Annotated in this window: 36 protein-coding genes and 1 pseudogene (1 of these 37 only partly in view); 19 read left to right on the top strand and 18 right to left on the bottom strand. The window is 42.7% G+C overall.

What is annotated here, in order from left to right; translation table 11 throughout:
* Positions 1-150 carry the end of a hypothetical protein gene (locus HMPREF9447_RS29210; RefSeq protein ID WP_009132448.1) on the top strand. 708 nt of this gene lie to the left of the window's left edge, so only the last 150 of its 858 coding nucleotides appear in the window; its start codon lies off the left edge, out of view; the stop codon is at positions 148-150.
* A gap of 323 nt (positions 151-473) precedes the next feature.
* Positions 474-3,908: a proline dehydrogenase family protein gene (locus HMPREF9447_RS24980; protein WP_009132447.1), complete on the top strand. Its 3,435-nt coding sequence runs from the start codon at positions 474-476 to the stop codon at positions 3,906-3,908.
* Between the two features lie 76 nt (positions 3,909-3,984).
* Here HMPREF9447_RS24980 and HMPREF9447_RS24975 read toward each other — a convergent pair whose 3' ends face one another.
* On the bottom strand, positions 3,985-7,467 hold the full coding sequence (locus HMPREF9447_RS24975) for a hypothetical protein (protein WP_009132446.1): 3,483 nt from the start codon (positions 7,465-7,467) through the stop codon (positions 3,985-3,987).
* A 294-nt stretch (positions 7,468-7,761) separates the two neighbouring features.
* Here HMPREF9447_RS24975 and HMPREF9447_RS24970 point away from each other — a divergent pair, with 294 nt between their 5' ends.
* Positions 7,762-9,354 (top strand): tetratricopeptide repeat protein, encoded by a 1,593-nt coding sequence (locus tag HMPREF9447_RS24970; RefSeq protein ID WP_244267667.1) that lies wholly within the window; start codon positions 7,762-7,764, stop codon positions 9,352-9,354.
* 508 nt (positions 9,355-9,862) lie between these two features.
* On the opposite strand, the gene upp is transcribed toward HMPREF9447_RS24970, so the two are convergent.
* Entirely contained in the window at positions 9,863-10,516 is a 654-nt protein-coding gene (upp, locus tag HMPREF9447_RS24965) for a uracil phosphoribosyltransferase (RefSeq protein WP_009132444.1), read from the bottom strand.
* Positions 10,517-10,801: 285 nt separating this feature from the next.
* Between upp and pckA the strand changes: the two genes are divergently transcribed.
* Together pckA and HMPREF9447_RS24950 are read left to right on the top strand one after the other, a co-directional pair.
* Positions 10,802-12,409, top strand: coding sequence for a phosphoenolpyruvate carboxykinase (ATP) (pckA, locus tag HMPREF9447_RS24955; protein ID WP_009132443.1), 1,608 nt, complete (start codon positions 10,802-10,804; stop codon positions 12,407-12,409).
* A 142-nt stretch (positions 12,410-12,551) separates the two neighbouring features.
* The gene (locus tag HMPREF9447_RS24950) at positions 12,552-13,199 is read left to right on the top strand and encodes a nitroreductase family protein (protein WP_009132442.1); all 648 of its coding nucleotides are present in this window, start codon (positions 12,552-12,554) and stop codon (positions 13,197-13,199) included.
* A gap of 78 nt (positions 13,200-13,277) precedes the next feature.
* Here HMPREF9447_RS24950 and typA read toward each other — a convergent pair whose 3' ends face one another.
* Positions 13,278-15,077 (bottom strand): translational GTPase TypA, encoded by a 1,800-nt coding sequence (typA, locus tag HMPREF9447_RS24945; RefSeq protein ID WP_044138686.1) that lies wholly within the window; start codon positions 15,075-15,077, stop codon positions 13,278-13,280.
* Between the two features lie 157 nt (positions 15,078-15,234).
* Here typA and rpsO point away from each other — a divergent pair, with 157 nt between their 5' ends.
* Both rpsO and HMPREF9447_RS24935 read left to right on the top strand, forming a co-directional pair.
* Positions 15,235-15,504: a 30S ribosomal protein S15 gene (gene rpsO, locus HMPREF9447_RS24940; RefSeq protein ID WP_009132440.1), complete on the top strand. Its 270-nt coding sequence runs from the start codon at positions 15,235-15,237 to the stop codon at positions 15,502-15,504.
* Positions 15,505-15,721: 217 nt separating this feature from the next.
* On the top strand, positions 15,722-16,996 hold the full coding sequence (locus HMPREF9447_RS24935; protein WP_009132439.1) for an ATP-binding protein: 1,275 nt from the start codon (positions 15,722-15,724) through the stop codon (positions 16,994-16,996).
* Positions 16,997-17,432: 436 nt separating this feature from the next.
* Here HMPREF9447_RS24935 and HMPREF9447_RS24930 read toward each other — a convergent pair whose 3' ends face one another.
* Positions 17,433-18,101, bottom strand: coding sequence for a response regulator transcription factor (locus HMPREF9447_RS24930; protein WP_009132438.1), 669 nt, complete (start codon positions 18,099-18,101; stop codon positions 17,433-17,435).
* Positions 18,102-18,108: 7 nt separating this feature from the next.
* Positions 18,109-19,428 (bottom strand): sensor histidine kinase, encoded by a 1,320-nt coding sequence (locus tag HMPREF9447_RS24925; protein ID WP_244267666.1) that lies wholly within the window; start codon positions 19,426-19,428, stop codon positions 18,109-18,111.
* Between the two features lie 189 nt (positions 19,429-19,617).
* Between HMPREF9447_RS24925 and HMPREF9447_RS28860 the strand changes: the two genes are divergently transcribed.
* From HMPREF9447_RS28860 to HMPREF9447_RS24900, 7 genes are all read left to right on the top strand, one after another.
* Positions 19,618-19,761 (top strand): hypothetical protein, encoded by a 144-nt coding sequence (locus tag HMPREF9447_RS28860; protein ID WP_167549137.1) that lies wholly within the window; start codon positions 19,618-19,620, stop codon positions 19,759-19,761.
* Positions 19,762-19,913: 152 nt separating this feature from the next.
* Entirely contained in the window at positions 19,914-20,087 is a 174-nt protein-coding gene (locus HMPREF9447_RS28960) for a hypothetical protein (RefSeq protein ID WP_009132435.1), read from the top strand.
* Positions 20,088-20,167: 80 nt separating this feature from the next.
* Positions 20,168-22,516, top strand: coding sequence for an outer membrane beta-barrel protein (locus HMPREF9447_RS24920; protein ID WP_009132434.1), 2,349 nt, complete (start codon positions 20,168-20,170; stop codon positions 22,514-22,516).
* Positions 22,517-22,531: 15 nt separating this feature from the next.
* Positions 22,532-24,739, top strand: coding sequence for a peptidase domain-containing ABC transporter (locus HMPREF9447_RS24915; protein ID WP_009132433.1), 2,208 nt, complete (start codon positions 22,532-22,534; stop codon positions 24,737-24,739).
* Positions 24,740-24,758: 19 nt separating this feature from the next.
* Positions 24,759-25,241 (top strand): hypothetical protein, encoded by a 483-nt coding sequence (locus tag HMPREF9447_RS24910; protein WP_009132432.1) that lies wholly within the window; start codon positions 24,759-24,761, stop codon positions 25,239-25,241.
* 306 nt (positions 25,242-25,547) lie between these two features.
* Positions 25,548-26,123, top strand: coding sequence for a helix-turn-helix domain-containing protein (locus HMPREF9447_RS24905; RefSeq protein ID WP_009132431.1), 576 nt, complete (start codon positions 25,548-25,550; stop codon positions 26,121-26,123).
* Between the two features lie 105 nt (positions 26,124-26,228).
* Positions 26,229-27,875 (top strand): AMP-binding protein, encoded by a 1,647-nt coding sequence (locus HMPREF9447_RS24900; RefSeq protein ID WP_009132430.1) that lies wholly within the window; start codon positions 26,229-26,231, stop codon positions 27,873-27,875.
* Between the two features lie 65 nt (positions 27,876-27,940).
* Here HMPREF9447_RS24900 and HMPREF9447_RS24895 read toward each other — a convergent pair whose 3' ends face one another.
* The 11 genes and pseudogenes from HMPREF9447_RS24895 to HMPREF9447_RS24845 form a co-directional block, all read right to left on the bottom strand.
* A complete protein-coding gene (locus HMPREF9447_RS24895; RefSeq protein WP_009132429.1) occupies positions 27,941-29,614 on the bottom strand; it encodes a sulfatase in 1,674 nt (557 codons plus the stop codon).
* 15 nt (positions 29,615-29,629) lie between these two features.
* Positions 29,630-31,054: pseudogene (locus HMPREF9447_RS24890) on the bottom strand (sialate O-acetylesterase); the annotation flags it as partial.
* A gap of 8 nt (positions 31,055-31,062) precedes the next feature.
* Positions 31,063-32,601, bottom strand: coding sequence for a sodium:solute symporter family transporter (locus HMPREF9447_RS24885; protein WP_009132427.1), 1,539 nt, complete (start codon positions 32,599-32,601; stop codon positions 31,063-31,065).
* Positions 32,602-32,620: 19 nt separating this feature from the next.
* Positions 32,621-33,862: a ComEC/Rec2 family competence protein gene (locus HMPREF9447_RS24880; RefSeq protein ID WP_009132426.1), complete on the bottom strand. Its 1,242-nt coding sequence runs from the start codon at positions 33,860-33,862 to the stop codon at positions 32,621-32,623.
* A 17-nt stretch (positions 33,863-33,879) separates the two neighbouring features.
* Positions 33,880-35,250 (bottom strand): FAD-dependent oxidoreductase, encoded by a 1,371-nt coding sequence (locus tag HMPREF9447_RS24875; RefSeq protein WP_009132425.1) that lies wholly within the window; start codon positions 35,248-35,250, stop codon positions 33,880-33,882.
* Between the two features lie 25 nt (positions 35,251-35,275).
* Complete coding sequence (locus tag HMPREF9447_RS24870) at positions 35,276-36,400, bottom strand: glycerophosphodiester phosphodiesterase (RefSeq protein WP_009132424.1); 1,125 nt, start codon at positions 36,398-36,400, stop codon at positions 35,276-35,278.
* Positions 36,401-36,577: 177 nt separating this feature from the next.
* Complete coding sequence (locus HMPREF9447_RS24865; protein WP_009132423.1) at positions 36,578-38,284, bottom strand: RagB/SusD family nutrient uptake outer membrane protein; 1,707 nt, start codon at positions 38,282-38,284, stop codon at positions 36,578-36,580.
* 12 nt (positions 38,285-38,296) lie between these two features.
* Positions 38,297-41,401: a SusC/RagA family TonB-linked outer membrane protein gene (locus HMPREF9447_RS24860; RefSeq protein WP_167549136.1), complete on the bottom strand. Its 3,105-nt coding sequence runs from the start codon at positions 41,399-41,401 to the stop codon at positions 38,297-38,299.
* Between the two features lie 155 nt (positions 41,402-41,556).
* Entirely contained in the window at positions 41,557-42,969 is a 1,413-nt protein-coding gene (locus HMPREF9447_RS24855; protein ID WP_009132421.1) for an alkaline phosphatase, read from the bottom strand.
* Positions 42,970-42,990: 21 nt separating this feature from the next.
* Positions 42,991-43,860, bottom strand: coding sequence for a carbohydrate kinase family protein (locus HMPREF9447_RS24850; protein WP_009132420.1), 870 nt, complete (start codon positions 43,858-43,860; stop codon positions 42,991-42,993).
* A gap of 6 nt (positions 43,861-43,866) precedes the next feature.
* The gene (locus HMPREF9447_RS24845) at positions 43,867-44,910 is read right to left on the bottom strand and encodes an NAD(P)-dependent alcohol dehydrogenase (protein ID WP_009132419.1); all 1,044 of its coding nucleotides are present in this window, start codon (positions 44,908-44,910) and stop codon (positions 43,867-43,869) included.
* Between the two features lie 256 nt (positions 44,911-45,166).
* Here HMPREF9447_RS24845 and HMPREF9447_RS24840 point away from each other — a divergent pair, with 256 nt between their 5' ends.
* Positions 45,167-46,177, top strand: coding sequence for a LacI family DNA-binding transcriptional regulator (locus HMPREF9447_RS24840; RefSeq protein ID WP_009132418.1), 1,011 nt, complete (start codon positions 45,167-45,169; stop codon positions 46,175-46,177).
* Positions 46,178-46,309: 132 nt separating this feature from the next.
* Here the strand turns inward: HMPREF9447_RS24840 and HMPREF9447_RS24835 are convergent, their stop codons facing one another.
* Positions 46,310-47,485: a PAS domain-containing sensor histidine kinase gene (locus tag HMPREF9447_RS24835; protein WP_044138718.1), complete on the bottom strand. Its 1,176-nt coding sequence runs from the start codon at positions 47,483-47,485 to the stop codon at positions 46,310-46,312.
* 172 nt (positions 47,486-47,657) lie between these two features.
* On the opposite strand from HMPREF9447_RS24835, the gene ahcY reads away from it, so the two are divergent.
* Positions 47,658-49,076, top strand: a complete 1,419-nt coding sequence (ahcY, locus tag HMPREF9447_RS24830; RefSeq protein WP_009132416.1) for an adenosylhomocysteinase — start codon at positions 47,658-47,660, stop codon at positions 49,074-49,076.
* A gap of 110 nt (positions 49,077-49,186) precedes the next feature.
* A complete protein-coding gene (locus HMPREF9447_RS24825) occupies positions 49,187-51,694 on the top strand; it encodes a glycosyltransferase family protein (RefSeq protein ID WP_009132415.1) in 2,508 nt (835 codons plus the stop codon).
* 123 nt (positions 51,695-51,817) lie between these two features.
* Here the strand turns inward: HMPREF9447_RS24825 and HMPREF9447_RS24820 are convergent, their stop codons facing one another.
* Positions 51,818-52,705 (bottom strand): AraC family transcriptional regulator, encoded by an 888-nt coding sequence (locus tag HMPREF9447_RS24820; protein ID WP_009132414.1) that lies wholly within the window; start codon positions 52,703-52,705, stop codon positions 51,818-51,820.
* 158 nt (positions 52,706-52,863) lie between these two features.
* On the opposite strand from HMPREF9447_RS24820, the gene HMPREF9447_RS24815 reads away from it, so the two are divergent.
* Together HMPREF9447_RS24815 and HMPREF9447_RS24810 are read left to right on the top strand one after the other, a co-directional pair.
* The gene (locus tag HMPREF9447_RS24815) at positions 52,864-54,252 is read left to right on the top strand and encodes a sugar porter family MFS transporter (RefSeq protein ID WP_009132413.1); all 1,389 of its coding nucleotides are present in this window, start codon (positions 52,864-52,866) and stop codon (positions 54,250-54,252) included.
* 81 nt (positions 54,253-54,333) lie between these two features.
* Positions 54,334-57,615 carry a DUF5107 domain-containing protein gene (locus tag HMPREF9447_RS24810; protein ID WP_044138680.1) on the top strand — a complete coding sequence of 1,094 codons (3,282 nt, stop codon included), beginning with the start codon at positions 54,334-54,336 and terminating at the stop codon, positions 57,613-57,615.
* Positions 57,616-57,671: the final 56 nt, after the last annotated feature.

Below are 57,671 nucleotides of genomic sequence, written 5' to 3'. Positions count from 1 at the left end.
GATTGGGAAGCACTTACACCCAAAGATACTTCTACAAGAAATGACATCATCATAAGTCCTACGTTAAAAATGACCGTGGATGATACCAACTATTCCATCACCGGAACATTCAATTCCATTCCAGCAATTCCGGAAGGAACGTTGGATTAGTGATTAGTGGTTAGTGATTAGTGATTAGTGGGCTGCGCTATCATGCCGCATGGCGTTAATCACTAATCACTAACCACTAATCACTAATTTCCCCTCTTTTCCCTTTGATTATAAAAGAATTAGTGTATATTTGCAGTAGGCGTACATTAACCTTTTAACATAACCATACTATGGGCAGAAGACTACTCTTTGACCGGTTTTCGCAGCAAGCTCTTCAGACCTTGCACCGGTATCGTGCCGTAATGTTCAGTCCTACCCTTTATTCATGTTTTTAGTTCACGAGTGATAGTTAGTTTCAATCATTTACTAAACATGAATATATTATGGATAACAGACCTTCCATAGCCGAAGTACAAGAATGGGTACTGAAGCTATACAACACGTGTGAGCAAACCATTACAGACGAAGAGCGTAAAGAACAACACAAATACGCCGTCATGGTGCAACGCCCGCAGGATAAGAAGTTCCTGGTGAAAATGCTCGATGAATCCTCGCAGATACGCGACCGCAGAAAGCTTGCCGCCCGCATCAAAACCCTGATAGACCGATATGGTGTGCCCGAATTCCTGAACCAACGGGATGCTTTCCTCTTCAAAATGTACCAAGCCTTCGGACATCACTTCGACTTTATCGCCATACCTATTATAAAGAAACGCCTGCGCATGGATACGTCCAAAGTCATCCTCGACGAAGCGCGCCCCAAGCTAACCAAACATCTCGCCACCCGCTCGCAACAGAAAATCGGACAGAACGTAAACCTGTTGGGCGAAGTCGTGCTGGGGAACGGAGAAGCCGACCACCGCTACCATCATTATCTGGAAGCGCTGGAAGCCCCGGACATCAACTATATTTCTGTCAAAATATCCGGCATCTATGCTCAGACGCATGCGCTGAACTACGAAGAAAGTTTCCCCGAACTGGTGAAACGCATGTCCGCCCTGTACCAGAAAGCGATAGATTTCCCCTATACGGACGAAAAGGGCGTGAAGCATGCGAAGTTCGTCAACCTCGATATGGAAGAATATAAGGATACGCACTTCACCCTGCGACTGTTCAAGACGGTACTGAGCAAGCCCGAATTCAAAAATTATTCGGCAGGAATCGTAGTGCAGGCCTATCTTCCCGATGCTTATAATTTCCAGACGGAACTACTGGAATTTGCCAAAACACGCATGGCGAATGGTGGTGCACCGCTCAAGATGCGCCTCGTAAAAGGGTGCAATCTGGAAATGGAAACCGTGATTTCTTCCCTGCGCGGCTGGCCCAATCCGATACTTTCGAGTAAAACGGAAGTAGATGCCAACTATCTGCACATATTGGAACGCGCTCTGTTGCCCGAAAACGCCAAGGCACTTCATATCGGTGTGGCTTCGCACAACCTGTTCACTATTGCATATGCATATCTGCTGAGCCAGAAGTCCGGCAGCGCGGAGTACATGACATTCGAGATGCTGGAAGGCATGGCGGACCACGTATGGCGCGCACAATCCCAGTTGGGAAACCACGTCATACTCTACGCCCCGGTGGTAAAGGACGAGCATTTCCTGAATGCCGTTTCCTATCTGGTGCGCCGTATGGATGAGAACACAGCTCCCGACAACTTCCTCACGCATTCGTTCAACCTGAAACCGGGAACCGATACCTGGGACTTCCTGCAAAAGCAGTTCGAAGAAGCCTATCACCGAAAAGACAGTGTTTCGCACACGCCTACCCGCACGCAAAACAGGCTACTCCCTTACTCCCCTGTTCCGCCGACCGATGTAATAAAGAACGAACCAGATACGGATTTCGACCTTCCACAAAATCAGGAATGGGCGCGGAATATCTTTACCAAATGGAAGAAGTCTCCGGGTGATACTCCGGAAATCATTCCTTTGCAGATAGGTGCTGAAACGGTGGTTTGCGAGAAACGCCACAAGTATATGGACCGTTGTCAGGACGACGAGGTATGCATCTGCGAAATGTCGCAGGCTGATACGGAACAAGTACGCCGGATTATCGACATTGCCGATAAAGACCCGGCAGGCTGGCGGAAGACTACACTGGAAGAACGCCACAAGATCATGTTCGAAGCCGCCAACCGTCTGGGTGATATGCGCGGCGACCTGATAGGTTGCATGTGTGCCGTGACGGGCAAAACCGTTGTGGAGGGTGATGTGGAAGTATCCGAAGGTATAGACTACGCCCGTTTCTACACCACCATCCTAAAGAAGTTTATCGCACTGCCCGATGTGGATATTGTCCCGAAAGGAACCATCCTCGTCATTTCCCCCTGGAACTTCCCGTGCGCTATCCCTATCGGCGGCATCGTAGCCGGACTGGCAGGTGGGAACACAGTTATTCTGAAACCCGCAACCGTGGCGGCACCCGTAGCGTGGCTGTTTGCCAAAGCTTTCTGGGATGCAGGCGTGCCGAAAGAAGCACTCCAAGTCATCATTACCGACCGCCCCGCCCTGAAAGAGCTGACCACCGCTCCCGCCATCCGGCATATTATCCTGACAGGCGGCACAGATACCGCCCAGAACATTGCACACAGCAATCCGGCTACTCCGCTTTCGGCCGAGACAGGTGGCAAGAACACCATCATTCTCACCGCTTCGGGCGACCGCGACCATGCCATTATGAATATTGTGGCTTCCGCTTTCGGCAATGCCGGGCAGAAATGTTCAGCCTGTTCCCTACTGCTCGTGGAGCGTTCGGTTTATGAAGACAAGAACTTCCAGGACAAACTGAAAGATGCCGCCACCAGCATGAAGGTGGGCAGCGTATGGGAAGCCGGAAATGTAGTGGGACCGATGATTACGAACCAGAACGATAAGTTGCTTCAAGCCCTGACGTTGGAGCCGGGAGAGTCGTGGTTGGTTCCACCCCGGTTCATAGATAAGAATGAATACATCCTCGCGCCCACCGTGAAGTGGGGAGTGAAGCCGAACAATTACTCGTTCCGCACCGAGTTGTTCGGTCCGTTGCTGAGCGTAGCCTGCATTGAGAATCTGCAGGAGGGAATAAAGCTGGTGAACAGCCTGGACTATGGTTTGACTTCCGGCTTGCAAAGTCTTGACGAGAACGAGCAGAAGTTATGGAAAGACTCCATCATGGCGGGTAATCTGTACATCAACCGCGGCATTACGGGAGCCATCGTCAATCGCCAGCCTTTTGGTGGAATGAAGTTATCTGCTTTCGGTGGCGGCGTGAAAGCCGGAGGACCCAACTACTGCACCTGCTTCGTGAAGATCACCGACAAAGCGAAGAGCACCACGAATTATAAGCAAAGCTATGCTCATGCCTATGAAGAAGAATTTGCCCATGCCCGCGACATCAACCATCTGTATGGCGAACAGAATGTGTTCCGCTATCTGCCGTTGAAGAATATGGTGCTCCGTCTTTTCCCGGGAGACAGTAACGAGGAAGCGGAAATGATTGCACTTGCAGCCATACTCTGTCATACTCCGTTGGCAATCAGTTTCGGTCCGGATGATGATCGCACAGCAGCATTATCTTCCGTCGGCTGTACATTGAAAAAGGAGACGCTGGAAGATTTTCTGAAAACAATGAAAGATTATGAACGCATCCGTACTTGCGGCGCCAATATTCCGATGGAGATGTACGTGGAAGCTGCCCGCACGGATAAGTATATCGCTACGGCAAGACCGGTAAAGGACGGACGGGTGGAACTCATTCATTATATTAAGGAACAGAGCATTTCATTCGAATATCATCGTTATGGCAGCATATTGGATGTGCCGCCTGTAGAATGATTCTTTTATAACAGAAAAAAGGGTCGCTACATTAAACTGTAGCGACCCTTTTGGCATTGTCAATCTATTAACATTTCTACTTGAGGACTTTAATCATTTGTTCTCCATCTGTAAGTACACTTCGTACAACGTATACTCCTACCGGTAAGTCTGACATATCCACAAACTGAACATTCGTCACTTGTTTCGCCAAAGTACCACTAACGGAGTAAACATAAACAGTTCCTTCCTGCGGCAACACTACCTTCTGAAGGCGGCTGTCATAGTATACCTTCGCATTGTCTTCTACCTTATCAAGACCAGTCGGCACACCTACAACCACGGCATTAGATGCTGCTGTTTCCACACCGCCAACTACTGCTGTCACTGTATACGAGCCATCTGCTGCATTTTCAACAACATAGTTAGTAGCCTGGATGCCTTCTTTCAGAAGTGTACCGTCCACATAGAGGTTATAAGTGGTGGCAGCTTCCTCAGCACGGGTGACAGCTTGTTTATCGGCATCTTGCAGAACGGCGGAAATTCGCCAGTTATAATCCAAGTCTTTATTCATAGACTTCAGTGTTTTCCAGGAAGTTCCATCCGTAGTAAGAAGATTTCCCTTTCCATCTACAGCCGGACCTTCGTCTGTAACGTTCGGTTTCACACCATTATCATGGCTGACATAATATCCGACACACACTTCGCGACCAGCCGGAATCTGTACCGGTTTATCTAAACGAACTACATTTTCTCCGATTTTCAGAGTCTTTATATCAACAGCTTGTTCATAAACCAAGTTACGATCATAGAAGACTACTACAGACGAGGTTTGCAAGTTTACATCATTCAAGCTATATTTGATATGAGTAATATATTTACCAACCTGATCTGCCAGTTCATCAGCATCATAAGAAATCGCAAAGTATCCATAAACGCCACTGGAACGGGTCAGACCAATAGCTTTACTACCAGAAGTCTTATCCTGATAACTCATTTCATTAGCTGCCTCAGGAGACTGCCAAGTCAAAGTCAGATTTTTATTCTCTAAAGTACCGCTCAAACCATAAGGAGCCGGTGCCAGATTAGCTTGTTTATATTCAACCTGATAAGTATCGGAAAGAGCAGACTCCCATCCGTTGGAATAAACCGCAGATACAGCATACTCATAGTTTCCATAATCCAGAGTTGCAGTATACTCAGCTTTTTCAGTTTCAGTCAGTACTGCACCATTGCAATAGAGGCGATAGCTCTTCACTACAGGTTTGTCATCAGCTGCTGCACGGGTAGCAACAGTTCCGTTAACACCGAAAGAAGTAACTGCCTGCAAAGAAGAGAGTGACGAAGCTGCCACACTTTGGAATGCTATGGTCTGCAAACCTGCATTTGCTGTTTTTCTTAGCGTACTACTGGCCTTTTGTGAGCCTTTCAGACGCACCTGTGCACCTACAACGAAATTATAATTGAATGTAGGATCCACCCTGCTACAGTTCAGCCAGGTAATTCCGTCCAAACTCAGCATATCGCCTCCATCGGCACGTGGACCGGCATCAACTGTAATAGGCTCTTTCCCATCAGCAAATAATACATAATAACCCACGATAACCGAAGCACCCACAGGTACAGCCACCGGTTCATCAAATCCGATATTCAGAGTCTCACCAACTTTAATTGAGGTAACATCCTTTGAAGCCAATATCTTCTTATTAGAAGATAATACAACTTTTAATTCTTTGACTTCTTCCGCTAAGAACAAATTTACACCTGTGATCTCATAATCAGCATAAAGTGCCAAGTCTTCTTTTTTGAATTCAGCTCCCACATAGAGGTCAACATCCTTTCCATCATTTGTCATACCCCATTTTGCAACAGGCTCTCCACAATGTTTAAGTTCCAGAGGTAAATCTGCATATATATCCCATTTCAACGACAACTCACCATCTGCAAATGTAGTTTCAGTAAATGTAGGACGAACATACTCGGCCGGCAATTCTACGGTTGCTGAAGCGGAAGACGAAGCATTAGAAGAAAGACCGTCTGTATAGTTAGTAATAATCGTATATTTATATGTGCCCGGTGACAACTCTTCCGTATAAGTCAGTCCCGTAACACCCGTTTTTACTTCTACTCCATCACGACAAACTGTATAATCTTTCACAACCGGAGTTGTAACTTCACCCTGAGCCTCTACATCTGCACTTAACATCCAGTTGGCATTGGAAGCCGCTTCAATATTAGTCCAACTTGGGCTTGAGGTATTAAAGTCTGGTTTAGCCGCAGTTGTCGAGATAAAACATGCACCTGAAATAGCAGGACCTTTATCTAACTTGCCAGGATAAAGACCTACCGCATGCACCACATAATATCCATAAGTCAATTCCACACTCGGGTCTATTTCATAAGGAGTAGTTAAGGAGAACTTCAGCCATTTGTCAGCCTCCAGCTTTCCTACCTCTTCTGCCGGAACTTGCTGTGAGTAGACAATCTTTCCATTTTCAAAAATAGCTAACCACATCTCTGTCACAACAGAATTCAGCATAACATTGATAGCAGTAATTTTGTGATTGGCATACGAAGCCAGTTCATCACCGGAGAATGCATTAACAGCCCATATCTTCCGTACAGTTCCGGTGGTTCCTCCCATTGCCTTATCAGGTTCCCCATTGCACCAAGTCAACGTTTTATCTGCAAGAATCGGAGACTTCCAAGTCAGTGTCGTATTCAAACCGTTTACAGCTGCTCTCACGTCAACTGCAATCGGGCGTACGTCTTCTACCGAAATATTCGTTAACGAAAGCGGGAACGATTTTTCTTCTTTATCACCATAAACTGCTGCCACAGAGTAGCTATATGTTCCTTTCGGCTCATCCTTAAAAGTCGCACTTTTTTCCGTCAGCAAAGCTGTATTCACCTTCGTATCACCACGATATACATTATACCCATCAGGTTCTTCCGCAGCAGGTGCATCAATGTGGGCAGTTACCAGGAAGTTACCTTTTACTATATTTTTCCAGTTCTTCCCATCATACGAATATAAGTCACCTTTGCCAGTCACACCCGCTACCCGGTCCATGATACCCACAAAAGTAACATTAGTACCATGAATAAATTTCACTGCTACAGTCAACTCCACGTCATCATGTATGGTATAAGGTTCGTCTAATTTGATAGTCTGCATTTCTTTCAATTTCAGATTCTCAAGATTCACTTTCTGTTCGCGCACCACCTTATCATTCTCATACAGTAATACACTGACTTCAAGTACTGCACTATAGTTGCAAAACGATATGGCATCAATCACCGAACCATTATACTCCTTAAGATCATTCTTATCAAAGCGGTTGGCAACATAGAGAACAGGTATCTCCCCATTCTGACTAACTCCATCAATACCATTATAAGGCGTATCATTATGCCATTGCATGGTCTTTGGTTCAGCCGGACTCTTCCAGTTCAATGATACACTTGCAACCTGACTCTCTCCTCTCAAAGTATGAGGAGCCCCTGTCTGCGCTATGGCAAAGTTGTAACCCAACAATGCTGCCAGCAGAAAAAACATTTTAAAAGTAATATTTCTCATAAGCAATCATTTTATTCTCAAAGCAAATATTTTGCTTTGAGATCGTTAAACAATAATAGGCAAAATTAGTAGAACAGCCCATTTCATCGAAAAAAACAGAATAGACAAATGGTGTACAAAACCCTTTTTTGTTATCTTTGTAGCATGAAAAATGCATTTTTTATATATTTATGTATATTCTTGTTACATCAATCGGTTTATGGAGGCAATCCTTATAGATGGGAACCGATTGAGACTTCTTTTGATTCTTTAGGAAAACAACTTGAACAAATCAATTACAAAAGCAATGAGAGAATGCAGTTTTATCCGCTCGTTACACGTATGTACCAGATTGCAAACCTGAAGAAGAACACAAACCTGCAGGTACGCGCCATGTATTGGGATGCCTGGCTGCAATTTGAAACAAATACAGAAGAAACTGAAAAATTGATAGAAAAAGCATTGGAAAAAGTAGACTCTATCAAGTATAGTTATGATTATGCCCGGATTAATTTCGTCAAAGGCATGCTCCTGGCAAAACACAATAATTATCCACAAGCCTTTCGTACGTTCAAAAAGCAAGAGAACTACTTCAAAGCTATAAATGATTTATATAGTTTAGGTTATACATACGTCAACATAGGGTCAATAATGAGAAGAATCGGAGAATACCAGGAAGGAAACAAATACTATCTTCAAGCTACCGAAATCTTCAAAAAGGGCGGATTCATCGAGGATGAAATAAAAAACCGCCATAATATAGGGGTCAGCCAATACCATCTCGGGAATCCGCAAAAAGCAGTAGAAATGCTTACCACTTTACTGGATGACAAAATCACACAGGAAGACCTGCCTTTCCGAACCGATGTACTGACATCACTCTATTTTGTGTCACAGACATTGCCGGATAAAGAGAAGTACGCGCGTGAAGCATATAAGACAGCCCAACAAATTACCAATAAGACTTCGCAAACTTACACTCTCATTAATATGGGAGCATTATACATCTATAAAAACGAAAAAGATTCCGCTCTCTTCTATTTTCAGAAAGCACGCCATTCTGCCGAAGCCAATAAAGACGCTTATTCAGCCATTCATACCCTATATGGCCTTGCGGAAATATATGATCGAAAAGACCTGCCAGACAGTGCTTACCAATATCTGAAACGCTATCTGCAATATAAAGAGGAAACCACAGGATTTGCTAAATCAAATGAGATCAACCGGTATGAAATGAAGATGGCCATCGAGCAATATGAGAACGAACTGCTCGAAGCTTCCGAGCGTATTCAAATGCATAAGAAAATCACCATAATCAGTATTTTAATAGGCTTGGTAGTTTGCTGTGTCATCGGCTACATATTCTGGCTCTCCCGAAAAAAAGAGAAGATTGCCAAATTACTAAAAGAGTCTGAAAACCGCGAACTAAATGAACGGTTGCAACGACAGCAACTCCAAAATGAAAAATATCAAATGGAAATCAACCTTAAAAACAGGGAATTGACTTCCAATTCAATGATTGCAATTGAAAAAAATCAGATGTTAAGAGGACTATTAAAACAAATAGAAGAGCTGGAAGAAAAGAAAAAACTGCCGATAAATGAAAGCAGGACATTGAAACAACATATAAAATCGCATCTGGATACGGAGGATGAATGGATGTCCTTCAAACATCATTTTGAAGAAGTACACCCCAATTTCTTCAAAAAGCTATGCGCCGCCCATCCCAACTTGTCAGAAAATGAACTTCGCCTGTGTGCATATGTACGTATTGGCATGGAAGCCAAACAAATAGCCCAGATGCTTTCCGTCTTACCCGAAACCATCAATACAAGCCGTTACAGGATACGTAAGAAGATGCAATTGGCTCAGGATGTTGTATTAGAAAATTATCTACGGGAAATATAACATTTAAAATCAGTGTGGTGTTTCGCAGCTTTACATATCGCCTTTATCTTCCTCTTTCTCAATAGGTAATGGCAAACGAAACCGTGAACTCGCTATATGTTCCTTTCTCAATCCCCACTAAAATGGAACTGACAAGGTTCTTCATATCATATAAATCATGGTATAAGAGAAAGCCGGGCATGCCCCCCTGAATAGCATTAACAGAGCACACAAAAGTATAATGATTATCTATCAGTTCCCGGTAGTCAGAGAGGTAGTGTAAATCTTATTTCAATATGCACCTTTGATGACGAAGAGCTTCTTCTTGCAAGTAAAGAAGCCTTTCAGGCTATCATCATAAAACGAAATTACGGGAAAAATAACTAAGAATGCCCGAGTATCAACAAAAAGAAGTTATATCAAAAGTCGCTTTGTGTATTTCAGGCGAATAATCACCTACCAGCCAGCACAATACTCTTAACACAACTTCCTTTTATTCCTCTATTTTAAATATGCATCCTTTATTATATTATTCTTTTTCGCCATATGCCAAATCTCCTGCATCTCCCAGTCCCGGAACAATATATGAGTGTTCGTTAATCTCAGGGTCGATGGCTGCACACCAGATAGTAGTCTTTTCCGCCGGAAGCATTTCAGCAATGTGCTCTACTGCCTGACGGCTGGCAATGATGGAAGCAACATGAATCTCTGCCGGATGTCCTTTCGTCAGCATAGCCTGATAGCTCAGTTCCATACTGCTGCCAGTTGCAAGCATAGGGTCTGTGATTATCAGTGTTTTCCCGTCAATGCGGGGTGAAGCGATGTACTCGATATGAATATCAAACTTCAGCGTATCTTTATACTTTCGGTAGGCGGAAACGAAAGCATTCTCCGCACCATCAAAGTAACTCAGGAAGCCTTGATGAAAAGGCAATCCGGCACGCAGAATGGTGCTCAACACCAGCTGGTTATCCGGGGTCTGCACAGGTGCTATCCCCAGCGGAGTCTGAATATTCTTCTGAGAATAGGCAAATTTCTTACTCATTTCATACGCCATAATCTCCCCGATGCGTTCTATGTTTCGGCGGAAGCGCAGGCGGTCGTTCTGTACTTGCACATCCCGTATCTCGGCAACATACTGGTTCAGGATGGAGTTTGTCTCGGCAAAATTGATTATCTTCATGATAGTTTATTGGATTATTATGCGCAAAGTAAACGATTTCTTGCGCAATTTGCAACATTCAGTTTGCAGATATTGTTATGGAGTTATAAAAGACTTCTTATTAAAGAAAAATTTCTCTAATCGGACGTTTGTTTCGAAAGAAAATACTACTTTTGTACGCGAAAAACAAGGGGCTGTTTGGAAGGTAACCCGATTCATATCGATTTCCCCTTGAAAAAGATAAGGTAAAAAGAAATTAGCAAGAGATTAATAAACCAAATACCAAATTTTAAATCATTAAAAGAAATGGCAAATTTAGATTTAAGCAAGTACGGTATCATGGGTGTGACTGAAATCATTCACAACCCTTCATATGATGTACTTTTCGCAGAAGAAACCAAACCGGGTTTGGAAGGTTTTGAAAAAGGTCAGGTAACTGAACTGGGTGCTGTAAACGTTATGACTGGTGTTTACACCGGCCGTTCTCCTAAAGATAAATTCTTCGTTAAAGACGCTACCAGCGAAAACACTGTGTGGTGGACTTCTGACGAATACAAAAACGACAACAAACCTGTTGACGCTAAATGCTGGAACGCAGTTAAAGAATTGGCTACTAAAGAACTCTCTAACAAGAGACTGTATGTAGTTGACGCTTTCTGTGGTGCTAACGAAAACTCTCGTCTGAAATTGCGCTTCATCATGGAAGTAGCATGGCAGGCACACTTCGTAACAAACATGTTCATCCGTCCGACTGCTGAAGAACTGGCTAACTTCGGTGAACCTGATTTCGTTATCATGAACGCTTCTAAGGCTAAGGTTGAAAACTACAAAGAATTGGGTCTGAACTCAGAAACTGCTGTTGTATTCAACTTGACTGAAAAGATCCAGGTTATCCTGAATACTTGGTACGGTGGTGAAATGAAGAAAGGTATGTTCTCTTACATGAACTATCTGCTTCCGTTGAACGGCATGGCTTCTATGCACTGTTCTGCTAACACTGACCTGAACAACGAAAACACTGCTATCTTCTTCGGTCTGTCTGGTACAGGTAAGACTACTTTGTCTACTGACCCGAAACGTCTGTTGATTGGTGACGACGAACACGGATGGGATGACGAAGGTGTATTCAACTTCGAAGGTGGTTGCTACGCTAAGGTTATCAACTTGGATAAAGACAGCGAACCCGATATCTACAACGCAATCAAACGTGACGCTCTGTTGGAGAACGTAACTGTTGCTGCTGATGGTAAGATTGACTTCGCTGATAAGAGCGTAACTGAAAACACTCGTGTTTCTTATCCTATCTATCACATCGAAAACATCGTTAAACCGGTATCTAAAGGCCCGGCTGCAAAACAAGTTATCTTCTTGTCTGCTGACGCATTCGGTGTATTGCCTCCGGTATCTATCCTGAACGCTGAACAAACTAAATATTACTTCCTGTCTGGTTTCACTGCTAAGTTGGCTGGTACAGAACGTGGTATCACTGAACCGACTCCTACATTCTCTGCTTGCTTCGGCGCAGCTTTCTTGAGCTTGCACCCCACTAAATATGCAGAAGAGTTGGTTAAGAAGATGGAAAAATCAGGTGCTAAGGCATACTTGGTTAACACTGGTTGGAACGGTAGCGGCAAGCGTATCTCTATCAAAGATACTCGTGGTATCATCGACGCTATCCTCGACGGTTCTATCGACAAGGCTCCTACTAAGGTTATTCCTTTCTTCGACTTCGTTGTTCCGACTGAATTACCTAACGTAGATCCGAAAATCCTTGATCCTCGCGACACTTACGAATGTGCTTGCAAGTGGGAAGAAAAAGCAAAAGACCTGGCTGCTCGTTTCATCAAGAACTTTGCTAAGTTCGAAGGTAACGAAGCTGGTAAAGCACTGGTTGCTGCTGGTCCGAAGCTCTAATCTGCATAAAAACAGTTTAGATATATATGCGAAAGCGGCTCTTGATAATCAAGAGCCGCTTTTCTTTTTTTAAGAAACCTATGTAATTGATAATCCGAAAGTTTTAGTAGCTTTGTCCAAACCAATAATCAAGCGAAGCAATATGAAAAGTATCAAATGGATGTTAGTAAGCGTCAGCCTATTGTTGTTCTGCGGTTGCGGTGCGCAAGTACAGAAAGAGAATGAAGCCACGAGTACAAATGAAAGTAAAGAGAATGCGGTAATTGAAAACATGATGTCACGCCGCAGTATCCGTAAGTACAAACCACAACCTGTGAACCGGGACACCATGCAGGTTATTCTGAACTGCGGTATCAATGCTCCCAACGGACAAAACAAGCAGTCGTGGGAAATACGGGTAGTGGATAATTCGGAATTCATCAACGGAATTACCGAGGTTTATAAAAAACTGAATCCTAAGGCTGCGGAAGATCCTAACTTCAAGAATATGTTCCGCAATGCTTCTACGGTGGTATTCATAGCCAATGATCAATCTTATGACATGTCGCAGATAGATTGCGGCTTGCTGGGTGAGAACATGATTCTTTCGGCCTGGTCCATGGGAATAGGTTCTTGCTGTCTGGGCGGACCGACACGTTTCATGACGTCGACACCAGAGGCGGCTGAATATTTGAAGAAGTTGGATATTCCGGAAGGATATGAATTGTTGTATTGCATCGCATTCGGTTATCCGGATGAAACACCGGCAGCTAAACCAAGAAGTACAGAGAAGATTAAATTCATAGATTAAAAGAGAATATAAAAATAAAAAAGGAGTGTTCTACTGGTTACAGTGGAACACTCCTTTTCTTTATATCGGGGCTATTTTTTAGCTCTTATTCGCACGTTTACGCTCTATCTCATCCAGGATAACCTTACGCATACGCATCGCCTTCGGCGTCACTTCTACATATTCATCCTCCTTGATGTATTCCAGCGCCTCTTCCAAAGAGAACTGTACGGGTGGAATCAGACGAACCTTATCATCCGAACCGGAAGCACGCATATTCGTCAGTTTCTTAGATTTCGTTACGTTAATCACCAAGTCATTGTCGTGAGAATGTTCCCCCACTACCTGTCCGGCATAAACATCTTCTTGCGGGAAGATGAAGAACTTACCACGGTCCTGCAATTTATCAATGGCATAAGCAAAAGCCGTTCCTGCTTCCATAGCAATCATGGAGCCGTTGGTACGACGCTCAATGTCACCTTTATGCGGCTGATATTCTTTGAAGCGATGCGCCATGATGGCTTCACCGGCAGAAGCGGTCAGTACATTTGTACGCAGACCGATGATACCACGTGAAGGCATATTGAATTCCAGATTTACACGCTCGCCTGCACTTTCCATCTTCACCATTTCACCTTTACGGCGGGTCACCATATCAATAATCTTACTGGCGTATTCTTCGGGAACATTCACGGTCAGTTCCTCAATCGGCTCACACTTCACACCATCAATCTCTTTGAAGATAACCTGTGGCTGGCCAACTTGAAGCTCATAACCTTCGCGACGCATGGTCTCAATCAATACAGAAAGATGGAGTACGCCACGACCGGAAACAATCCATTTTCCGTCCTCTTCGCTCTTACGCACGCGCAAGGCAAGGTTCTTATCCAGCTCCTTCATCAGGCGGTCATGGATATGGCGTGAAGTAACAAACTTACCGTCGCGACCAAAGAAAGGAGAATCGTTGATAGCAAACAACATACTCATGGTCGGTTCATCTATAGCAATAGGCTCCAATGCTTCCGGCTTTTCATAATCGCAGACCGTATCTCCGATTTCAAATCCTTCGATACCTACCAGCGCACAAATATCACCTGAAGAAACTTCAGCCGTCTTTGCGCGTCCCAGACCTTCAAACGTATGCAGTTCTTTAATTTTAGACTTAACAATGCTGCCGTCACGTTTTGCCAAAGATACATTCATACCTTCTTTCAAGGTGCCGCGATGCACACGACCTACAGCAATACGTCCGGTATAAGAGGAATAATCCAAAGAAGTAATCAACATCTGCGGAGTACCCTCCAACTGCGTGGGAGCCGGAATATTATCGACGATGCAATCCAGCAACGCGAAAATATTATCAGTAGGCGTCTTCCAATCCGTACTCATCCATCCATTCTTTGCAGAACCATAGATAACGGGGAAGTCTAACTGGTTTTCTGTAGCTTCCAGACTGAACATCAGGTCGAACACCATTTCATATACTTCTTCCGGACGGCAGTTTGGCTTATCCACCTTGTTTACTACAACGATAGGTTTCAGGCCAATCTGCAAAGCCTTTTGCAACACGAAACGCGTTTGCGGCATAGGACCTTCGAAAGCATCTACCAAAAGAATACATCCGTCCGCCATGTTCAACACACGTTCCACTTCACCTCCGAAGTCGCTGTGTCCCGGAGTATCAATGATATTGATTTTAGTTCCTTTGTAATTGATAGAAACGTTTTTGGAGAGAATCGTTATTCCTCGTTCACGTTCCAAGTCGTTGTTATCCAGCATTAATTCACCTGTGCTCTGGTTGCTGCGGAACAAATTTCCCGCCAAGAGCATCTTATCGACAAGTGTCGTTTTCCCATGGTCAACATGGGCAATGATTGCAATGTTTCTAATATTTTGCATACAATACCTATATATTTGGCTGCAAAGGTACGAATTTTGCATTAGATATAACTGTAGCAAGAGAAAAATTTCATTGAATATCATTGCAGTATAAAAGTTTATCCCTATCTTTGCACCCTCTTAAGAGAACATTTATATATCAATTTAATTAAAAGTTATGTATTTAGACGCTGCTAAAAAGCAAGAGATCTTTGGCAAGTACGGAAAGTCTAACACTGATACTGGCTCAGCTGAGGCCCAGATAGCTTTGTTTTCATACCGTATTTCCCACCTGACTGAGCACCTTAAGCTCAACAGAAAAGATTATAGTACTGAAAGAGCCTTGACAATGTTGGTAGGAAAACGCCGTGCGTTGCTGAACTACCTGAAGGATCGCGACATCACAAGATATCGTGCCATCGTTAAAGAGCTCGGTCTGCGTAAGTAATCTTGTTACTTACAGTAAAAACATTAAAAAGGGAAGCCGTTAAAAAGCTTCCCTTTTTGTATTTCAGAAATACGACATACTTAATCAATATATAGAAAACACAAACTATAGAAGTCACTTCTTCTACGAATTATGCCTTCTATAAAAGACATAATTCAGCCAAAACATGCATTTTATAGAATTATTTCCTATATTTGCATATCAAGCAAGTTGAAGTATGGAAAAAGATATCATCAAACAAATCATTCTGAACCAGCAAGAGTTCATCAGCCAAGTGAAGCTATTGCCCCGCAAAGTGTCCATTGAAGAAAATGGTAATTATGTATTTGTGGGTATCCGCCGTGCCGGCAAAACTTATATGCTCTACCAGCATATACAGCAACTGCTAAAAGATGGACATAGTAAACAAGAAATTCTCTTCATTAACTTTGAGGACGAACGCATTACGGATATTAAAAAGGAAGAACTTCATCTGATTGTAGAATGTTACAAAGAGATGTTCGCCTTCGAGCCTATCATCTTTCTGGACGAAATACAGAATATAGAAGGATGGGAGCACTTCGCACGCCGACTGGCAGATGAGAAACGGCAAGTTTTCATCACGGGTAGCAATGCCCACATGCTCAGCCGTGAAATAGCCTCTACATTGGGGGGACGATACCTGATGCAGGAAATATACCCCTTCAGTTTCACGGAATATCTGGAATATCATCATATTACACTGGATGCCCACTGGCATCTGGCTCCCATCAGGACCGACGTAGTGCGTCTGTTCGAAGGTTACTTCTACAATGGAGGCCTACCCGAAAGTTTCAGTTACACGGACAAGCGCGCCTGGCTCACCTCTTTATACAAAAAAATACTCTATTCGGACATTGTCATTAGAAACAACGTAAGAAATGAACCAAGCCTGCGTCTGTTAGTACGTAAGCTGGCCGATAGTGTACTTCAACCAATAGCCATCAAAAGGCTGCAGAACATCTTGCAAGGAGATGGAAGCAAAGTGACCCGCGAAACAATCTCCAGCTATTTAGGTTATCTGCACGACGCTTATCTCATCTTCTCTCTCTGCAATTTCAATGATTCCATCCCACAGAGAGAAGGAACGAAGAAACATTATTTCTACGACAACGGCATCCTCAACCTGTTCCTCTTTCAGCCGGAAACTAAACTACTTGAAAACATAGCAGCCATCCATCTCTATAAACAATATGGAGAAGCACTCTTTTATTACAATAAGAATGTAGAAGTAGATTTCGTAGTTCCCGACGCCGGGCTGGCTATTCAGGTTTCCTATTCTCTCCGCGACGAGCAGACGCGAAACAGGGAAGTCAATGCCCTTGTCAGCCTTTCCCGTTCCATGAACATAAGTACTGCTTTGATTATCAGCAAAGATCAGGAAGAGACTATTGAACAAGACGGAATAGACATAAAAATTATCCCTGTATGGAAATGGCTGGCAGAAACAAAATGCACCGTTTGCCCATCATAACGACAGGATATCAGTCATTCTGCCGACAAGCTTCTTTTCAAAAAGAACCTTTCCAGCACATCTTGTGAATAAACAAAGAATAATCATACGCCATTTCCGTATATTCTTCCGCATTTACGACCAACTTATGCAAGAAAGGGTTACTACTTACGGGTGAAAAGGTTACTACTTATAGGTAGTTTGGTTACTACTTCCACCTAAAAGGGTTACTACTTATAGGTAATGCACCTATTTGCATCGCGACTCAGACTTATTTGCGCAGTTTTCAGAGTATATTTCAATCTAAAAGAAATGTAAGTATTTCGATATTGCATTATCAATCTGCCTTTTGCAGATTTCCGTTCGTTTGCTTTTGAACTGATGGAGGTGAGGACGGATATAATGCATTCTCAGCTGACAGAAAATACAAAGTGTCAGAATATCAAATTCAGCAATATCAATTCTGCGAAAGTTTATATCCTACCTTGGGAATAGTGATTAGATCCAGCGATTCATCTTCCGATAAATACTTGCGGAGTTTGGCAATGTAATTATTCAGACTTTGTTCATTGGCATAACCTCCTTCCCACAGCTCCCGTTCTATCTGCTCGCGGGTTACGACTTTATTCATGTTCAACATCAGAAGTTTCAATAGTTTACTCTCAAAAACACTAAGCTTCTTTACCACTTCCTCTCCTTTCATCAGCAGATTATCTTCAGCGTTCAGAGTAAACCTCCCGATTTGCATAGGCTGCATATGGAAAGCAGCCGTATGCCTGCTTATATAAGCTGTCAATTCTTCAATTTCAAAAGGCTTTTTCAGATAGGCCACTCCGCCAGCATTCAACGCTTTGACCACCTCAGAGGCATCTACGTGGGAAGAAACAAACAGAATAGGGATTTCCGGTGCAATTATCTTTAATTCAGGAGTAATATCAATCCCATTTTTATTCCCTATTTCCACATCAAGTACAATAATATCAGGAGCCAACTCCTGAATAACAGGCTTGATAGCAGTCAAAGAGGTTTGATAATGTACCTCATATCCGGAATCCTCCAGAGCCATTGTGACTATATTTCCTAATGTCACATCATCGTCTACAAATAACACCTTAATTTTATCCACAGCTACGCTATTTTATTTTGGTCAAAGGAATAGTAAACGTAAATATGCTGCCTTCCGCCTCAGCACTCTTTACCTTTATATCTCCTCCATGTTCGTTAATTATATATTTTGCTTGCGTTAGTCCTATACCATAACCTTTCTGAGTACATTCCTTATTTCGGGGAACCTGATAAAACTGTTTGAACAAGTCCTTCTGATAGCAGGGTGCAATACCCCAGCCATTATCCTTTACGGAAACCTGTAACACCCCTTCCTTAATTGACAATGATACCGCCACTGCCACTCCTTCATCAGAATATTTCAGAGAATTCTCTATCAGATTCCTGATTACATTCTCTATATACATCCCGTCGGCCGGTATATGGAAGCCCTCCGGCAGTTCATTAACGATCTCAATAGTATGAGACTTTCCCCAGTAGAGTATATCCAGCTCCTTCTTTACCCGTTCAGCCAAAGCCGAAACATCAACTTCTGTTTTATTCAATACAATTTTCTTCCGATCTCTTCTTGCCACCACCAGCATAGATTCTATATTATATACCAGATGTTTAATTCCCGACTGACTAACTTCTATATTTTCCTTCTTCTTTAAGTCTGTCTCATTCATCTTAAGCCAACTAAGCATAGCTACAACGCTATTCAGAGGAGCTTTCAAATCATGTATCGTGCCGTTTATACTTTCCTCGCGCTTACGCAATAGCTCTTCTTGATGACGTATAACTATTAACTGGTATATTAGAGAAAATAATGCCACCAACATAAAACAAACAGAGAAGACAAGCGTCCAAATATGTAGTTTGATGAAAGAAGCCATCGGAATATCTGCTTTCACTTGCAAATACTGTAAGCGCTTAGTCCCTATCGGATAGAATTCTGAAACATAATTTGTTTTTCCATTATTCAAGCTTCCAATAGAATCGATTACAAACTTATGCTTATCATATAAAAGAATTGCATGACAAGGAGAGTCTTTCAAAGCACTGGCAAATATACTATCTAAAACCTGAAGATTTAAAGGAAAGCCTTTTTTTAGTGCTACATCTTGCCCTAATTGAAAAATTATTTCCCCTGCTGTATTTCCAATCCCATCCTCCCTCGCAACATCAACATTTATAGTATCACCACCTATCGACCGCCTTCTTAAGCTGTCAGTTTCTTCCGGCAACATATCCGAAACAGGTTTTGCATATAAATACTGATGTTCCTTAGGGGATTTGCCTTCTTTCTTCAGCGAGCGCAAATGCAACTCCTTATCCAATGCTATATGTACTGCATTATCTATCTTGATTATATACTCATCAATGTAACGATTATATAAGTTTTTCAAATAAACAGTTTGTAAACAAACAGTTGCCAATGCAGCAATAATAGTTATATAATAATACTTTTTCATTATTCAATACAAAACTCGATGCAAATATAATCAAAGCATGCGAAAGTTATTATAAAATGATTATATTTCTATTATAAACTCTTTAAAAGAAAGGCATTTACTTTGCAACATCAAAAAACAAATATGATTACAATGGAATTAGAAAAGTTACCAAGGAATGAGATGTCACTAATAAAAGGTGGTCAACAATCATCAGGAGAGTGGGTTTACATTAATGGAGAGTGGTATTATGTTGAAGCTTTCGATTTAGAGAAAGAAGATGACTAATAAACGAATCTTATATCCCCCCATATCAATGATTATTCTTTCGGACGAATCGCGATAGTCTGGCTAAATAATACAGGCCTCAACTGTATAAACATGGGGAGCGAATGTCGAAAAGCTAACGAGTAGACAAAAACTACTAATTTTTCATTATCATGGAACAATTTGTATCTGGTATCGAAATCCTAAAAGAAGACGAAATGTCATTGGTAAAAGGCGGTAAAGTCACTACAACGACCACTACCACCACAACAACAGTAACCGACGATAAGGGTAAGACGCTTACAACGACTACCACTACCACAACGACTACCGTTACTAATGACTAAAATCTCTCAATAGATTTTAGACAATGTGCAGGGAGAATTATGACTTCCTGCACACTTTAGTTTATTAAATATTCAATAATATGAAATTATACAACATTATTCTTCTTCTCTTATTCCTTTTATATAATATTCATTCTCTAAGTGCACAGTCACTAAAAGGAAGAATTATAGACGAAAACAAAGAAGCTTTGTCATATATAAATATTGCAGTATATCAGACCAAAGATTCCACCTTGATTGCCGGAACGATAAGTGATGAAAGCGGACAGTTCAACTTCAGCGACATTAAACAAGGAAATTACAGACTTAAAGTTTCTGCTGTTGGATATCAAACACATCAATTGAACCTGCAAGTACATGAAAAGGAGAGTATAAACTTAGAGAACATAATGCTGAAGCAAGATAATATTACATTGAATGAAATCATTATCAAAGCGAAGCAAAACCCACTATCGGTAAACAAGGGAAAATATATATTGAATGTAAATAAGTCAGAGCTAAAAAAGCAGGCAACAATATTCGATGTACTTTCATTTCTTCCGGGCGTAATATCATCAGAAAACGGTGTTTCTGTCATTGGAAAAGGTTCTCCATTGATTATACTGAATGGCCGTGAAGTACGCTCGCTCGCCGAACTGGAAGTCCTGCAGCCCGATCAGATTAAAGAAGTCAGCGTAGACAACCACCCCTCTGCAGAATACAGTTCACAATACAACAGCGTCATTCTTATCACCACAGTCGGTAAACTTAAAGACTATGTGTCTTCCCAACTTTTCCATACTTCAACATTTGCCCGCAAATATAATGACAGAGAAGGAGCTAATATCAACATTCTGCATGGGAAATGGTCACATTTCCTTTCTTACCAGATAAAGGATTACCGCTCCAGAGACAAAGCAGAAAACAGATATGAACTCTATGACCCCTCTACAAACAATTTGATTAGCAATAATAGTTCGGACAACCGTGCTACCGGACATTCTGATACCCACAATTTAATTATGAGTACCAGCTATAAGTTTAATACCCAAAACAACCTTAACATCCAATATTCATTGGACTATGACAATAATCGCAATCATGCAAATACAGATGAAGAGACATCATTGAATAAAGAAACGATTCTTCATGCCACTGACCAAAGTATAAAAGACAAGAGTCAGTTACACAATATCGAAGCGATGTTTGTCCACAAAGGGGCAGAAGGAGAATCCCTTTCACTGACAGGTGGATATATTTATTCCAAAGACGACCTTAGCAATTTGATAAATACGGATAAGACACAACTAAACCGGATTGACGGAAACAACGACTACAAGGTAGCAGCCCTGAAAGCAGACTATAAAAGAAATATATTTGCCGGTTATGAATTACAGGTAGGCGGGAAATTTGTCAATACCCACAATTCCGGTAGCTCCGAATCCTATAATCCAATCGATGAAAGCTACTTCTACAAGAACAAGACAATATTGAAAGATGGCATGCTTGCCGGTTATGTCACACTCAACCATCAGTTCAAAAGATTTTATGTATCAGCAGGAGTTCGTGCTGAATATATCAACTCCGACTATAACCAAGACGGAGAAAAGTTATACAACAAAAAAGATTTCAATTTATATCCGACAATAGATTGTGAATACACAATCAATCCCAATGTTATTATAACAGGAGGATACGAAAATAAAAGTAGCCGCCCGAGTTTCAGCCAACTATCTCCAATCATCCGCTACATCAATGCCATGCTATATGAGAAAGGAAACCCTGAGTTGAAGTTGATGAATTCACATAACGCATATCTAGCCCTTATTTTACACCGCAAATTCTCCATTGAAGCAAGTTATACCTACAAAAAGAATCTGTCAATGTATGTATTTCAGACAAATCCACAGGTAGAAGGCAGTCTTGTAAATAGTCCGGTAAATATAAACGCTTCCTACTATTTATTGACAACCAGCTATTCGGACAAATGGGGTATATATCGTTTTTCCTACAATGGTGCTATAATGTACGATGTGACTAAACTTCCATATCTGGGAAAGAAAGATAGCAACCTCCACCCCCGCTTCACTCTTTCCACAGTCAATCAGTTTGATGTATGTAAACAAGCCATGCTCTTTTGCAATTTCAATGTATCTTCAAAGTATCAATCACTCGGTACTCAAATGAAGCCCGCTTACGACCTTACATTAGGAATATTGAAAACATTCTTCAAGGATAACAGACTTCAGGTAATCATTTCAGCCAATGATATTTTGCACAAGGCTCTGCCCAACTCAACCACTAACATCAATCACGTCTGGTCGCAAAAGATATTAGATCCGGACAGCCGGAACATTACAATCTCTATCAAATATAATCTGAATAGTTTCAGAAACATGTTCCAGAAGAATAAAGCTAATGCTGAAGAGATCAATAGAATTGTAAACTGATAAAGCCCATAAAAAGTGTCTAAATTTCCTCTATCCATACAGCATGACTCCATGCAATGTGGCATTACCTGCCTGCAAATGGTATGTAAATACTATGGCAGAGAATATACCTTCACGCAACTATCCGAACTATGCTTTGCCACCAACGAAGGAGTTTCCCTACTCGGTATCAGCCAAGCTGCATTGAAGTTGGGACTACAAGCCCTTTGCGGACGTGCTACGACGGAGCAATTACAAAAAGTACAACTTCCTTGTATCCTACACTGGAAACAAAACCATTTCGTCGTACTCTATAAAGTAAAAAGTCGGAAAAAAGGTTCCTTATACTATATCGCCGACCCCGGAAAAGGAAAGATAGTCTATGCCGAGAAAGAATTCAAAGACAACTGGCTCAGCACCCAGTCTAAAGGTGAAGAAAAAGGTGTAGCCATGTTCTTGAATCCTACACCAGCATTTAAAGAACGCGATATAACAGGAGAACAACAGGAAAGAAAACGCTCTTTCAGTTTCCTTTTCGGCTACATCCGGCAATACAAACGATACTTCGGACAAATTATCCTTGGCCTATTAGTAGGGTGTCTGCTACAGCTCATCCTACCTTTCCTCACACAAGCCATTGTCGATGTAGGTATCACCCACCAGAACCTCAAATTCATCTGGCTGATACTGCTGGGACAGTTAGTATTGACCATCAGCCGCACCACAGTCGATTTCATCCGCCGCTGGATATTGCTGCACATCAGCATGCGCATCAATATCTCGCTGGTGAGCGATTTCTTCATCAAACTACTAAAGCTCCCCATGTCCTTTTTTGACACCAAACTAATGGGTGACCTCTTGCAGCGCATGGGCGACCACAAACGCGTGGAACAGTTTCTCACCACGCAGACGCTCTCCGTGATGTTCTCATTGCTGAGTTTTGTAATTTTCGGTATCGTACTGCTTTGCTACAACACTGTAATCTTTGCCGTCTTTTTATTAGGAAGCATCCTTTATGGAGTCTGGATTGCCACTTTCCTCCGCCGCCGCAAAGTGCTGGACTACGAACTATTTGAAAAACAAGCCATAAATAACAACAAGACCTACCAGTTCATCACCTCCATGCAAGAGATAAAACTGCAAGACTGCGAACAACGCCGCCGCTGGGAATGGGAGGATGTGCAGGCCGACCTCTTCGGCGCACAGATGAAAAGTCTGAAACTGCAACAAACACAAGAGGCGGGCAGCATCTTCATCAATGAAGTGAAAAATATTGTTATTACCGTTGTAGCCGCCACAGCCGTCATACATGGAAGCATGACACTGGGTATGATGCTTGCCGTGCAATACATCATCGGGCAACTCAACAGCCCCGTAGAACAATTGATGAAGTTCCTCTATTCACTGCAAGATGTCAAGATAAGTCTGGAGCGCATCAATGAAATTCACAAAATGAAGAATGAGGAAAGCAACGGCAAGCAACTGACTGCGTTGGCGGATAAAAGTGGAGACCTGAAATTTGAAAACGTTGACTTTAAATACGACCCCCATAATCTGCAGAAAACAATTGATAACATAAATCTGACAATCCCCCAAGGAAAAACAACAGCCATCGTCGGAGCATCAGGAAGCGGCAAAACAACACTCATCAAGTTGTTATTAGGCTACTATCCTGCTTTGAGCGGAGATCTAAAAATAGGAGATACAAACATCAATGACATCAACCTCAAATGGTGGCGTCGCCAATGTGGCGTAGTGATGCAGGAGGGAATCATCTTCTCCGAATCCATTGCCCGGAACATAGCGGTAGATGACGAAGAGATAGACGGAAACAGACTGTTGCGTGCCGTTGAGCTCGCCAATATAAAAAGTTACATCATGGGCTTGCCCTTAAGATACAGTACATTGATAGGGCAAGATGGCATAGGACTAAGCCAAGGGCAAAAACAGCGCATCCTGATAGCCAGGGCCATCTATAAAAGTCCGGAATACATCTTCCTGGATGAAGCCACAAATGCACTCGATGCAGAGAATGAACGGGTCATCGTTGAGAATCTGTACGACTTCTATCAGGGAAGAACCGTAATAGTCGTGGCACATCGCCTCAGCACAGTGAAGCATGCCGACCAGATTATTGTGCTGGATAAAGGAAGAATCATAGAGACAGGGAATCATAGTTCACTGATAGAAAAGCGTGGCGCATACTACAACTTAGTGAAGAATCAACTTGAATTAGGCAATTAAAACAACAGGAGGATGTACTATGACAGATTATGAGAATATAGAACTGCGCAGTGAAAAAGTACGGAATATCATCGGGAAAGTTCCCCCTGAATTAGTAAGAGGAGGAACTGGTTTCATAGCCGTCATTCTTCTTTTATTAGTATTAGCCGCCTCTTTCATTCCGTATCCGGAAAATATAAAAGCCAATGTGAACGTAACAGCTGTAGACTACGACGATATTATTGCGGAAGCGCTTATCCCCTACCGCTACATCACAAAAATAAAAAAAGGCATGCAGATGCAGATAGAAATGGATGGCTACAGAGCCAACACATTCGGTTACAGGGATGGAAGAATCACAGAAACCGGAGACAGCGTAATCATCATGAACGGTAAACACTATTTCCGTGCAGCATTGAGGATAAGATCTCCTTTTCGTTATACCATAAAGAAAGACATGGACGGATTTGCTTTCATCCTGATCTCCGATAAGAGCATCCTGCAATATATATTAAACAAATAACAGCAATTTCCTGAAAATCCGACAAACAGGACAATTACATCCGCTTCGTACCCTCTTCGCATCTCCTTCGCACCCTCCTCGTACCCCCTTCGCTCTCTTCGTCCTCCTATAGAAGCGAAGGAGACGCGAAGGAAGTACAGTCCCAAAGAGAAATGGAACAGAACATAAACAGAAGATATGTACAGCCACTTTTAATCCGGACACGAAACTTTTCTCCGTGTATTGTTGCACCAAGTAAAAGTTTGTTTTATTTTTGCAGTTTAACAATACAATTTATAACCTAATAGGCGAAAAACATTATCAATTATGGATACAAGCAAGATTGTCGGAGAAAAAATCAAGTCACTCCGTGAAAGCCAGTCAATCAGTATTGAGCAATTGGCCGAACGTTCCGGTTTAGCCGTAGAACAGATTGAACGCATTGAAAACAACATCGACCTGCCTTCATTGGCCCCGCTCATCAAGATAGCCCGCGTGCTGGGTGTGCGACTAGGTACATTCCTCGACGACCAGGATGAAACCGGTCCGGCCATCTGCCGCAAAACGGAGGCTAAAGACACAATCAGTTTCTCCAACAATGCTATCCAGAGCCGCAAGCACATGGAATACCACTCCTTGTCCAAGTCGAAAGCAGACCGCCACATGGAGCCGTTTATCATTGACGTAGCTGCCACGGAAGACAGCGACTTCGTGCTCTCTTCTCACGAAGGAGAAGAATTCATCATGGTCATGGAAGGTATCATGGAAATCAGCTACGGCAAAAATACATACTTGCTTGAGGAAGGAGACAGCATCTATTATGACTCCATCGTTCCGCACCATGTACATGCCTACGAAGGACAGGCAGCCAAAATTCTTGCAGTAATCTATACACCGATTTAGTGATAAACGATTAGTGATTAGTGATAAGCACATTGCCTATCACTAATCTTCTACAAATCATCCCGATACTAATCACTTATCACTAAACAACTAATCACTATTTTCATGTTATACGAAAGAACGCTCGGCCAATGGTTGGAGCACTGGGCAGAAACTACGCCCGATAAAGAATATATTGTTTATTCCGACCGTAACCTGCGCTTTACCTGGAGCCAGTTCAACCGACGGGTGGACGACATGGCAAAAGGACTAATCTCCATTGGTGTAGGACGCGGAACTCATGTAGGTATATGGGCTGCCAATGTGCCCGACTGGCTTACACTGTTGTATGCCTGCGCTAAAATTGGTGCCGTCTATGTTACTGTAAATACCAACTATAAGCAAGCCGAACTGGAATATCTGTGCGAGAACTCGGATATGCACACCCTTTGCATCGTAAATGGCGAAAAGGACAGCGACTTCGTACAAATGACCTACACCATGTTGCCGGAACTGAAGACATGCGAACGCGGTCATTTAAAGAGCAAGCGTTTCCCGCACATGCGCAATGTTGTTTACGTAGGACAAGAGAAACATCGCGGTATGTACAATACGGCTGAAATTCTTTTGCTGGGCAATAATGTGGAAGACGAACAACTGGATACTCTAAAAAGCCAGGTGACCTGCCACGATGTGGTGAACATGCAATATACATCGGGAACTACAGGCTTTCCGAAAGGCGTTATGCTCACCCACTACAACATCGCCAACAATGGTTATCTGACGGGAGAGCACATGAAGTTCACCGCTGATGACAAACTTTGTGTTTGCGTACCCTTGTTTCACTGCTTCGGCGTGGTGCTTGCCACAATGAATTGTCTGACGCATGGCTGCACGGAAGTTATGGTAGAACGGTTTAATCCGCTGGTAGTGCTCGCTTCCATTCATAAGGAACGTTGCACGGCTCTGTACGGTGTACCCACTATGTTTATTGCCGAGTTGCACCATCCGATGTTCGACATGTTCGATATGTCCAGCCTGCGCACCGGCATCATGGCAGGTTCGCTCTGTCCTGTGGAACTGATGAAGCAGGTGGAAGAGAAGATGTACATGAAGGTAACAAGTGTATACGGCCTGACCGAAACTTCGCCGGGCATGACGGCTTCGCGCATTGATGACCCGTTTGATGTACGCTGCAACACCGTAGGACATGATTTTGAGCACACAGAAGTTAGGGTTATCGACCCCGAAACTGGTGAGGAATGTCCGGTAGGCGTGCAAGGTGAAATGTGCAACCGGGGATATAACAATATGAAGGGATACTACAAGAACCCGCAGGCTACCGCCGAAGTGATCGATAAAAATGGTTTCCTCCACTCCGGAGACCTCGGCATAAAGGATGAGGACGGCAATTACCGCATCACCGGGCGTATCAAGGATATGATTATCCGTGGTGGTGAGAATATTTATCCACGTGAAATCGAGGAGTTCCTCTACAAGTTGGAGGGCGTGAAAGACGTGCAGGTGGCAGGCATTCCATCGAAGAAATACGGTGAAGAAGTAGGTGCCTTCATCATCCTGAAGGAAGGCGTGGATTTACATGAATCGGATGTGCGCGACTTCTGCACAGGCAAGATTTCACGCTACAAGATACCGAAATACGTATTCTTTATTGATGAATTCCCCATGACGGGTAGCGGCAAGATACAAAAGTTCAAACTGAAAGATGTGGGATTACAACTCTGCAAAGAACAGGGAATTGAAATCATTTAAAAATTAAGCATAAAACAGGCTGCAACTTAATCAGGCAGCCTTTTTTATGCTTAATCCACCACACATTATAATTCATCAGGCATAGGAACCTTTTGTCCTGTTGCCCTCACGGTAGGCATTGGAGCATCCCAACCACGAAGACGGGTGCCGAGTTCTTTTGCCATTTCCTTGACTATTTCCGGATACTGAACAGCCATATTGTTACGCTCACCAATATCTTCACGAAGATTATAGAGTTCAAGTTCGGCAGTATGCATACGGTAGACCAGTTTCCAATCGCCTTTGCGGATGGCACTCATGAAGTCGATGTCATCCTGATCCTCAAAACGAAGCTGATGAGGAAAATGGAAGATGATGCCACGTTCAGGGTCAATGTCTGAAATAGCTTCGGGAATAACAATGGCATTAGCCTCGCGTTGATTGGTAATTTCTCCACGTTTCTGAGCTTTAGCCACATATCGGGAACCTTTCTGAATTAGCTTCACCAAACTCCGGCCATCCCGTTTCTGAACAGTTTCGTATTTCTTCACTCCTGCCATTTCAAGGATTGTGGGGAACATATCCTCCGTTGAAACAGGTGTATTGATGCGCGTTCCGGCACTAACCTTGCCAGGCCAGCAAAAGAGCATAGGAACACGAATACCACCTTCATAAACCGATCCTTTCCCTTCACGTAACGGAAGGTTCTGAGTGTGAGGTTCCCCACCCTTCTCATTCCCAACGCTATGTCCTCCATTGTCGGAGTAGAAGATGATAATAGTATTGTCGGCCACCCCCTTAGTTTCGAGGAAATCAAGTACATCTCCCAAACTTTTATCCATACCTTCGACCATGGAAGCATAGCGCGCCTGACCTTCATCCATTCCGGCATCAAGATAGGGCTGAATATAACGTTTATCACGTTGAATGGGAGTATGATTAGAATAATGAGAAAAATAGAGATAGAAAGGAATCTTTTGTCTGATGGGATTTTCAAGCGTTTTGAGTGCTTCACGGGTCATAGCTTCAGTTAAGTGTACATCAGTGCCATAATATTGTGACATATTCTGTACCGAACCATAATCCCCCTTGCCCGGCAAGTTACCAAAATTATCTTCTGGAAGATAGCTTTTGGGATGGCCATTGCTCGAACCGGCAATGTTAACCACAAAGCCCATATTATAAGGATTTGAACCGGGTGTTCCCGCAGGTCCCCAATGTGCCTTACCTACATGAATGGTGTGATAGCCGGCATCACGTAGAATTTCAACCATAGGAGTTGCATAGAGAGTATGATTGAGACCATATGTTTCACGTTGCGGTTCAAGAGAAACAGGACAGAAAGCATTATAATTCCACTCCGGATGAGCAAAAATATCACCAAAATTCTCATTGGTGGCACCAGGATGACCGCCAATTGCATCCGGAACAACATCCTTATAAAGTGAAATGAACGATGTAATCTTCATGTGGGCAGGGTTCATACCTGTCATTAAAGATGCACGTGTGGGCGTTGAAACCGGACAAGCATAAGCATTTGTCATCATAGTACCCTTTTGGGAGAGACGCTCCATATTGGGCGTTTTGAAACGCAAGTTATTGGGGTAAGTTTCTTCGCCGAAAGACAGAGAGGATTCTGTCCACCCAAAATCATCTACTAAAAAGAAAACGATATTAGGCCGCTGTCCGGCATAGACACTCTGAAAGAGAGCGAAGGGAGCAGCCAACGCCAGACTGTATATTGATTTATTGATTTTCATATGCATTTATTTTTTAGACCATGAGTCACTACGGAACGGGGTAGCTGGTAACCCTTCCTTATTATAAAGATTCGCACGAAAGAAATTCGCAAATGCATAACGCACCGCCACGGGCTCCTGTACCTGAGAAGAGAAAACTTCAATACAGCTACCGTTGATGATTGCCTTTGAAGGATAGAACTGCTGATCGGCACCGGCTATGTAGAAACCTTTCACGAGTTCATTGTTAGGTGTCATTAAACCGTTGTCTGCATAATCAAAACTCAAGATAAGTTTGTTTCCCGATAATTTCATTGACTTAAACAGTGGACCGGAATACACTATATTCTTGCCATATTGTTTAGCCAACGCCCACAAAGCTAATCGTTCTCCCGGAACACGCTTGTTGCGGGGATGAATATCAAGCGAATCGCCAACGTCAGTGGTAACGACCATACCCAAATTCTTCAACCCACCCTGCCATGTTTGAAGCTGAGCTTCCCGGATACCGGCGGGTTGATCTTTGAAGGGCGCAATCTGAACGAAGTAAAAGGGCATATCCGGTTGCTCCCATTCTTTACGCCAACTATTAATCATATTAGTAAATACCTGCTGATATTGCGCATGGCGCATAGCATTGGCTTCACCTTGATACCAAATAGTACCCTTGACGGTGTAACCCAAAATCGGTTTAATCATACCGTTCCACAACGTGGATGGAACTTTATAAAGTTTATTCTGTTTCACGTTCTCTACTCCAAACTCATCGAATACATCCGTATAAAGTGGATTATTTTTCATCACATCCATCTTAGTCCATGATTCTACATGCGTATCACCTTTAGCCGAAAGAATGAGTCCGACAGGAGTATGGAGTTCGTTGAAAAGACGACGTCCGAAAACAAACCCCACTGCTGAGAAGTTGTAAGTACTTTCCGCAGTACAAACAAGCCACTTCCCTTCACAATCATCACGTTCGCCATCAGGTGCCAGACAATAAGGCACGGTGAAGAAACGAATTTCAGGATAATTTGCGTCCTGTAGTTCTTTTTCGGCCTCTTCCATACCGGTTTGCCACTTCACATCCTCTTGTTTACCAACCGGGAAAAGCATATTACTTTGCCCACCGCAAAGCCACACTTCGCCAATCAAGATATTGCTGACCGTTATAGTATTCTCCCCGCTAACGGTAATCGAGTGTTTTTTCATTGTCGCACGGGGTGTTTTCAATTTTACAGTCCATTTGCCATCGCCGGAAGCAATCGTAGTCATGGCTTTGGTAGCCCATGAAGGTTTAATAGTTATGGTTTCACCCGGTTCTGCCTTACCCCAGATATTGACTCTGGCATCTTGTTGCAAGACCATATTATCAGAAATGATAGCGGGAAGTGTTACCTTAGCCACCACAGGATTACAAGCAATAATCGCCAACACCACCAACAATACCCATTGTTTTTTCATTATTCTATTCATTTGGTAACCAATTCTTTTTTCTTTCCAATACAACAAACAAGGAAACTGATACTACCACCAACAACGACCCACCAAGGCCAGGCAAGTTTGAGAGTTACACCGAATAAGAGTGTACTCCAGTAACTTAAAATGCCGGGTTGAAGAAGTAAAACTACCAGACATCCAGTAATCAACGCAGCTACCACACTGTAAACGTTGCCACGACGAGTCAAAACGGCACAAAGGAATATACCCAACATACCGGCATAAGAGAAACTCATGATACCAAGCGCAAAATCAACTAATGATTGATCGCCTGCTTCTTGCATCAAAGCAGCAATAATAGCAAAACCCGTCAATACAATCCCCATAATGATCACAAGAAAGCGTGACTCCTTCAACTCTGATTTAATTTTCACAGTACCTTTATCGCGTTTTTGTCTCCAGGGAAGATAAAGATCGGAAAACAAGCTACTGGTCATTGAGTTGATAGCCGAGTTAAAGCTTGACAATGCAGCAGCAAGCAGCCCCACCACCATCAGACCAAGAATACCCGTTGGCATGTGGTTGAACATATATTGCGGAAACACTTGGCGACTATCATTCAACAGGTCACTGGGTGCGGCTGCACCAAGCAGCTCTGGGCGTGAATAGAATACATACAGCAGCGAGCCGATGATCATAAAAATCACAACAACAGGAAGAGAGATTATCTGGGAATATACAAGTGAGCTTGCTGCCTTTTTCACAGACTTACAAGTCAGCTGACGTTGTACAAATTCCTGATCCGTACTATATTGTGCAAATTTAAAGATGGCGCAGGCAAAGAGAGCCCCAATCAGATTATAGGGTTCAGTCAGTGAAAACCTCGTGTCAATCACCTGTAGTTTATTACCAGACTCCGTATTTTCAAGCACATTGACGATCTCGCCCAATGATAACGGGATTGCGCTAAAAAGCAGATAAATGGCAATCAGACCAGTACCGATTACGAGCAGAATTTGAATCGTATCAATGTAGATCAACCCTTTTATGCCTCCAGCCATCGTATAGATTGTACTAATAATGCCAAGAATCACAATTGAAGCAATCAGATTAGGAAACAATATATCATTATAAAGCATCACAGACACTGCAATGGCAGCAATGAACAGACGCGAACCTGACGTGAGTAATTGTCCCAACAAGAACATGATGCTAGTTGCCGTTTTGGCACCATCGCCAAAACGATTACCCAGATAACCATAAATGGTAATTGTATTAGCTTTATAGAGAGCAGGTAAAATAATATAAGCTGCCATCAAACCACCAACTATCGCCCCAACGCTAAGCATGATATAAGTAAAGTTACCGTCGAAAGCAATCTGAGGTGCGCCGACAAATGTACCGGCACTAATTGATGTTCCAACTGCAGCAAAGGCTACCAACCACGTCGGCATACTTCGTCCGCCAAGGAAATAATCTTCAACATTTTTATTTTTACGAGAGAAGAGGAATCCTATCGTTGTCAAGGCTCCCAGAAATAGAATTACTATAATCCAATCTAATAATTGCATAATATCAGGTTTTAGCGTATTATTTACATATATAAGGTCCATGAATGGAGGTCACAGCATAGTTGTCTCCTGCATCATCGAGGGCATAAACATAGAACTCATTACCTCCGGGTTGTACGCGAATCACAATATGTCCCTGTTTGGCAGCCATGTGCTCGGTATTAGGATAGGCAACAAACGTTGTCGCAGGATGGAAGTTGGTTGAGAAAATATCTTTCTTTCCAGGATAAGCCTTTGTCGCAGAAAGAATACGACGCAACACTTCAATATCCGGCTGCTGTGCTTTGCGATTATGAATGATAACGACCTGGGGCCGAAGAGCTTTGAGAAGCGTAACGCCCATTGCATCGTAATTCATGTGATGGTTACTCTTGCATGCTTCGACTGGACCGGTCACCGAGCCAACCGGCAACTCCAGATTCTGCCAATCCAAATTAGTTACAGCAGGCAAGTCTGCACCGGTGAAGTAATCAAACTTACCATAAGAAACACGAAAAGCAATGGAACACTGGTTTTCATCCGGCCATTCATTTTTGGACAGCTGCTCAGTGGGAATGAAATAGTTGCGTTCAACATCTTCAACACCCGTCCATACATGTCCGTTGGCCGCTATGTTACGAATTTCAAAAGTGGGATATTTAGCAGCATTATGAACAAGCACAAGCTGGTCTTTCTTACCAACCCTGAATTGCTCAATCTCCATGCCGTTCTTTTCCTTCTGCCATTTTATGAAATTCAAATAGTTCGGGAATGCCTTACTTACAGGTGCTATAGGATAGCTATAATCCGGCCAGCCACGGTCAATAGCTTTCCTAAAAGGAATACGGTCACCAACACCAGGTATACCGGTTAACTGGTAAGCCTTATTCTCTGCCCACTTACATCCTTTATAAATTTCGCCCATGTGGTCGATATGAAAGTGAGTTAGAAGCATATAGTCAACTGCTTTATGCTGGATTCCCTTCATGAAATGCGTAATGTATTTCGCATAGGTTTCATGAGGGGAAGTTTCTTCATTAGGCTTCTGTGGTACAATATTAGGTGCTTTTTCTCTAATTTCACCGGCATCGACCAACATCGTAGTGCCGTCGGGTAATATAAAGAAAGTACACTCACCTTGTCCTGTGTTGATGGCATGAATATCAAGATAACCTTCTTTCCATGCAGGTAATGTCTTGCCTACTTTCACTTCCTGAGCCCAAGTGGTCATTGGGAAGAGGGCTAACAATGTTATAACCAGTATTTTAAATAGAATATTCATAGTATTTTCCTGTTACTTTATTCAATAATAGCCTTTTGATTCAAAATTTCTTTCCGAACCTCTTCGTAAGAGAGATTACGGGGAGTGCTTCCCGTTTGCGTTGCCAAAGCTGCCGCCACACCAGCAGCATGTCCTGTAGCACCGCAAGTAGCCCCTACCCTGACGGTTCCGAGAGCTTCACGATCAACTGAGATACAACGACCAGCAACCAGCAGGTTATCAATCCTTACTGGTAACAAACTGCGATAAGGTATTTGGAATGGGAGGGGTACATACATGTCATGCATGCCGTTTTGATTTTTAGGAGGATGCACATCAATGGGCCAAACGCCCAATGCTATTGAGTCCTCAAACTTGCGGTTGGATACAATATCATTTTTGGTCATGGTGTAAACCCCATCGAGCCGACGGGTTTCGCGAACGCCAATGGTAGCCGACGTATTCATGATCCAACTGTTCTCAAAACCTTTACAGTGTTTCCTATAATAGTTGACTATACGATGAGCATTGTTGCGTGCCTCCATTTCGGCTGTGGTCAACTCGCTTGCATTAACAGCTGATCCATAAACACGTGTAGTATTGACCCAAGGATAGTTTTTTCTTAAACCACCAAACCAAGGACCACCAAAGAAAGGAAGTTCACCTGCTTCACAGGCATTGCTGAGCATCTCACGGTCAATTCCGACATCTCTCCTTCGCGAGGTATATTCGGTTAGCAATTCTTTCCCTAAGAAGCCGGACTCGGGGCCAAACGGTATTGTCAATTCATCTTCATAGTCCACATTACCCTGAGGTTCCACCTCCGCCAGGAAGAAAGGTAATGTCATGGGCTGGAGTTCTGATGATATATTAAATTCGGCTCCGGCACGTGCTATGACATCACCATTTCCGGTACAATCTACTACGATCTTAGCCATAATTGCCTTCCGCCCATCTACATTCTCAACGATGACACCCTTCACTTTATTATCTTCAACAATAGCATCAGCCATCCAAGTATGCAACAGGCATTTAACCTGATATTTCAATAGTAACTCATCGGCAGTCAGTTTCATAATCTCAGGATCAGAACTCAATACCCAACTATGGTTATTTTCAACTCCTCCCCTCTCTTCGGCCATCTCAATCCATTCACCCATGACACCATCCACACAACGACGGTAAGGACGCAACCAACTATTGAACCCTGCCAATGTGATTACCAATCCATTGGTCCACATGCCACCAAACGAGCTCATCGCCTCAACAAGCATAACTGAAACTCCGGTCTTAGCAGCACCAACAGCAGCACCAATGCCGGCAGGGCCACCGCCAATAACCAAAACATCAACATTATTGATGACTTCAATTTGCTTTTCTTTCTCTGTATACGTTTTCATTGATTCCATGATGATATATGTTATAATATTGTTTTTAATATTGTACGATTTTCAATGTTAGTCGCTTAATCTCTAATTCATCAGAAAGTGATTTGACCTCAAATGCCGGAGAAGCATTATTTATAAGAACCTGATGCTTACCTATATTTCCGGTCTTCACATTAAAAATCTGATTTCCCAACTTAATTTCAGCGTGTCCTTTCAGTTCAAACTCTAAATAGATTCCACCAAAGGTTACGCAAGGCAATGGCTCGTTGAGTACTACCGTTTGCTCTTTTTTTAGTAATATACTCCCAGCCATAGTTATGGTTGGGCAAATAAAATCCTTAATTTCATATTTACCAACCAAAAGGATTCCCTGACCGTTTAGGTCAGGAGCCAACAGATCAGTAGAAATGTAATTAATATCATTGCGATTAATTTTATTAAAATGCATGAACTTGTCAGCATGTGATTCTCTCATAAGGCTATTCGCTTTAGCCAAAGCAACATAATGATCATATTCATTCTCATCAAACCGTGAAGCACTGATAGCCATGATACAATCTCCTTGATTCTGTATCTTTTCAAAAGTAGTCTGATATAAAACTCCCATTAGCCGGACATCGTTAATTCCAAGACTTCGGATAATCTCATTAGCACAATTGTTGGAAGTGATGACGTAATTCCCCTTTCCCAACACCTCATTTGCAAGGATAATTATATCTTTATAGTGCCGACCAGTTTCATCAATCAGTTTAGGTTCAATAAATGTATAAAGCCCGTTCCGTTTACATTCAGTTAAGAATTCCCTTAATGTAGGAATCCTACTTCTTACTTCCGGGTTATCGGCCTTCAATATAAAATCCTGTTTCAATTCCATAAGCGTCTTTGTGCTAACTGGAATCTGGGCAGAGAGAGTTGTTCCATCGACATTCAGGCAGGTGCGATTTAATGTACTGTCATGCATCACTACCAGACATCCATCAGCAGACAGACGTACATCAGTCTCAATAGCTTGAAAACCGGCACGTTTGGCTAGTGAGATAGCCTCCAGAGAGTTCTCTCCAGCAATTGTGCTATGCATGTTGACACCGCGATGGGCAATAAAGACACGCTGAGCATGTAATCCCGTTATCCAACTACAAATTATAAAACAGAAAAAAACGAATTTCCTCATTGCTAACATACATTATTTACCCCAAAATAGTAAAAAAATGGCTTTGAATTTATTATCCCTTTATGAAACTAATCCGAAATAATTTTTAAATAAGATAAGTAGCAGAACCCAGACATCTTTCCACATCACCAGTAGATCTGCTACTTATATCTTTCTTTGAATAAAACAATTTATGAATTAATATCCGGGATTCTGAGTCATATTAGGATTGATAACCAACTCTTTCGCAGGAATGGGCCATAAGTATTGTCTTTCAGAAAAAGCGCCTTCAGAACAAACCTGTACATAGCCATCGCTTGCCATTTTTGAGAAATCAGCAATACCATCTTCATCTATTTCAGGAGCGTAAGGCCAGAACCAATGTCCCGGTGTCACTACTTTATCTATCAACTCGCTTCCGGGATAGAGTACTCCACAATTTGGCTTATTCAGTGCTTTTTGAGCCAATCTCCAACGAATCAAATCGTAATAGCGAAGCCCTTCAAATGCTAACTCAACCCGCCGTTCACGACGAAGAACTGTGCGGAGCTCTTTCTGGTTGGTTGTTGTAATGGCCGGATAATTCGAAACATCACTCAATTCCACACCATAGGCACGTGCACGCACCTGATTAATAGCATCCAAAACGCTTTGGTCTATTTGATTCAACTCAATCTTAGCCTCAGCATAGATCAACAGCACATCGGCATATCGGATAATCACCAAATCATTTTCGGGTGTGAAGTTTGTAGCGGGTCCCCAGGTTCTGTCGACTGACTTTCTCCACACCAAACCGGTAAAGGAAGCAAACTGAGCTCTGGCGCGGGTGTCGTTGTTGTTAACCATCTTACCAGTTGAATAGTCCATTACTTTGGTAACTTGAGGGTGAGGGGTATATTCATAGCCAACGAATTCACTTCCAAATTCCACGATTGAAGCCGTACAGCGAGGATCTCGATTCAGAAAAGGATTATGAGAGTCAAACAGAGGTGACTCGTCAATTAACTTACCATCGGTACACTCATAAGCTGCAAGCAGTGCCCACGAAGGAACCTTGCTCGAAAAGCCACCTGCAGTACGTGGATAGTAGCTTTTTGCATCACCGATATTACCAATCAGGAGAGCAGTTGAACGGGGTAATAAGAAAATTGACTCTTCAGCATTCTTCGTATAGAACAAATCACCATAGTCTTTGTGAAGTTTATAGATACCCAAATCCATACATTCTTTTGCAGCTGTAGCAGCGATCTCATAATCACCGAAATACAACGCATAGCGTGCTTTCAATGCCAAAGCGGCACCTTTAGTTGCCATCTGTTTTCCAGTGTAGGAAGCCGGGAGATGCTCAGCGGCATAATCAAAATCGTCATAGATAATCTTAATCACATCGGCTTTAGGTGACCGTGACATTTTAGATGCATCTTCAATAGTCAACAGATCTTCCACATAGACTACATCCCCAAAGGCAAAGACCAACATGGCATAATGTGCAGCACGTGAGAAACGTGCTTGTGCCTCATAGGACAATAAAGTAGCCTCATTGATTCCGTTTTCACGACCACGATCTAAATTAGCGATAATAGCATTGGAACGGGCAATGGCTTTGTACTGGTTGGTGTAGAATGTTGCCAGTTCAACACTACCAGACGTATTTGTTTCACTGTTTAACGTTCCATCTACAATGTCGGGACCGGCAACGTCACGATAAAGGTAATCATCAGACCAGGCTTCTTTGGCTACAGGCCAGAATGCAGTGCGATACAAATCATTCACCGCCATTTCATATTCTGTTTCATTACTGTACCAAGTTTCACTTGAACCTTGATCCAGTGGGTACAGGTCTAAATTGTTGCACGATACCAATGATAGTGCGAATACTGTTAGTACAAGATATATATTTTTCATTGCTTTATTCCATTAAAAATTAATATTCAGACCAAACAATACCGAAGTGGTCATAGCATAAGAGGTAGTTCCGCGTTCTGGATCCCAACCATCAGGATAATGACTCAGACAGAACAGGTCACTTGCCGACACATAGAAACGAACCCGTTCAATCTTAGCCTTTTGTGTTAGGCTTGCCGGAAGGGTATAGCCCAAGGTAATGTTTTTCAAGCGAAAGTAACCACCGTTGAATATCCAGAAGGTTGACATAGCGTTATTGCTATCATTGTTCTGATAAGTGAGACGTGGATAACTTGCCGTCAGGTTCTTTTCTTCGGTATTGAAGGAACTCCAATAGTTTCCATCTATAATGGCAGGAATGCTTCCCCACTGGTTGTGATAGGGTTGAACCATTTTAGAGTTCATGCGTACTTTTTGCTTACCAATACCCTGAAAGGCAGTGCTAAAATCAAAACCTTTGTAAGCAGCCGACAATGTTCCACCATACATAAAGCGAGGTTGTGAATTGCCAAGAAGAACGCGGTCGTACTCGGGAGAGATAATGCCATCAGGCACACCATTTGGACCAGAAACATCTTTATATTTCACATCACCAACTTGTGTATTGCTATTTAGTGTAGCTGATTTATTCAGTTCTTCCTGAGTTTGAAACAAGCCCTCAGAGATGTAGCCATACCATTCATTGAATAAGCTGCCGGTCATCTTCACCTGATCGCCCATAAACTGCGTACCGCTTAGGTCATCCATTTTAGATATATAGTCAGAAAAGTTAGCCGAAATGCCATAGGTAAATCCACCAACACGATCATTCCATGACAATTCGAGGTCATAGCCTTTGGTATGCATTTTACCAGCATTCTGTGATGGATTGGAATAACCCATATATTTAGGAATTTCAAGATCGAGCAGCATGTCTTTCGTACGTTTATAGTAATAGTCACCCACAAAAGATAAACGTCCATCAAAGAATCGTGCATCAATACCAATATCATATGTTTCAGTCATTTCCCATGTTAAATTGTGTACAGGGTACTGGATTTGAGCAGCTCCTTTGTAATAGGTAGACTCGCTTGCATCAGCCTTGTTGTAGAACAACGAGTTAGTAAACTCCATCAATGAGACATAAGGGTAATTACCGATACGTTCGTTACCTAAAGTACCGATAGAAGCTCTTAACTTTAGGAATGATAGCGTTTTACCATTGACTTTTTTCATAAAAGGTTCTTCACTTACAATCCAACCTGCTGATACAGACGGGAATGTACCCCAACGAGAGTCTTTATGAAAACGTGACGAACCATCACGGCGAACATTGACTTGAAGCAAATAACGATTATTGAAGCTATACATAACGCGACCAAAATATGAGCGATAGGCATTCTCATAAGCAGAACCGGAATTTGCCAAATAGTCTTTAGGACCTGCATCAAGATAAGGATAACTGTCCAGATCGTAATGATCGCTCGAAGCACTCATTGCTTCATGATAGTAGTAATAGTTTTCATAACCAAGCATAATATTAAAATCATGCTTACCAAACTTTTTCATGTAGTTTGCAATAAACTGCGTGGTTAACGAGCGAGAGTCTGCACGATTCTCGGTCAGTTTAGTAGAGCCACAGCCGGCAAACGTACCAATAATAGTAGTAGGATCATCTTGTGACGTAAAGCCGGCCTCTTTCTGGAACTTCTTGCCTTTGGAAATAGAGAAGTTTGGAGCAAGTACAGCCGATATCTTCAAATCTTTGAATGGAGTGAAGTCAATAGAAACACGCCCACCAATCTTTGTAGAATAGGTTTCATTGTAGCCACCCTCTACCAGACGCCCATAGAGGTTATTTCCACCTTTCACATCGGCAAGGCCACCATGCTCCCACTGCCAAGCATAAGCAGGTGAAGCAATCAGAATACTGTTCCACACATCCGAGAACATAGGTTCGTGGTTTTTGGCATACTTCACATTTAAATCTAACGAAGCGGCAAGATACTTACTGAATGTCAAGTCGTTATTTAATCTTGCCATATACCTTTCGTAGTAGTTATCAGCATCCTTATAAAGACCATCAACTTTTTCGTAGCTAAGAGATGCTCTCGTTTTAACATTCTTAGTACCACCAACGAGATTCACTGTATGGGTTTGACGGGGCGCCGAGCCCTTAATCAAGAGGTCATACCAGTCAGTTATCGGATAGTTATCCGGATCGGTTTTATTGTTGTTTACCCAATTATTAACTTGATCCTCGGTATAAACAGTGTAAAGACCTCCGGCTGGATTATCATTGTACTTCAACTCGTTAACCATTTCAAGATAACGCTGGAAGTCAACCTGCTTAGGCTGGGTTGTGGGAATTTCGATACCATACTCGAAGTTATAACTGATGCGCAAATCTTTGTCGGCCGCACGTTTGGTCGTCACCAAGATTACACCGGCTGCTGCACGAGAGCCATAAATGGAAGCCGAAGCCGCATCTTTCAATACCGTGATGCTTTCCACATCATTAGCATTAACATCATTAATGTTATCTATGGGAATACCATCAACCACGATCAGAGGTGATGAATCGCCGATTGTGGTTACACCACGCACTAGGATGTTGCTTGCACCTGCTCCGGGCTCACTGCTTGAACGAGTCACTAACACACCCGACACAGCACCTTGAAGGGCCGTAGCCAATTGTGTAGTACGGCGTTCGGCAACCTTGTCACCTTTAATATTGGCAGCAGCACCCGTCAGATCTTTCTTTTTAGCAATACCGTAACCAATAACCACTACTTCATCTATAAGCTCTGAGTCTTCCTGAAGGATAACGTCGATGGCATTATGGTTACCCACTTTTACTTCTTCAGTTCTGTATCCAACGAAAGAAATGACTAAAGTTGATCCACTTGCTGCTTTAACACTGTAATGACCATTCACGTCAGTAATGGTACCGACAGTTGTTCCTTTTACTCTGATGCTCGCTCCAATGACCGGTTCGCCCTGAGCATCCTGAACGTAACCCGTTATTTCCCGCTCTGATCCGGGAGAATCTTCTATACCATTTGCACTGGCTATAAATATGCTAAAAAACGAGCACACCAGTATTAACATAGCACGACTTAGATGGGAAAGTTTCATTCTGAAAGTCCCTAATAAACAGTGTATCATATTCATAAAAAAAGGTTAAACAATTAGTTCTATTTATAATTTACAATTCTATCTCATAAGCGTTCTTAAGCTGACTTAAGAACATTAAGTTACCCAAAAACAATATTAAACCCTAATGAAAAATGTTAATCTTCCAACCCATAGCCACCTATCTCTGCTATCTTTCGTGGTATTTCGGCATTATCAGTACGGCTTCGGAAATTCTCTGCACCAGCTCCAAGAGCAAATACAGGCACGAAACTCGCCGAATGACCTTTGCTAATCCAGTCTACCAGGGCAATCTCATTGATGATTTTTTTAGCTTCGGCTGCAATAGCTTCATCTTTTTGATATTCACTTTCAACCAGACCGGTACTGTTGATAAACGAGCTTTCATAGGCTATTTTCAATCGCTCCTCTTGTTGCAGAGTCAATCGAATCTTTTTCCAAAAACCAAAGTTCTCACTGAGCGAATTCTTAACGATGTTCCACGAAACATTACCATTGTATTTCTTTCTTAAATTACCGAGTACTCTTGAAAACTCACACTCACTGATTTTTTGGTTACTGAGAACACTAAGGTTTAATTCATACGATCCGGTGCCTAACCCAAGACCGCCGGTTTCGTGATCAGCTGTCACCACAATCAATGTTTCATCAGGGTGTTGCTGATAAAACTCATAAGCAACACTTATGGCCCTATCCAAATCCTGAACCTCATGAATCACCGTTGCTGCATCATTACTATGACATGCCCAATCAATACTTCCACCCTCAATCATAAAGAAAAATCCTTTTTCCGGGTCTTTGGTTAAGACATTGATACCTGCACGTGTAATCTCCGACAATGTCAAATCCGTTTTTTGACGATCAATGGCATAGGGAGTTGTACGACTATCTATCTTCGATACCGCAACCCTTTGAAACAGAATCATTCTATCCGATGTACGGACTTTTTTCTGAAACTCTTTGTAGCCACGGGTTATCGTATAACCATTGTCACGGGCAAGGTCATAAAGTCCTATTGAATCCTGAGGAGTTACACTCCAGAAGTCAGCACCACCATAAAAATCAAATCCGGCAGCTACAAGATCATGGCCAATGGCATTGTAGTTTTTTCGATTTTCATTATGGGCATAAAACGCAGCCGGTGTTGCATGATTAACAGCCACACTTGATGCTACACCAACCTTACATCCAGCTTCCCGAGCTCTTACTGCAATACTCTTCAAGGGTGTAACCCTATCTTTCATCACACCAATACAGCCATTACGAGTTTTCACACCTGCGGCCAATGCGGTACCCGAAGCTGCAGAATCGGTCACACCGTTCGTTGCAGAATAGGTGGTTGCAATAGTTGACATTGGAAATTGAGTAAATAACAAGGAAGTTATCCCAATATTACCTTGAAGTTCAGCACCGTATAGTTCTGTCATCTGTATCTGATTTAATCCCATTCCATCTCCTATGAAAAAGAATATGTATTTGGCCTGCTGGGCATGCAGAAAGCAAGTACACAACAAGAATGAGACGAATAACTGTAATCTGACATTTTTCATTGTATCTATCGTTAGAAGGTACTATTTAAGATGGTTCGGTAACACTGGCATTGCCCCAGCCTGGGTACAAACGTAAGCCGAGACATCAACTGCTCTCCGGTGAGCTTTCCTAACAGGTTCACCTTTCAAGAGCAACGTACAAAAGGCAGCCGTAAAGGAATCACCCGCTCCTACTGTATCAACAACTTTCACTTTGGGAGTTTCCAGAAACGCTATATCATTAGAAGTAATGATATAGCTTCCCATCTCACCACAAGTCAGGATCAACATTTTCCAACCATACGTTGTAAGAAGTGTTTGGCATTGTTGGAGTGAAGTACCCATAATATCAAACATATTACAAACCTTATCAAGTTCCTCATCATTTAGTTTCAAGATATTACACAAAGAGAACGATTTTCCAATCTGTTCCTTTGTGTAAAAGTGTTGCCTCAGATTGATATCAAAAACTTTGTAAGAACCGATAGGCATATCATTAAGGAACTGCTCAATAGTATTTCGCGATACAGAATTACGTTGGGCCAACGAACCGAAACAAACGCAATCTGTCCGGTTTGCCAATGCTTTCAATGTTTCGTTATACCGTATATTATCCCACGCCACACCTTTTTCGATAGTATATTGAGGAACACCACGCTCATTAATACTAACTTGAACGGTTCCGGTAGGACATGACGAGTTTTCAAGCATGTGTGGTAATCCCTTGTCCTCAAAGCAGGCTATAATCTCATCGCCTAATTCATCATTACCTATGGCACTAACCACAATGCCGTCAAGCCCCAGTTGAGCCACATGATAGGCAAAATTTGCAGGAGCCCCGCCTAATTTCTTTCCTTCCGGGAAAATATCCCAAAGGACTTCTCCTAAACCAACAACTGTTTTTGTTTTCATAGTTTATCAGATTTTAATTACTGATTTTACAATATTAGATTTATCACTGACACTCATATCCATCGCATTTTGAATATCATCAAAGTCAAAAATATTGGTCACAATACTTCTCAAGTCTATTTTTCCAGAAGCCACAGCTTCAATAGCCATTGGATAAATATGACGATAACGAAACACCGACTTGAATGTAAGTTCCTTATCTATTGCCAAACTAATGGGCAATGTCATCTCCCCACTTTTAGAATACCCTACCAGAACTATGTTCGAACCTTTTCGGGCAACATTAATAGCCTGACGAGTGGTAATTTCCATACCAGCAGTTTCAATGACAAGATTGACACCCTCACCGGCAGTCAGCTTATTGATTTCCTCAATCGGATTGACCTTATTTGAATTTATCACAGCGGTTGCACCAACTTCCAGTGCTTTTTCTAAACGCTTTTCCATAATATCTACAACATAGATTGTGTTAACGCCTTCGGCTTTGAGTGCCATTAGCGAAACTAAGCCAATGCATCCTGCACCGAAGATTACTGCCGTTTGACCGGCATGTGCTTCGCCTTGGTTCGCTGCATGAAATCCCACAGCCAACGGCTCAATAAGTGCACCTTCAAGCGTATCAACATTCTCAGGAAGTTTAAAACAAAGATCAGCTTCGTGTGCTACGTATTCCGCAAACACTCCATCTACCGGAGGAGTAGCAAAGAAAACCACATCAGAACAAAGATTGTATTTCCCTTCACGGCAAAAGTGACAATGGCCGCACGTCTTACCAGGTTCGAGTGCCACTTTATCGCCCACCTTCAAATGTTTAACATCCGGCCCTACCTTGACAACAACACCAGCAGACTCGTGACCTAACATAAAAGGAGGCTGAACAATATAGTTTCCAATTCTCCCGGTTTCATAGTAATGAATATCTGACCCACAGACACCCACATACTCCAACTTAACCAATATTTCATTGGGCTTAACCTCTGGAATGGGACGTTCTTCAAATCCCATTCGACCAATTCCCAGCATCACTGCAACCTTCATTGTATTTTTCATTCTATTATAGCATTAAATTAGTTAATCAGCCTCAAACGAATTGTCTCATTCGTTCTCTCTACAGCACAAAACTAAGCTCCATTTAGCTGTGTTACAAGGATTTTTCAAAAAAAAAATTCCGCAACCGTTCCCGCAACCGTTCCCATTTTACGCAACCGTTCCCAACGTTAAATCATATATTTTAGAAGATATTGGCATTCATTTTTAGCACATGAATGGATAAAAGTCCTAATTTTGCAAGAAACACACCATACTCATGAGATACATTACAATTAAAGATATAGCAGCTGCGTTGGGACTATCAAAATCGACTGTGTCGAGAGCGTTAAATGGAGACAGTAAAAACGTCAGCAAGGAAACATTACAGAAAATAGTTGAAATGGCTAGTAAGATGGGTTATCGTCGAAATGAACTGGCCGTTAACCTGCGTTTAAGGAGTACACGCATCATCGGAATTATGATTCCTGAAATGACAACAACGTTTTCCATGAGTTTCATCACCGCTGCTCAAGGTCTGTTGCATCAGCAAGGCTATCGTGTTATCCTGGCATTATCTGACGAAAACCCTGAAACTGAACGGGTGAACCTGGCTATGTTTGATAATGCGCGCGTTGAAGGCATCCTAATCAGTGCTTGCCACAATACCGCCAATCTGGATGTTTATCGAAGCTTCCTGAACCGTCATATTCCAATGGTCTTTTTCGACCGCACAATTTCAGATATCTCTGTTCCTGGAGTAAAGAGCAATGATTATACCCAGTCATTCTTCATGGTTGAACATCTTATACGTTCAGGGAAAAAACAAATTCTCCACCTGACCGGACCTCGCCATATCCAAAATACAATTGACCGTAAGAAAGGTTATCGCGATGCACTGGCCAAGTTCCATATTCCCTACGATTCACGATATGCCATCGAATCGGGTGTCAGTGTTGACGATGGTGCCAATGCTATTGAAAAATTTTTAAGTCTTGGCATCCCTTTCAACGCAGTTTTTTGTTTTACAGAAACACAAGCATTAGGTGCAAAACGAACACTACAAGAACACAACATAACTATTCCAAGTAAAGTTGCAATCTGCTGTATGTCAGGAACCGCTTTATCGACCTTAGTACACCCACCACTAACTGCCGTTGAGCAGCAGGTTGATGAAATGGCCACAATCGCCGTCCGCCTTATTCTTGAAAAAATCAATGATTTCTCAACTCCCGATCAGACCATCACATTGGAATCAAATATCATTATCAGAAAATCAACGGTTGAGTAATCTGCACCGACAAACAGTTGTAGTAGCCTTAATAATAATCAGCACACTCAGTATATTACCCAACTTAACCTGAATGAGTTGAGAAACTAATTGAGAGTTAGCTGCGATATCTGCTGCATAATAATTCTCAACTTATTCAGTCATTGGCAACGTAAAGAAGAACGTCGTCCCTATTCCTATACCCGACCGCACCCAGATTCGTCCGCCCATTCGTTCCACCAACATACGGGAAACCGTCAGCCCCAATCCGGTGCCTTGTGCAAAATTATTAATCTTTCCGAAACGTTCAAAAATCTTCGCAACCCGGTTGGCAGGAATACCAAGACCTGTATCTTTCACATAAGCCTGTACAATATTACCTCGCTGCTCATATCCCAGATGAATCTCGCCGACAGGCGTAAACTTTGCAGCATTGCTCAATAAGTTCATCAGCACCTGCATGACGCGTGACCTGTCTCCCAAAGCATACAAATTTTTATCACCATCATCCAATATCAACTTTACTCCTTCATTTACCTTTGTTCGATGCCTGGTGTACTCTTCAAGGCAAGCAGCATACATATTCACTTTATCCTTCCTGAACTCCAAAGAACCGGCTTCCATTGACGACAAGTCCAGAATATCATTAAACAGACACAACAGTAATTCGGAATTCTTCTCGATAATATTGCAATAATCTTCTTTATCTCCTGCATAGCTTGGATCAACCACCAGCCTCGAAAATCCTACAATCGCATTCAAGGGCGTACGTATCTCATGGCTCATATTAGCGAGGAATGCCGACTTCAACCTATCGGCCTCTTCTGCTTTTACACGGGCGGCAGCCAATTCGCGCTGTGCATTTACCCGGCTCGTAACGTCCCGGCACATACACAACAGATACTGGTCGCCCAGCGGACACACCAGATTTTCATAATGATGCATTTCTCCTTCAAACATCAGCGAATGTGCCCCTATACTGGGTTGACGGGTGCGTATCACCTTCTCCATATTGGCACGGATTTTACGGTACTCCGATTCCGGTACTATATCTTTAAGGTTAGGACGTGATGCATCATCACCGGACAAGCCTTCCACATGATTAGTTTCGGGAGAAGAAAGTAACTCGATATAATCCAGATTGAAATCGAATATGGTCAGCATATCCGGAATAGCATATAGTATCTCTTTACCGTATTTCTTACTAAAAGCCCCCGAGTTTTCATCCGGACATGGAATTTGCTGGAGAGGACGGTTTGCCAGCTGTTCTTCCAACTCCCGGATTACATCCAGTAGTTCCTCTTTTGTTTTATTTTTATAATCCCTCATTTCAAGGTAGATATGTTGCTTAGTATTATTTTTGGGGAAGCAAATATACATATCTTTTCAATTATATCAACATATATTCCAAGCTTTTATTTAAAAAAAGCGAATAGCTTTTGCCCTACTAATCAGAATGTTCTATCTTTGCAGCACTTTTTATTTTAAATCATTGATAAATATGTCCAAAGAATTATTCTCTACTCTGCCCTATAAGGTGGCAGACATTACGCTTGCCGACTTCGGTCGCAAGGAAATCGATCTGGCAGAACAAGAAATGCCCGGCCTCATGGCTCTTCGCGAAAAGTATGGAGAAACAAAACCGTTGAAAGGCGCTCGCATCATGGGCTCCCTGCACATGACCATCCAAACAGCGGTACTGATTGAAACCCTCGTAGCACTGGGTGCCGAAGTACGTTGGTGCTCTTGCAATATATACTCGACCCAAGACCATGCCGCAGCTGCTATCGCTGCAAGTGGTGTACCCGTATTTGCCTGGAAAGGTGAAACGCTGACCGACTATTGGTGGTGTACGCTCCAGGCGCTGAACTTCCCTGGCGGTAAAGGTCCTACAGTGATTGTGGATGATGGTGGCGACGCTACCATGATGATACATGTGGGCTATGAGGCTGAAAGCAACGCTTCCATCTTGGATAAAGAAGTTCATGCGGAAGACGAGATTGAACTGAACGCCATCCTGAAATGTGTATTGGCAGAAGACCCTACACGCTGGCATCGCGTAGCTGCTGAAATGCGTGGTGTATCCGAAGAAACAACCACAGGCGTACATCGCTTGTATCAGATGCAAGAAGAAGGCAAATTGCTGTTTCCGGCATTCAACGTGAACGACTCTGTGACGAAATCAAAATTCGATAACCTATACGGTTGCCGTGAGTCACTAGCCGATGGCATCAAGCGCGCCACGGATGTGATGATTGCAGGTAAAGTAGTCGTAGTTTGCGGTTATGGCGACGTTGGTAAAGGATGTTCACACTCGATGCGTTCATATGGTGCCCGCGTGCTGGTAACGGAAGTAGACCCGATTTGTGCCCTGCAAGCTGCAATGGAAGGTTTTGAGGTAGTCACGATGGAAGAAGCCTGCAGCCAAGGTAACATCTTCGTTACTACAACCGGTAATATCGACATCATCCGCATCGATCACATGGAGAGAATGAAAGACCAAGCCATTGTTTGTAACATCGGTCACTTCGACAATGAAATCCAAGTGGATGCACTCAAACATTATCCCGGCATCAAGTGCGTCAACATCAAACCGCAGGTAGACCGCTACTATTTCCCCGACGGACACAGCATTATCCTGTTGGCTGACGGACGTTTGGTGAACCTGGGCTGTGCTACCGGTCATCCGTCATTCGTTATGAGTAACTCATTCACCAACCAGACTTTGGCACAGATTGAGTTGTTCAACAAGAAATATGAAACGGGTGTTTACCGTCTTCCCAAACATCTCGATGAAGAAGTGGCACGTCTGCACCTCGAAAAAATCGGTGTGAAGCTGACCAAACTGACTCCCGAGCAAGCCGCTTATATCGGTGTAAAGGTAGACGGACCGTATAAGGCTGAACATTATCGTTATTAACGAAATTGAAAATTGAAAAATGAAAAATGAAAAATACTATGCAGCATAACAGCGCAGCTATTTTTCAATTTTCAATTTTCAATTTTCAATTTCATAAAAACCCTGTTTTTATGAAGAAGCTCCTCCCCGACCTCCTGGTCATTCTTATGTTTGCTGTTCTTTCGTTCGCCTATTTCTTCCCGGCGGATATAGAAAACCGTATTCTCTTCCAACACGACACCGCTGCTGGTGCCGGTGCCGGACAAGAAGCAACAAAGTATCGCGAAGAAACCGGTGAATATACACGCTGGACAAACTCGCTGTTCGGTGGCATGCCGACTTACCAGATAGCTCCCAGCTATGAGTCAACAAAACCACTGACATGGGTACAGAAGGTATACCAACTATTTTTGCCCACGTATGTAAACCTGACTTTCATTCTGATGCTGGGCTTTTTCATCCTGTTACGTGCATTCGGCATACCAGTGTGGCTGGCAGGATTGGGAGGATTGATGTGGGCATTCTCATCTTACTTCTTCATTCTGATTTCCGCCGGGCACATATGGAAGTTTATCACTCTGGCTTACATACCACCCACGATAGCGGGTATCGTACTGGCTTACCGGGGAAAATACTTGGTAGGAGGTATCATAACAGCGTTATTTATAGCCCTGCAAATTCTGTCGAACCACGTGCAGATGAGCTATTACTTCCTGTTCGTCATCCTGTTCATTGCAGGAGCCTATTTTGAAGATGCCTGGCGCAATAAAACCTTGCCGCAGTTCTTTAAAGCAAGCGGTGTGCTTGTAGTAGCCGCACTTATTGGTATATGCGTCAACCTGTCGAACCTGTATCACACTTACGAGTATAGCAAGGAAACCATGCGCGGTAAAAGCGAACTCGTGGAAACCGGTGATGCAGCCAAACAGACCAGCAGTGGATTGGATCGTGACTACATCACACAATGGAGTTATGGAATCGGAGAAACCTGGACATTGCTGATACCCAATTTTAAAGGCGGCGCTTCCGTACCCCTCATTGCGAACGAGACAGCTATGGAAAAAGCCAATCCCACATATGCCGGATTATACCAACAACTCCCCCAATACTTCGGTGGTCAGCCCATGACATCAGGTCCCGTCTATGTAGGCGCTTTTGTCCTGTTCCTTTTCATTCTGGGTTGCTTCATTGTCAAAGGCCCGTTGAAGTGGGCGCTGGTCGGAGCCACATTCTTCTCCATCGTTCTTTCATGGGGGAAGAATTTCATGCCGCTGACCGACTTCTTCATCGACTATATACCTATGTATAGTAAATTCCGTGCCGTATCGTCCATTCTCGTTATTGCGGAGTTTACCATTCCGTTACTGGCCATTTTTGCCTTGAAAAAGGTGCTGGAAGAACCGGAAATATTAAAGAAGAAACTGAAGTTTGTTGGTATCAGCTTTGCATTAACGGCAGGCGTAGCTTTGATACTGACCATCCTGCCGGGAGCTTTCAGTTCTACATTTATTCCTGCACAGGAAGCCCAGATGTTGCAGAATGCAGTCAATCAGGGAATGATTCCCCAGGAAGAGTTGTCCGGAATCCTTTCTAATCTGGGAGAGATGCGTGCAGCAATGGTTAGTTCCGATGCGTTGCGTAGCTTCATTATCGTTGTGATTGGCTGCGCATTGTTATGGTTCTATTATAGCGGCAAATTAAAGAATACAGTTGTGATTGCCGGTATTACTATTCTTTGCGTAGTAGATATGTGGGGAGTCAATAAGCGTTATTTGCATGACGATCAATTTGTCCCCCGCACTGCTCAGGTAGATACTTTCAAGAAGACGAAAGCTGATGAAATAATACTGCAGGACACAGATCCGAACTATCGTGTACTCAGCCTCTCGGGAAGCGCATTCAGCGAGAATAACACTTCCTACTGGCACAAGAGTGTCGGCGGATATCATGCCGCCAAGCTGCGCCGTTATCAGGAAGTGATAGAACGCCACATCACTCCGGAAATGCAGGCCGCTTATCGGGCTATTGCCGCTGCAGGTGGTGAAATGGATAGCGTAGATGCTTCCCAGTTCCGCGTTCTGAATATGCTGAACACCAAGTATTTCATCCTTCCCGCCGGACAAGGACAGACAATTCCTGTCATGAATCCTTATGCTTATGGCAATGCATGGTTTGTGGACAATGTGAAGTATGTGGACAATGCCAATCAGGAAATTGACGCTTTACACGCAATAGTACCAACAGAAACAGCCGTAGTAGACGCCCGTTTCAAAGAGACCCTGAAAGGCGCAACGACCTCCTACAAGGACAGTCTTTCCAGCGTCCGCCTGACGAGCTATGAGCCTAATCGCCTGGTTTACGAAACCAACAATTCGAAAGATGGTATAGTCGTGTTCTCCGAAATCTACTATCCAGATGGCTGGATAGGCACCATTGACGGGAAGCCTGCCGACATTGCGCGTGCCGACTACATCCTGCGTTCCATGTACGTCCCTGCCGGAAAACACACCATCGAAATGCGCTTTGACCCAAAGAGCCTGCACGTAACGGAGGGTATAGCTTATGCAGCGCTGGCGTTGATGGTGATTGGAATTATGATATTGGTAATAGTATATAGGAAAAAGCTACGTTCACGCTAATATCCCCAGAATGGGGTTAACTTCTTAATATAGCTTCCTTAATATAAATTGAGGGCATGCCAAATTATGGCATACCCTCATTCTCTTCAATTTTCAAGATAATTGCTAATACCATTTTGTTGGCTAACCTTTCTTTGATTTACGATATTCTCGTGGAGAAACTCCCATTATCTTGCTAAATAATCTTGAGAAGTAATAGGTGTCTTCAATTCCTATTTTATAGCATATTTGGTTTATTTTCATGTCAGTAGAGTCAAGCATGAAACATGCTTGTTGTATCTTTAATAAATTGAAATAAGATAGAGGGGCATGGCCTGTTTTCTTTTTGAATAGCATAGAGAAATACGAAGGAGAATATCCAATGTGATCTGAGATATCCTGAAGAGTTATATGTTTCTCCATATTCTCTTTCATATAATGTATAGCTACTTCTACCACATTACTATCGTCAATGCAACTGCTGCTTGCATTACGGTATTGCTGGAGGTAGTGCAATGAACCTAAATAATAATGAAAGAGCGAAGATACATAGCGAAGGTTTTCATTGTTGTAACCGGCTTTCAGTGTATTGAAAATCTCTTCGAAAAGGCTAATGCGCTGGCTGATGCGTGAGTGTATTTCAGGTCTGATTTCTATGGGATGAGGAGTCTCCGAAGCGTAATAGGGGGCTAATACTCCCTTGAAATGTATCCAGTAAATAGTCCATGGAGTTGCATTGTCAGAACCATAAGCGTGAGGTAATCCTGCTGGAAGAATGAAGTATTGATTGGCGGAGACTTGATATTCATGACCGTCAATGCGATACCATCCGGCTCCATCTATACAATAGATGAATACATACTGATTAATAGGCTCTTTGCGTTCACGGAAATGATGCTCGGCCTTCGGATAATATCCGATATCAGTAATGTGGAGTATAGAACCTAACGAGTCTTTTTCCATTATATGGATAATCATGGGTGGAAGAACAATTGCTCTTTCACCGTTAAAACCATCTTTTAGTTTTATCATAGCATTCTTCTTTCTTAGGTTTGTGCAAATATAAAATATGCAGAGGAGATATCAAAGATAAAAATAAGATTGTCCATCTTCTTAGCTGGAAACTCCATTTTTTCTATATCGAATCTGCTCTATCTTTGCAATATCAAATTAATCAAATATCTGATTGTATGAAAAGCTATAATAAAAAGTTTGTTTATTTCATCTGTCTTGTATCTGCTATGGGCGGATTGCTTTTTGGATATGACTGGGTGGTGATAGGAGGTGCGAAGCCTTTCTATGAGCTTTATTTCGGAATAGCTGATGCTCCTGCTATGCAGGGGCTGGCAATGAGTATAGCTCTGTTGGGTTGTCTGGTTGGAGCGATGGTGGCTGGTATGATGGCCGACCGATACGGACGTAGACCCTTGTTGATTATTTCGGCTTTCATCTTTCTGTTTTCTGCATATGCTACTGGTGCTTTTTCTGTATTCAATTGGTTTTTGGTTGCCCGCTTCTTGGGAGGTATTGCCATCGGGATTGCATCGGGGTTGTCTCCGATGTATATAGCTGAGGTTGCTCCCCATTCGGTTCGTGGGAAGTTGGTATCATTGAATCAGTTGACAATTGTATTAGGTATACTTGGAGCGCAAATCACCAATTGGTTGATAGCTGATCCTATTCCTGCGGATTTCACTGCGGCTGATATATGTGCCTCCTGGAATGGACAGATGGGGTGGCGCTGGATGTTTTGGGCTGCGGCATTTCCAGCTGCGGCATTCTTGTTATTAGCTTGTTTTATACCAGAAAGTCCCCGTTGGCTGGCCATGAAAGGTAAGGAGAGGACTGCATGGAATGTACTTAGTAAAATAGGTGGTGAGGCTTATGCCAAAACGGAACTACAATCAATGGAAGAAACTACTTCATCGCGTTCGGGGCAGGGCGGATTGAAGCTACTGTTTAGCCGTCCGTTTCGTAAGGTATTGATAATTGGTGTTATAGTAGCTGTTTTCCAGCAATGGTGCGGGACGAACGTCATTTTTAATTATGCACAAGAAATATTCCAGTCAGCAGGCTATTCATTAGGAGATGTACTTTTTAATATTGTTGTGACCGGTATTGCGAATGTAGTTTTTACGTTTGTAGCAATTTATACAGTCGACCGTTTGGGACGCCGTGCTTTGATGCTATTTGGTGCCGGTGGGTTGGCAGGTATTTATCTTATTTTGGGTACTTGCTATTATTTTCAGGTAAGCGGTTTCTTCATGATAATACTGGTGGTACTGGCTATTGCCTGTTATGCCATGTCTTTGGGGCCGGTCACTTGGGTACTACTTTCCGAGATATTTCCGAATCGGGTACGTGCTGTTGCAGTGGCGACTTCGACATTCGCTTTGTGGGTGGGTAGTTTTACACTCACTTATACTTTTCCTTTGTTGAACAAAGCTTTGGGTAGTTACGGCACGTTCTGGATTTATTCAGCTATTTGTGTGGCAGGCTTCATCTTCTTCTTCCGCGCATTACCCGAAACAAAAGGAAAGTCCTTGGAAACATTAGAAAAAGAATTAACCAATAAATAAATATTGAATAGAGTGATTAAAAAGGAGGGCTCTGATACAGCTCTCCAAGCCACTCTATTGTCTAAAAATCAAAAGAATATTATGGTAAAAGCATGGAAAGAAAAGGTAGTGATTCCTACTTATGAGGTAGGAAAACCTGAGAAAAATCCTATCTTTTTGGAGAAACGGGTATATCAGGGTAGTAGTGGTGTAGTCTATCCTTATCCTGTTATAGAGTCTATGTCTGACGAGAAAGTGGACAAGGAATATAATGCCGTTTTCATCGAGAATGAATATATCAAAGTGATGATTTTGCCGGAGCTTGGCGGACGGGTTCAGATGGCTTATGATAAAATCAAACAGCGCCATTTTATCTATTATAATCATGTTATTAAACCTGCTTTGGTTGGTCTGCTCGGTCCATGGATATCCGGTGGCATTGAGTTTAACTGGCCGCAACACCATCGTCCCAGTACTTATATGCCAGTGGATACAACGATTGAAGAAAATGCTGACGGCAGTGTCACTGTATGGGTTAGCGAGATGGAACGTATGTTTCATCAGAAAGGTATGGCTGGCTTTACATTGCGTCCGGGACATGCTTTCCTTGAGATTAAGGGAGTGCTGTATAATCGTACGGAAGTTCCGCAAACCTTTTTATGGTGGGCTAATCCGGCTGTGGCTGTGAATGATTACTACCAGAGCGTTTTCCCGCCTGATATTAATGCTGTGTTTGACCATGGGAAACGTGCTGTTTCCAGCTTTCCGATTGCTACGGGAACTTATTATAAAATGGATTACTCGGCCGGAGTGGATATTTCCAATTATAAGAATATAAAAGTACCGACCTCTTATATGGCTGTCAATTCAAGGTTCAACTTTGTAGGTGGGTATGAAAATGATACTCGCGCGGGGGTACTTCATGTTGCCAATCATCATGTGTCACCGGGCAAGAAACAGTGGACCTGGGGAAACGGTGATTTCGGCCGTGCCTGGGACCGCAATCTGACGGATGAAGATGGTCCGTACATTGAACTGATGGCGGGCGTATATACTGAGAATCAGCCCGACTTTACCTGGTTGCAGCCTTACGAAGAAAAGAGTTTCGTACAATACTTTCTGCCTTACCGTGAATTGGGAGTAGTGAAAAATGCCAGCAAGGATTTATTGATGAACATTGAACCGGTAGGTGAGGGAAAGGTACGTTTCAAGGTGTTTGCTACTTCCAAACAAGTGGTTAATGTAGTGCTGAAGAGTGAGGACGGAAAAAGGTATTATAGTAAAGAAGTGACAATTACACCTGAAGAATTATTGGATGAGACTGTTGATGCAGAGGGTGCAAACTTTAATAGGCTAATTCTCGAAATTACCGCCAATGGTAAGGAGTTGCTTTACTGGCATGCCGAACCGGAAGAAGTTAAACCTGTTCCCGATGCTGCCGAAGCAGCTTTGTTGCCGGAAGAGATAAAGACCACCGAACAACTTTATCTGACGGGCTTGCATCTGGAACAATACAGGCATGCTACTTATAATCCGGTGGAATATTATGAAGAAGCACTGCGTCGTGATCCGATTGATGTACGCAATAATAATGCTCTTGGTCTATGGTATATTCGTAAAGGCAGATTCTGTAAAGCCGAGCCATATTTGCTTACGGCCGTAAAGACTTTGCAGAAGCGCAATCCGAATCCATATGACGGTGAACCCCTCTATAATCTTGGATTGGCACTTAAATATCAGGGACGTATGGGCGAAGCCTATGACCGTTTCTATAAATCTTGTTGGAATGCTGCTTGGCAGGATGCCGGTTATTTTGCCTGTGCACAGATCTCGACCATGCAAGGACGTTTAGAAGATGCCTTGGATGAAATAGAACGTTCACTTATCCGTAATTGGCATAACCACAAGGCACGTGCTTTGAAAGCGGCTATTCTCCGACGAATGGGTAAGCCGGAAGAAGCTCTGAAATTGATTGAAGAATCGTTGGCCATTGATAAGTTCAACTTTGGTTGCCGGTATGAAAAGTATTTGATAGCGAATGCAGTTGAAGATCTGAATCTCTTAAAAGAGATGATGCGTGGAGAGGCTCATAATTATGATGAGATAGCACTGGATTATTGTGGTGCCGGTTGTTGGGCAGAAGCGTCTTCGTTGTGGAACATAGCCATTGCCGAAGGCGCAATCACTCCAATGAGTTACTATTATTTAGGATGGTGCTTGAAGCAAGGCGAACTTCCCGGAGTAGAACAGGCACTTGCTGAAGGTATGGCAACTTGTCCGGACTATTGTTTCCCAAATCGTTTGGAGGCAGTTCTCGCATTACAATCCGCAATGGAGGTGAACCCGAAAGATGGAAAGGCTCCTTATTATTTAGGGAACTTGTATTATGATAAACGTCAGTATGATTTAGCAATGGAGGCTTGGGAAACTTCTGCAGAACTGGACGAACAATTCCCGACTGTATGGCGTAATCTGGCTTTGGCTTACTTCAACAAAAAGAACGAAGAAACAAAAGCTGTAGAATGTATGGAACGTGCTTTCCGGCTTGATACTACGGATGCACGCATATTGATGGAATTGGACCAGCTTTATAAGCGCATACGCCGTTCACATACCGAACGATTGGCATTCTTACAGAAGTATCCGGAGCTGGTTTCCCAACGCGATGACTTGATATTGGAAGAAATCACTTTACTGAATCAAATTGGAGAATGTAAACAAGCGAAGGATATACTCGATGCACACGTCTTCCATCCTTGGGAAGGCGGTGAAGGAAAAGTCCCCGGACAGTATCAGTTTGCCCGCGTAGAATTGGCGAAGAAAGCACTTACCACTGCAAATTATAATGAAGCTATTGCATTATTAAAAGAATGTCTGGAATATCCACATCATCTAGGCGAAGGAAAACTATATGGAGCACAAGAAAACGATTTCTATTATTTTCTTGGTTGTGCTTATGAAGGTTTGGGTGAGAAAAACAAAGCCGTGGAATGTTGGGAACAAGCCATTGTTGGTCCTAATGAACCTGCAGCTGCCATGTACTACAATGATGCGAAGCCGGATAAAATCTTCTATCAAGGGTTGGCTTTGTTGAAACTTGACCGCACAGATGAGGCTAACGGACGCTTTTACAAACTGGTTTCTTATGGAGAAAAACATTTGTTTGATAAGATCAAGATGGATTACTTTGCTGTATCATTGCCAGATTTGCTGATCTGGGAAGATGATTTGAATATGCGTAATGTAATTCACTGTAAATATATGATAGCATTAGGGTATTGGGGATTAAATCAGAAAAAGAAATCACTCTGGTTGTTAGATGAGGTAGAAAGATCGGATATAAATCATCAGGGTATTCAGGCTCTTCGTAGCCTGATAGGTTAATTGGTTTTGTTGATGAGGAGAAATTAATAAAATATTTCTCCTCGTTAATACCTGCT

The sequence above is a fragment of the Bacteroides oleiciplenus YIT 12058 genome (assembly GCF_000315485.1).
In the GTDB taxonomy this organism is placed as follows: Bacteria; Bacteroidota; Bacteroidia; order Bacteroidales; family Bacteroidaceae; genus Bacteroides; species Bacteroides oleiciplenus.
The sequence above is the reverse complement of the archived record's forward strand: the minus strand, read 5'-3'. Positions and strand labels throughout refer to the sequence as shown.

What these genes read in the sequence shown, in the direction of transcription:
- HMPREF9447_RS24895 (WP_009132429.1), bottom strand. Translation starts at nt 29,614, where the DNA reads ATGAAAATCAATAAATCAATATACAGTCTGGCGTTGGCTGCTCCCTTC.
- HMPREF9447_RS24815 (WP_009132413.1), top strand. Translation starts at nt 52,864, where the DNA reads ATGAAAAGCTATAATAAAAAGTTTGTTTATTTCATCTGTCTTGTATCT.
- HMPREF9447_RS28960 (WP_009132435.1), top strand. Translation starts at nt 19,914, where the DNA reads ATGGAACAATTTGTATCTGGTATCGAAATCCTAAAAGAAGACGAAATG.
- HMPREF9447_RS24855 (WP_009132421.1), bottom strand. Translation starts at nt 42,969, where the DNA reads ATGAAAAATGTCAGATTACAGTTATTCGTCTCATTCTTGTTGTGTACT.
- HMPREF9447_RS24950 (WP_009132442.1), top strand. Translation starts at nt 12,552, where the DNA reads ATGAAAAGTATCAAATGGATGTTAGTAAGCGTCAGCCTATTGTTGTTC.
- HMPREF9447_RS24885 (WP_009132427.1), bottom strand. Translation starts at nt 32,601, where the DNA reads ATGCAATTATTAGATTGGATTATAGTAATTCTATTTCTGGGAGCCTTG.
- upp (WP_009132444.1), bottom strand. Translation starts at nt 10,516, where the DNA reads ATGAAGATAATCAATTTTGCCGAGACAAACTCCATCCTGAACCAGTAT.
- HMPREF9447_RS24820 (WP_009132414.1), bottom strand. Translation starts at nt 52,705, where the DNA reads ATGATAAAACTAAAAGATGGTTTTAACGGTGAAAGAGCAATTGTTCTT.
- HMPREF9447_RS24935 (WP_009132439.1), top strand. Translation starts at nt 15,722, where the DNA reads ATGGAAAAAGATATCATCAAACAAATCATTCTGAACCAGCAAGAGTTC.
- HMPREF9447_RS24970 (WP_244267667.1), top strand. Translation starts at nt 7,762, where the DNA reads ATGCAGTTTTATCCGCTCGTTACACGTATGTACCAGATTGCAAACCTG.
- typA (WP_044138686.1), bottom strand. Translation starts at nt 15,077, where the DNA reads ATGCAAAATATTAGAAACATTGCAATCATTGCCCATGTTGACCATGGG.
- HMPREF9447_RS24845 (WP_009132419.1), bottom strand. Translation starts at nt 44,910, where the DNA reads ATGAAAAATACAATGAAGGTTGCAGTGATGCTGGGAATTGGTCGAATG.
- HMPREF9447_RS24850 (WP_009132420.1), bottom strand. Translation starts at nt 43,860, where the DNA reads ATGAAAACAAAAACAGTTGTTGGTTTAGGAGAAGTCCTTTGGGATATT.
- HMPREF9447_RS24840 (WP_009132418.1), top strand. Translation starts at nt 45,167, where the DNA reads ATGAGATACATTACAATTAAAGATATAGCAGCTGCGTTGGGACTATCA.
- ahcY (WP_009132416.1), top strand. Translation starts at nt 47,658, where the DNA reads ATGTCCAAAGAATTATTCTCTACTCTGCCCTATAAGGTGGCAGACATT.
- pckA (WP_009132443.1), top strand. Translation starts at nt 10,802, where the DNA reads ATGGCAAATTTAGATTTAAGCAAGTACGGTATCATGGGTGTGACTGAA.
- HMPREF9447_RS24825 (WP_009132415.1), top strand. Translation starts at nt 49,187, where the DNA reads ATGAAGAAGCTCCTCCCCGACCTCCTGGTCATTCTTATGTTTGCTGTT.
- HMPREF9447_RS24860 (WP_167549136.1), bottom strand. Translation starts at nt 41,401, where the DNA reads ATGAAACTTTCCCATCTAAGTCGTGCTATGTTAATACTGGTGTGCTCG.
- HMPREF9447_RS24880 (WP_009132426.1), bottom strand. Translation starts at nt 33,862, where the DNA reads ATGAATATTCTATTTAAAATACTGGTTATAACATTGTTAGCCCTCTTC.
- HMPREF9447_RS24865 (WP_009132423.1), bottom strand. Translation starts at nt 38,284, where the DNA reads ATGAAAAATATATATCTTGTACTAACAGTATTCGCACTATCATTGGTA.
- HMPREF9447_RS24920 (WP_009132434.1), top strand. Translation starts at nt 20,168, where the DNA reads ATGAAATTATACAACATTATTCTTCTTCTCTTATTCCTTTTATATAAT.
- HMPREF9447_RS24810 (WP_044138680.1), top strand. Translation starts at nt 54,334, where the DNA reads ATGGTAAAAGCATGGAAAGAAAAGGTAGTGATTCCTACTTATGAGGTA.
- HMPREF9447_RS24910 (WP_009132432.1), top strand. Translation starts at nt 24,759, where the DNA reads ATGACAGATTATGAGAATATAGAACTGCGCAGTGAAAAAGTACGGAAT.
- HMPREF9447_RS24875 (WP_009132425.1), bottom strand. Translation starts at nt 35,250, where the DNA reads ATGGAATCAATGAAAACGTATACAGAGAAAGAAAAGCAAATTGAAGTC.
- HMPREF9447_RS24980 (WP_009132447.1), top strand. Translation starts at nt 474, where the DNA reads ATGGATAACAGACCTTCCATAGCCGAAGTACAAGAATGGGTACTGAAG.
- HMPREF9447_RS24900 (WP_009132430.1), top strand. Translation starts at nt 26,229, where the DNA reads ATGTTATACGAAAGAACGCTCGGCCAATGGTTGGAGCACTGGGCAGAA.
- HMPREF9447_RS24905 (WP_009132431.1), top strand. Translation starts at nt 25,548, where the DNA reads ATGGATACAAGCAAGATTGTCGGAGAAAAAATCAAGTCACTCCGTGAA.
- HMPREF9447_RS28860 (WP_167549137.1), top strand. Translation starts at nt 19,618, where the DNA reads ATGATTACAATGGAATTAGAAAAGTTACCAAGGAATGAGATGTCACTA.
- HMPREF9447_RS24870 (WP_009132424.1), bottom strand. Translation starts at nt 36,400, where the DNA reads ATGAGGAAATTCGTTTTTTTCTGTTTTATAATTTGTAGTTGGATAACG.
- HMPREF9447_RS24835 (WP_044138718.1), bottom strand. Translation starts at nt 47,485, where the DNA reads ATGAGGGATTATAAAAATAAAACAAAAGAGGAACTACTGGATGTAATC.
- HMPREF9447_RS24975 (WP_009132446.1), bottom strand. Translation starts at nt 7,467, where the DNA reads ATGAGAAATATTACTTTTAAAATGTTTTTTCTGCTGGCAGCATTGTTG.
- rpsO (WP_009132440.1), top strand. Translation starts at nt 15,235, where the DNA reads ATGTATTTAGACGCTGCTAAAAAGCAAGAGATCTTTGGCAAGTACGGA.